Genomic DNA, 57,223 nt, shown 5'->3' with positions numbered 1-57,223 from the left:
GCGCACAACATCCGGGGCGCACACTGACACTGCTGCGCCAGCGCCTGGAGCATCTGTCCGGGCGCATGCCGCGCGCCATGCAGGAGAGCCTGAACAGCCGCCGCCAGCACTTGCAGGGTCTGGCGCAGACGCTCAATGCCGTCAGCCCGCTGGCAACATTGTCCCGGGGCTACAGCATCCTGCTGGATGAACGTGGTCAGGCAGTTCGCTGCGCCAGTCAGACGCTCCCCGGCCAACGCCTCAAGGCCCGTCTCGGCGAAGGCGAACTGGATGTGCGGGTCGAAGACAACCACCTGCAGCCGGTTACGCTGCCGCTGCTCTGAAACAAGGCTTCCGGTACTTCTCCCGAGCCTTGTCTGAATTACCTTCCGCAGCACATCAGCCCGTCGGCCTCCATGCCTCGACGCCGGGCCCTTCCCCTCGCCTGGCGTTTACGCGAGGATGAACCGTCCTTCTCAAGCGGAACCGCTCATGCCCCGTGTTATTGCCCTGCTGTTGTCACTCGCCTTTACCCTTCCCGTGCATGCCGAAGGCTTCATTACTCGCCTACTGAACAAGCCTGTACCGGGTGGCGTCGCGGTAATGAGCCTGGGTAACGGGGCCACCCCGCCGCAAGTACGCTATCAGGACAAACCGGCATTGGTAATTCGCGAAGACGACCAGCGCTGGATCGCCATCCTCGGCATCCCGCTCACCGTCAAGCCCGGCCAGCAGCAGGTGCAGGTTGATGGCAGCCCGCGCAGCTTTCAGGTCCAGCCTCGCGAATACCGTGCGCAGCACATCACCCTGAAGAACCAGCGCCAGGTCAATCCCAACCCCGACGATCTCAGACGAATCGAGCGCGAGCTGGCCGAACAGACCGCTGCCTATCGCCAGTTCAGCCCCACCCAGCCCAGCAACCTGCTGTTCGACAGGCCCGTCGATGGCCCGCTTTCGTCCCCTTTTGGCCTGCGCCGGTTTTTCAATGGCGAAGAGCGCAACCCGCATTCGGGGCTTGATTTCGCCGCCAAAGCCGGCACACCGATCAAGGCGCCAGCGGCGGGCAAGGTGATCCTGACTGGCGACTATTTCTTCAACGGCAAGACGGTATTCCTCGACCACGGCCAGGGGCTGATCAGCATGTTCTGCCACCTCTCAGCCGTCGACGTGAAGGTCGGCGATCAGCTGGGTCGCGGCGACACTCTCGGCAAGGTCGGCGCAACGGGTCGCGCCACTGGGCCGCACCTGCACTGGAACGTCAGCCTTAACGATGCCCGTGTCGATCCGTCGATCTTCATCGGCGCATTCAAGCCCTGAATCACAACAACAAGGATCAACAACATGCGTATCAGAGCCACCCAATCCACCCTGCTCATCATCGACATTCAGGAACGCCTGCTGCCGGCCATTCTCGACGGCGCCACGATGATCGAAAACACCGCCTGGCTGCAGCAGGTTGCCCAGCGCGTGGGTGTTCCGACATTGATCACCGAGCAGTACAGCAAGGGCCTGGGACCGACGGTCGCTACGCTGCGCGAAGGGGTCGAAGCCGAGTCGATTCTGGAAAAGATGGAGTTTTCCAGCGCTGCCGACGGTGAACTGTTCAAGCGCCCCGGCGGCGAACGACCGCAGTTCGTGGTGTGCGGCTGCGAAACCCATGTCTGCGTGATGCAAACCGTGCTTGATCTGCTGGAGCGAGGCAGTCAGGTGTTCGTTGTCGAGGAAGCGGTCAGCTCGCGCCGCGCTTCGGACAAGGCCCTGGCGCTGACCCGCATGCGTCAGGCTGGCGCTGAAATCGTCTCGCGGGAGATGGTCGCCTTCGAGTGGATGGAACGTGCCGGAACCGATCTGTTCCGCAGCATCAGCCGCGAATTCATTCGCTGAAACCAAGCGTAGCACCTGACAGCCATTGGGACTGGAGAGCGGATTTGTTAAGGTCCGCCTCCTTGCGGCACACCCGCTGTATCCAGAAACACGGAGTACTCAATGACTGACGAGTTTGCCGGCTGGCTGGCCTGGCTCAGAACCCATCCCGAACTGCAGACCCTGCTGGCTTGCGCCGCCCTTGTTTTCGCCGCCTGGCTGTCCAACTGGATCGTCAAACGCATTTTGGTGCGCGGCCTTTACAGCCTGCTACGCCACGCCCGCGACGCACAGCTGCAGGACTTCGGTGTCATCAAGCGGCTGTCCAATATTGTTCCGGCACTGGTGCTGTCGATCGGTATCAATGCCGTGCCGGGGTTGCCAGAAGCGGCTGTGACGGTGGTGAAAAACGTCTGCGGTGGCTTTATCGTGCTGACCATCGCCCTTGCCGTGGCAGCGGTGCTGGACATTATCAACCTGCTCTACCAGCGGCGTGCTGATGCGTACCTGCACCCGATCAAGGGCTACCTCCAGGTGGTGAAGATCGTAATTTATGCGATTGCCACCATCCTGATCATCGCTACGCTGATCGACCGCTCGCCGCTCATCCTGCTGTCAGGCCTCGGCGCCATGGCTGCTGTGCTGATGTTGATTTTCCAGGACACCCTGCTGTCGCTGGTGGCCAGCGTGCAAATCACCTCAAATGACCTGATCCGCGTCGGCGACTGGGTGGAGATGCCGCAGCTCAATGCAGACGGCGACGTGATCGACATTGCCTTGCACACGGTCAAGATCCAGAACTGGGACAAGACCATCACCAGCATTCCCACCAAGCGCTTCATCACCGATTCGTTCAAGAACTGGCGCGGCATGCAGGAAAGTGGCGGTCGGCGGATCAAGCGTGCCATCTATCTTGATCAGCAGAGCGTGCACTTTCTCGATGCCGAGGAGCGCAAGCATCTGTACCGCTTCAACCTGCTGGAGGAATACCTGACGGAGAAGCGCAAGGAAATCGATGCCTGGAACGAGAAGCTCGCCGAGCGTGGCCAGGAACCGGTCAACACCCGTCGCGTCACCAACATCGGCACCTTCAGGGCCTATGTCGAGCGCTACCTGCGCAGCCATCCAGGCATCCACCAGAACATGACCCTCATCGTGCGCCAGCTGGCTCTCACGGCGGACGGACTGCCTCTGGAGATCTATTGCTTCACCAACACCGTGGGCTGGGTGCAGTACGAGGCGATCCAGTCGGACATCTTCGACCATCTGCTGGCCATCCTGCCGGAGTTTGGACTGCGCGTGTTCCAACACCCCAGCGGTGCAGATATGCGTTCCTGGTGCGAAGGTCTGCAAACGCGTGGCGAACCCTCGCTGCCGCACCTGGAGCCTGAGCAGACGCGAGTCCGGGAGCCGGATCAGCTCTAATCGTAGGTTGGCGCTGAGGCACGAAGCACGTGAGAAGCCTTTACCACTGCCCATTGCTTCATCCCTGATGCCAGCGTCGCGGGCTGCCCATGCACCCCGCGCCCCAGCGCCAACCTACGTCCGGAGCGGGAATTGCTCCCGCCCCTTGTTGCTGTTGAATCAGAAGCTCATATCGACGCGAGCCCAGTAGGTGCGGCCCGGTTCGTTGACCCGCGTGGTGGGGTCAAGCCCGTAATCTGCAAAGCCGGCACTACCCGCCAGATTGAGGTGCTCGCTGTAGTTCTTGTTCAGCAGATTGTCGATACCCGTACTGAGTTTGAAGTGCTTGTTCAGACGATACGCACCATTGACGGCCAGCACACCAAAACCAGCACTCTCGTCAAAGTCCTTGCCGACCACGGTCCCCTGGTTCTCGGCTACTCGCCCCTGCGCAGCAACCACTCGCCACAAACCACTGGTACTCCAGTTGTCACGCTCGTAAGTCAGGCCAAGGCGCCCTTCCAGTGGTGGAATCTGCGGCATGGCGCGATCGTCGCTGCGGTTCTTGCCCCAGGCGTAAGCCAGGCTCGCATCACCCTTCCAATTGCTATTGAAACGGTAGCTTGCGCCCATTTCAGCACCGGCTATGGTGGCGTCGATGTTGCTGACGTCGGCGCGGAGCATGCCTGGCATAACCCCTGGCACGTAGCTGAACAGGATGTAGTCTTCGACCAAGCCGGCATAGGCTGAAACCCACGCCTCCAGTGGTCCCTTGGCATATTGCAGGCCGATATCCAGCTGCGTGGTTTTTTCCGGCTTTACCGAATCGAACGACTGCACCGTACCGACCGGCCCCGGATTGGACACGAACAGCTCCCAGTAATCCGGGAAGCGCTCCGCATGACCGAGGCCGGCGTACCAGGTGGCCGGCAGGCTGACGAGCTCTTCTTCGTAACGCATAAAGCCGCTGTAGAGCGTGTCGCGACGGGTTTCACCCGCGGTGGGGTTGCTCCAATTCTGACTGACCGGCATCCCCATCGGATTCTTGAGCGTCGGATGGTGACTGTTGAAGTACACACGCTCATCGGTCGCCTCGTGCAGATCAAGGCGCAGGCCGCTGACGATTTTATCGCGCTCGCTGAGCTGCCAGGTCAGCTCGCCGAAGATCCCGTAGCTGTGCAACATGGCGTCCGGCACCCAGGGCAATGCATCGCTGCCAGCCGCGGCGACCATCTGGTTGACGTGCAGGGACGGATTCATGACCTTGCGATGCTCGCTGCGCTGCGCATCGACACCTGCCTTCAACTCGACGTCGGTCCATTGCCAGGTACCGATCAAGCGTCCGCCAAGCGTCCGGCGATCAACACGAGAGAGCATCGGCTGCGTCATCATTCCGCTCGGGACGAAATCACGCAGGCTGTAGTTGTCCATGATGTGATCGGCGTAGTTGTAGTAAACCTGCGCCTCGACGCCATAGAAAGTCTCACCGATATTGGTCTTCTCGAAGCGCAAACCCAGGCTTTCGCGCTGAAACTGGCTGCCGTCCATGCCGCGTCCGGCGTAGCGTGCGTAACCGTCACCACGCCCTGCGGTCAGTTCGACCAGAGTGTCCGCGTCTGGTGTCCAACCCAGCGCAACATCGGTGTTCCACTTGTCGTAGCGAGACGGCACGGTGTCGCCGTTGCCGTCTTCATAGTCGTCAGCCTGGGAGCTGTTGGCCATAAGCCGGGCGTAACCCTGCTCACCGCCGGCTGCAGCGTCGAGGTTGCGGTCGAAGCGACCGTTGGAACCCGTCAGCAGGCTGGCGTTGATGCGATAGTCGGGTTCACTGAACTGCTCTGGTTCACGCTCGAACAGAATAGTCGCAGCTGAAGCGCCGGCTCCCCAGAGCACACTTTGCGGCCCCTTGATGACGGTCAGTTTGTCGAAGGTATCCGGGCTGATATAGGAACTCGGCGAATCCATGCGATTCGGGCAGGCGCCCAGCATCTCGCCGCCGTTGCTCAGCAATTTCAGGCGCGAACCGAACATGCCCCGGAACACCGGGTCGCTGTTCACACCACCGTTACGCACGGCAGAGAAGCCGGGAATGGTTTTCAGGTAATCCCCGGCATCACTGGCCGGAACGGGCTGACGCGGGATTTTCGGATCGGTGACCACCGTCAGCGGCGATTGCTGTGCGACGCCGGTGATGACCATGGGCGCAAGCTCCACAGAGCCATGTTCGGCATGGGCGTGATGCTCGGTCTGGTCGGCAGCGATTGCGCCACTGGCCAGCATGCCCAGCAGGGCCGCATGGGCGAATTGCCAACGCAGGCGCGATGGCTGAATCGAATAAGTATCGGACAGGCGCGCGCGCGCCTGGGAGCCACGAATAATATGGGACATGAACATTTCCACTTCTAATGGTGTTGTACAGCCGTGACAGCACGGCTCCAGACATCAGGCGTGGAAATGCGGCGGAGCACGCGCGTAGCCACTGCTACGACGCAATGCTTCTAGCAGTGGCGCGTCGGGTAGCGGCAGGAAATGTTCCGGCTCGTGCCGGGGCAGGGCCAGATCGAGGGAAAGTGTCAGCGGCGGATTGAGCGTCAGCAGCTCGCAATAGCCGCACATCTCCAGCGCAGCCAGCCAGGCCGGCTCGCTACCCGAAGCCTGCTTATGGTGGCCATGAGCGGAAGGAGATTGGTCGTGGTGGGAATGCGAATGATGCTGGCTGACCGACGCAGCAGCTGTCTGGGTCGTCTGTATTGCCGAGTACAACGGGCCGACATGAATCATCAGCATGGCGAACAGGCCAAGCCAGATGCTCACTATCGACAGCCGTTTTTTCTGCACCGGCAAATCCTTGATTAACAATGACATGGCTTTGAGGTAAGCCGTGCTTCGGATGATCGCATGGGTTATCTGACGAAGCGACTGCGGCATAAGGCCGCAAAAACCCACGGCATGCAAGCACATGAAAAACCGGATAGGCAGGATATAAATGCGCCTAAATCAATAATTAAGGTTATTTATGCCAATTTTAAACAACCTATTGCACGAATGCTTTCACAAGCACTAAGTTCGCACCATAACCAGCCGGCAACACCGGTTTCGATTGCCGTCGCCACGAGCGAACATCAAGGAAACACCATGACCATGCTCAAGAATCCATCGAAGAAATATCGTGCTTTTGCACCTATCAACATCCCTGATCGCACCTGGCCGTCGAAAGTCATTACCCGGGCTCCGATCTGGCTCAGCTCCGATCTGCGCGATGGCAATCAGTCGCTGATCGAGCCGATGGATGCGGCAAAGAAGATGCGTTTCTTCAAGACACTGGTCGCGGTGGGCCTCAAGGAAATCGAGGTGGGCTTCCCCTCCGCTTCGCAAACCGACTTCGATTTCGTCCGCGAGCTGATCGAAGGTGGCCACATCCCCGATGACGTCACTATTCAGGTACTGACCCAGGCGCGCGAGGACCTGATCACCCGCACCTTCGAATCACTCAAGGGCGCCAGGCAGGCAATTGTCCATTACTACAACGCTACCGCACCCAGCTTCCGCCGAATCGTCTTCAACCAGGACAAGGCCGGTGTGGTGAGCATTGCGGTCAACGCGGCGCAGATCATCAAGCGGCTGGCCGCTGCGGCGCCGGAAACCGACTGGCGTTTCGAGTACTCGCCCGAAGTGTTCAGCTCAACCGAGACCGATTTTGCCGTTGAGGTATGCAACGCGGTGATTGACGTGTTCCAGCCTACGCCTGCGCAGAAGCTGATCCTCAACCTGCCGGCCACCATCGAAGCGGCCACACCGAATATCTACGCCGACCAGATCGAGTATTTCGGTCGTCACATCAACAAGCGTGACAGCGTGCTGATCAGTCTGCACACCCACAACGACCGTGGCACCGGCGTGGCTGCCACCGAGCTGGGCCTGATGGCCGGTGCCGATCGCGTCGAAGGCTGCCTGTTCGGCAATGGCGAGCGCACCGGCAACGTCGATCTGGTGACCGTGGCCCTGAACATGTATACCCAGGGCGTCGATCCGCAACTGGACTTCTCCGACATCGACGCCGTGCGCAAGGTTGTCGAGGAGTGCAACCAGTTGCCGGTGCACCCGCGCCATCCCTATGTCGGCGATCTGGTGCATACCGCGTTCTCCGGCTCGCATCAGGATGCTATTCGTAAAGGCTTCTCCCAGCAGGACCCGGACGGTGTCTGGGAAGTACCCTACCTGCCGATTGACCCGGCCGACATTGGTCGCAGCTACGAGGCGGTGATTCGCGTCAACAGCCAGTCCGGCAAGGGCGGCATCACCTTCCTGCTTGAGCAGGAGTACGGCATCAGCCTGCCACGCCGGATGCAGATCGAATTCAGCCAGGTGGTGCAGAAGGAAACCGACCGCCTCGGCCTGGAGATGAGCGCCGCACAGATCTACGCCCTGCTCGAAGGCGAATATTTGCAGGCCGTCACGCCCTATGCCCTCAAAGGCCATCGCCTGCAGGAAGAAAACGGCACCACGGCGCTGGACGCGGAAGTCATCCATGACGGCAACAGCCTGCACCTGCGCGGCATCGGCAAAGGCCCGCTGGAGGCCCTGGCTGCCGCCTTGCCCGTCAAGCTGGAGATCATGGACTACCACGAGCACGCCATCGGCGCCGGCAGCAGTGCCAAGGCCGCCGCCTACATCGAGGTCCGTCTGGACGGTGAGCGTCCGCTGCATGGCGTCGGCATTGACGCAAACATCACCACCGCCAGCATCCGCGCCCTGTTCAGCGCCCTGAACCGAGCGCTGCGCGAAGCCGAGACAAAAGCAGCCTGACAGGCCGAAAGTGAGCGCGGAAAAAGGGATGCCTGGGCATCCCTTTTTCTGCTTTCTGGGCTGGACACGATGGTACTCAGCACCCCCGTCTCCAGTGAGTGCTCCGCACCTCCGTAGCGGTCTGACTAATGCGTAGACGCTTGTGTACTCATGACATGCACGGGCCACACGGTGGTTGATCACTCGCGTCTCAACGCGGACAATCCTGTACAAGAATACAGTGATTGCCGCCATGCCCACCCCGCTTGCTACCGAACTCTACTACCTCAGCAATTTTCGCATCGCGCTCGCCTGGGTGAGCGAACGATATGCCGACTTGCTGACAGTGGACGAACAGACATTCATCGAGACCTTCCACTCACTCGCATGGCCGGCTCAAGGGCTGCTGGTGCGCATGATCATGCGGCGCGGCTGCCACTTTCGCCTGAGCCGGCTCAATTACCCCGAGCTCGGCGACTGCCTGACTGCCGCCCATCCCTTGCTTGAGCTCGGCTGGATCAGCGAGCAGGCACCACTCACTGCTGTGGAAATCACCGACCTGTTGCGCAAGGACGAGATGCTGTGTCACCTGCCTCTGCCTGATCGCCGTCCCTCTCAGAAGAAAGCCAAGCTGGTTGATCAACTGCTTGCACAGGACCTTCCGGCGCAGCCGTTCGCGCAATGGTGCCCGGCGCTGAACGATCGGCTGCTGAGCCTGCAGGTGGATGATGTGAGTAACCGCCTGCGTTTGATGTTCTTCGGCAATCTGTCTCAGGACTGGTCCGAATTCGTGCTGGCGGATCTGGGCATCTATCGCTACGAATCGGTGGAGATCAGCCCACAATCCCGGGGCTTTCGCTGTCGACAGGATCTGGAGGACTACCTGCACCTGCACGCGCTGCGGCTCCGCTTCGAAGAGGACGAGTCCGTCGAAGCTGTGTTGCCGCCGCTGCTGGCCTTTTCGTCTGACAATCCTTATCTGCACAGCCGCCACGCCAGGCAGCTTTTTCAGATTGCGCAGCACCTGGAAAAGTGCGGCGCGCTGGAACAAGCGCTCGGGGCCTATCAGCACAGCGAAGACACCCAGGCGCGCTGGCGTCAGATTCGTGTGCTGGAGCAACTGGGCCGCAATGCCGAAGCCCATGAGCAGGCATTGGCATTCAGTGCCGTACCCAGAAATGATGAAGAACGTCAGCGTCTTGAGCGTGCCCTGACACGATTGCGACGCAAGCTGGGCTTGCCCGTCTCCAGGCGGTCCAAGGCGGCTGAAGCATCACGCCTCGAGCTGACCTTGCCCACGCCCGGGCACGGCAGCGTGGAAATGGCCGTGCGTGATCACCTCAGTAGCGCGCAGGCACCCGTGCATTACGTGGAGAACGGCCTGCTGTGCAGCCTGTTCGGCTTGCTCTGCTGGGAGGCCATCTTTGCCCCCCTGCCAGGGGCTTTTTTCCATCCCTTCCACCGCGCTCCCGTCGATCTCTACAGCCCGGACTTCCATGCACGCCGTCAGGATCTGTTCAATCAGTGCCTGGCTCGCCTGCAGGACTCCGCTTACCCGCAGCTGATCCTTGAGCGCTACCGGGAGAAAGTCGGTATTCAGTCACCCTTCGTGTTCTGGTCGCTACTCGATGAGCCGCTTCTGGAACAGGCTCTGCACTGCATTCCAGCGCAACACCTGCAGGCCTGCTTTACCCGCCTGCTCCTGGATGTGAAAGCCAACCGCGCCGGCATGCCTGATTTGATCCAGTTCTACCCCCATGAGCAGCGCTACCGGATGATCAAGATTAAAGGCCCCGGCGACCGCCTGCAGGACAACCAGAAGCGCTGGCTGGCCTTTGCCGCCGAGCAGGGTATTCCGGTCGACGTCTGTTACGTCAGCTGGGACCCGGCATGACCTACTCGGTGGCGGTACGCGCGCTTTGTGAATTCACCGCCAAGGAGGGGGATCTCGATCTGCGTTTCACCCCCTCGCCCACTGGCCAGGAGGGCATCGCCGGTCACCAGACCGTAGTCAGCCGCCGTGGCGCTGATTATCTCGCCGAATTGCCGCTCAGTGGCAGCTACCCTGGGCTGTTCGTCAGTGGCCGCGCCGATGGCTATGACCCCGAGCGCAATCGTCTGGAGGAAATCAAAACCCACCGTGGCGACATCAGCCGGATTCCGGCCAACCACCGGGCGCTGCACTGGGCGCAAGTGAAAGTTTATGGTTGGCTGCTTTGCCAGCAGCTGGATCTGCAAGAGCTGGAGCTGGCTGTCGTCTACTTCAACGTCATCACCCACACCGAAAATGCCTTCGTCGAGGTGATAAGCGCCACCAGCCTGCAGCAGTTCTTCGAGCTGCAATGCCAACGCTTTCTGGTCTGGGCGGAACAGGAGGAGGCACACCGCGAACGGCGCAATGCCTATCTGGATACGCTGGGCTTCCCCTATCCGGACTTTCGCCGAGGCCAACGACAACTGGCCGAGGCGGTGTATCGCAGCGCTCGCGATGGCCATACCCTCATGGCACAGGCCACGACCGGCATCGGCAAGACGCTGGGCACCCTCTTTCCGCAACTCAAGGCCATGCCGGGCCAGCAACTGGATCGGCTATTCTTTCTCACCGCCAAGACACCCGGTCGCCGCCTGGCGCTGGACGCTCTACACAGCCTGCGTGAGGGGAACATAGCCACGCCGTTGCGCGTGCTGGAGCATGTAGCCCGTGACAAGGCCTGCGCGCATCCCGAAAAAAGCTGCCACGGCGAGTCCTGCCCACTGGCCAAGGGGTTTTACAACCGGTTGCCGCAAGCTCGCCAGGCTGCGCTGCAGCAGGGCTGGCTGACTCACGAGCAGGTCCGCGCCATTGCCATCGCCCATCAGGTCTGTCCGTACTACCTGAGCCAGGAGCTGTGTCGCTGGGCCGATGTAGTGGTCTGCGATTACAACTACTACTTCGACATGGGCGCCCTGCTTTACGGCCTCGCCCAGATCAACGACTGGCGTGTCGCCATCCTGGTGGACGAGGCACACAATCTGGTGGACAGAGCGCGCGGCATGTATACCGCCGAACTCGACCAGGTGGCATTTCATGAGTTGTGTCGCATCGTGCCATCCGGCCTGCGCGGCGTGCTGCAGCGCGTCAGCCGGCACTGGGAACAGCTTAATCAGGTGCAGCAAACGGACTACCAGATCCATCCCGCTGTACCGGACTTGCTCGTCGCAGCACTACAACGGGCAGTCAGTGCCATCACCGACCACCTGACCGACTACCCCACCGGCCAGGACCGTCTGCTGCTGCAGTTCTATCTGGATGCCATGCTGTTCTGTCGCCTGAGCGAAGCCTACGGCCCGCACTCGCTGTTCGATGTCACCCGGCAAGACACCCCGGCCATCGGCGATCACACCACGCTATGCCTGCGCAACATCGTGCCGGCCCCCTTTCTTGCCAGCCGCTTCAACGATGCCCATACCACCACCCTGTTCTCGGCAACGCTGCGGCCAGCCAGGTATTACCAGGACCTGCTGGGGCTGCCTGAGGAAACCCAGTGGATCGATGTCGAATCCCCCTTCTCGGCTGAGCAGTTGGCTGTGCGTGTGGTGCGCAACCTGTCGACCCGCTACCAGCACCGCGAGTCCAGTCTCACGCCGATCTGCCGGTTGATGGCCCAGCAGTACCGGAGCGCTCCGGGTAACTACCTGGCGTTCTTCAGCAGCTATGCCTACTTGCAGCAGGTGCGCGAACTGTTCATGACGCTGTACCCCGAGATCCCCAGCAACGTGCAGACCCGCAGCATGAATGAAGGCGAGCGCCAGGCCTTTCTCGACAGCTTCACAATCCACTCCGAGGGCATCGGCTTTGCCGTGCTCGGTGGCGCCTTTGGCGAGGGCATCGACCTGCCAGGCAAACGCCTGATTGGTGCGTTCATCGCCACCCTCGGCCTGCCTCAAATCAATGAGATCAACGAAGAAATCAAAACGCGCATGCAGCAGATGTTCGGTGAAGAAAACGGCCATGACTATGCCTATCTCTACCCCGGCTTGCAGAAAGTCGTGCAAGCGGCAGGTCGCGTCATACGTACCACCGCCGATCATGGTGTGGTGTACCTGCTGGATGACCGCTTCGGCCAGCACAGAATCAAAGACCTGCTGCCCGCCTGGTGGAAGGTTGAGCCTTACCGGCTTTGACTCCATGACTGAGACGCAGGAAGCCAAGCTGCGCATCCCCTGAACGTCTCGGCGCCTATCTGCCAACAGAGCCGCGCGTTGACCTGCTCCATGCTTTCAATGCTGGCTGGCCATGATTCGCCTGATCTTGAAAAGCAGCGGCGCCCAACACTGCCATCCGGCAAAATCGGGCACTATTTGAACTACCAGCCGTCTGAATTATTGGCAGTCTAGAAGCTCAGCCTCATGTCTGCTCGATACTCGGATTTTGGCCGCTACAGGTGTACTGATCGTTGTATGAATGTTCCCCCAGACTCGATGCAACCCACTGCCGCCCCTATTGATGAAGCCGAGCGTATTCGACTGGCATTGGATGCGGGCGCGATAGTTGGAACCTGGGTCTGGGACATACCTAACGACCGCATCAGCGCCGACGAGCGATTTGCCCATACCTTCGGACTGCCTGTTGAACAGTGTGCAAAGGGACTTTCATTCATGGAAATCTCAACCCCTGTTCACCCTGATGACATAGAAACACTCAAAGCGGCCGTCTCAGCGGCGATGGGGCGTGGCGGCCCCTATCGATGTGCGTACCGCGTTTTGCAGAGCGATGGCGTCTATCGATGGGTTGAAGCCAGTGGGCGCGTAGAATTGAACGCCGAAGGCCAGCCGATTCGTTTTCCAGGCGTGCTACTGGATATCGAACAGCGCCGATCTGCTGAAGCCGAGCGCGACAGAGTCGCAAGCCTGTTAAGAACCTTTACTGCCGCCGTACCCGGCGTTGTATACGCGAAGGATCTGGACGGTCGCATGCTGGTGGCCAACCAGGGCACTACCCAGCTAATAGGCAAGCCGCCCAGTTTTTACATCGGAAAAACCGATCTGGAGTTTCTTGAGGACAAGGACCAGGCCCTCCATGTCATGGAGACTGACCAGCGCATCATGCGCGGCGCAAAGGCTGAACAAATAGAGGAGCTTGTCAGCATGCCCGACGGCTCGGCAACCGTATGGCTATCGCTTAAAGCTCCGCTGCTGGACGACTCGGGAACGGTTATAGGGCTCATTGGATCGTCCATAGACGTAACCGCACGGAAAAACGCCGAAGAAGCGCTTCAGGAGTTGAACCGTACTCTGGAGGAACGTGTCGCGCAGGCCATTGCCGACCGGGAGGCAGCTGAGGCGGCGATGAGGCAGTCCCAGAAGATGGAAGCCGTGGGTCAGTTGACCGGAGGGATTGCGCACGATTTCAACAATCTTCTTGCAGGCATCAGTGGAAGTATCGAGCTGATGAAGCTGCGGCTTGCACAGGGAAAAGTCGATGACATCGAGCGATACCTGTCGATTGCTCAGGGCGCCACTCAGCGAGCCGCCGCCCTGACGCATCGTTTACTTGCATTTGCTCGCCGCCAGACTCTGGCTCCCGTGCCGACCAGGGTCAATGAGCTGATTAAAGGCATGGAGCAATTGCTCTGCCATTCGGTAGGTCCCTCTGTTGAGATCAAGGTTCGCCTGGCGGCCGATCTGTGGCCTTCCCTGTTGGATCCGGCACAGGTGGAAAACGCTTTATTGAACCTGTGTATCAATTCACGCGATGCCATGCCAAATGGCGGCTGTATTCTCATCGAAACATTCAATACTTATCTGGGGCCAGGTGCTGAGTTGGATTCGGACCTCTGCGCAGGCGAGTATCTGGTCATTTCCGTTTCCGATACTGGCATCGGCATGAGTACGGACGTTCTTGCTCGGGCGTTTGAGCCGTTTTTCTCAACCAAAGCCATCGGGAATGGCTCTGGGCTCGGACTGTCGATGATTTATGGCTTTGTGCAGCAATCCGGCGGTCAGGTCAGACTCAGCTCGCAAGCAGGGGTGGGCACCACTGTATGTTTATACCTGCCCCATCACTCGGTAGAGTCTGATACTCAGGTCGATGACACCCCGCCTGTAGTCGATTCAGGGCGCGCGACACCTGGCAAGACGGTACTTGTGGTAGAGGACGAATCCTCGATTCGAGTGCTGGTGGTCGAATTGCTGACTGGCTTGGGATATGAAGTGCTCGAGGCCTCGGATAGCAACACGGGCCTGCTTCTGCTCAATTCCAATGCCCCCATCGACTTGCTGGTAACCGACGTAGGGCTCCCTGGCACCGTTAATGGCCGCCAGATGGCAGACCTGGGTCGCCAGTTCAGGCCAGGCTTGCCGGTCCTGTTCATGACCGGGTACGCACAGAGCCATGTACTCGAGAACTGTCACATGCAGCCCTCAACAGGTGTGCTCACCAAACCCTTTGCGCTGGATGCACTGCTGGCGCACGTCAATGCGCTGGTTAATCTGCGGTAAGTGACTGCTTACAGCATGACGCTCCCTCTCCAGCGTAACGACGTAGCTGCGAACGAATATCTTTCTGAAAGGTGGGTCTGGGCAGGACTGGGGCGATGCATAGAGGCTGGGAACATTAGATTCCCCCAACTACCCTCTCGCAGTCTTACCTTTCTGAGGGCAAGAAAAAGCCCCTGAAACTCTAGGAATTTCAAGGGCTTAGACGTGATATGTGGCGGAGAGATAGGGATTTGAACCCTAGGAACAGTTGCCTGTTCAACGGATTTCGAATCCGTCCCGTTCGGCCACTCCGGCATCTCTCCAGCGGCGCGCATGATATCAGTTCATGCGCCTTTGTCGAACCCTGTAACCAGGATTTTTGCTTGTTTTTCAAGTATTCACGTCGACAAGGCTTGCGCCGGACAGCACTGGCATCAGGCGGTCAGGCGAGTCAGGGCTTCGCGGTATTTGTCTGCAGTTTTCTGTGCCACTTCAGCCGGTACCGCAGGCGCGGGCGGTTCCTTGTTCCAGCCGGTGGATTCGAGCCAATCACGCACGAACTGCTTGTCGAAGCTGGGAGGGTTGCTGCCTTCACGGTAGCTGTCTGCCGGCCAGAAGCGGCTGGAGTCTGGAGTCAGGGCTTCGTCCATGAGCGTCAGGGTGCCGTTTTCATCGAGGCCGAACTCGAACTTGGTGTCGGCGATGATGATGCCGCGTGTAGCGGCGTATTCCACGGCGGCGCTGTAGAGCGCGATGGAGACTTCGCGCACCTGGGCAGCCAGCTCTTTGCCGATGACGGCTTCGCATTGCTCGAAGGAGATGTTCTCGTCATGATCACCGACCGCCGCCTTGGTCGAGGGGGTGAAGATCGGCTGTGGCAGCTTGGCGGCTTCCTTGAGCCCGGCAGGTAATGGAATACCGCATACGGTGCCGCTCTTCTGGTACTCCTTCCAACCGGAGCCGACGATATAGCCGCGGACGATGGCTTCGACCGCCACTGGTTTGAGTCGCTTGGCGACTACCGCACGCCCTTCTACCAGCGGCAGCTCGGCGGCGCTTACGACATCCTCCACCTTGTCGCCGGTAAAGTGATTGGGCACCAGATGCTTGAGCTTGTCGAACCAGAAGTTGGAGATGGCAGTGAGTATTTTGCCCTTCTCTGGAATCGGCTCAGCGAGAATTACATCGAATGCCGAGAGCCGGTCGGTAGCGACCATGAGCATGCGTCTGTCATCGATTTCGTAAAGGTCGCGAACCTTGCCGGAGTAGATTTTCTTCAGGCTAAGAGCACTTGGAGTCGTCATGTCGATTCTCTGGGTTCCGCTACGTTGCCGAAGCCGGCAGGTCATAGCAAAAAGGTCTGTCATCAAACGAAACAGGCGAAACCGATGGTTTCGCCTGTTTCGGTATACCGGGCTGCTGAGTCGATCAGCCCAGACTGTCCTTGAGCATATTCAATACGCGCCGTGCAACATCAGCCGGAGCCACTGTATCGAGGTCCTTGTCGAGGGTGACCTGAACGTTTCCGCTCACTTCGGTCACGCGAACCTGATAGCGCTCGGCGCGGGCTTCGATTTCCTTGCGATCCGGCGCTCCGCCGAACAGCCTGGAGAAGAAGCCCGGTTTGTCGTCTGGATTCGCTGCGCCTTCGGCCAGGTTGATGTAATACACGCCCAGGCTTCGATCCAGGTCTTCGACAAGGATGTCACTGGCAGCCAATGCGCGACCCACGCTGGACCAGGCACGGTTGAAGTCAGTGTCGAGCTGCAACACCGGACTGCCGCTGCCGGCTTCGCTGAGTGTTACCCGGCTCGGTGCATCAAATGCGCGCTCAGCCAGCAGCGAGGTAGAACCGCCCTGCTCCGCGCTACTGGTCAAACCGACCTGCAGCTCATCGAGAAGTACGCGATCAAGTTCGGCGTTGAGCGTTTTTTCAGGCCAGCCGACGTCAGCAGTGCTGCCGGCTGGACGCTGGACGCTGAGCAGAAAGATCTCACTGGTATCACGCTGGACTCCAGGCTCAACGCGTACCCGCACTCGGGTTTCGCCTTCGCCCAGGCCAAGATTACGAACCAGCGCCGGAGACAGCTGATCACGTGTCTGCCAGGCAGTGGTGAATTCACCGGTCTGCGGACGCTCTTCGGCAATCTGGAATCCGTTGTCAGTGAAGAACTGACGCGCCGCAGCCCAGACTTGTGTCGGTGCACGAAGCGCTACCAGCCAGCGGGCCTCTTCAGATGTCTGCAGGCTGAATTCACTGGCTTCTTCGACAACGACCAGCCGTTGCGGTCGCGGCACTTCATATTCCCCGGTGGAGCGGGTGTCGGCGATATGCTGCGGAATGGGCAGCAGTGGCTCTACCGAACGCAGATCAGCACCGGCAGGAACCTGCATGGGTGCGATCTGATGCGCTTGCAGATAGTCGCTGCCGCGATCACGGAAATATCCGTCATCGCCCCACAGCCAGCCACAGCCGCTGGTACCAGAGATGATCAGGGCTAGGGTCGAGAGTCCGGCCAGTCGCTTCATGCATGTTCCTTCATTGTTAGAACCGGTACACCGGAATGGGTCAGGCCAGCACACCGGATTGGCGCATTGCCTGGCGCAGGGGATCATGGCAGCGCTGGCTGAGCCAAGTCAGCGGCAGGCGAATGCCGTTGGGTATCAAGCCCATTTCATGCAACGCCCACTTCACCGGGATCGGATTGGCTTCGATGAACAATGCCTGGTGCAGGGGCATCAATTGAGCATTGATCGCACGTGCCTTTTCCGCCTCCCCAGCGAGAGCGGCCCGGCACAGATCGCTCATGGCGCGTGGCGCGACGTTGGCCGTAACCGAGATATTGCCCTTGCCGCCCATCAGCATCAGTTCCACGGCGGTGGCATCGTCACCGGAATAGACGAGGAAGTCCTTGGCGACCCGGTCGAGCACTTCCTGGCCGCGCTTGAGGTCGCCGGTCGCTTCCTTGATACCGATGATGTTCGATACCTTCGACAGCCGCTCTACAGTTTCCGGAAGCATGTCGCAGGCAGTGCGACCCGGAACGTTATAGAGGATCTGCGGAATCGCCACCGCTTCGGCAATGTGCCGAAAGTGCAGATACAGGCCTTCCTGGGTCGGTTTGTTGTAGTACGGAGTGACCAGCAGGCAGGCATCGGCACCCACGGCCTTGGCCTGTTCGGTCAGCTCCAGCGCCTCGCGGGTCGAGTTGGCGCCCGTGCCGGCGATTACCGGAATCCGGCCATTGACCTGATCCACCACGCGACGGATCACTTCAATGTTTTCGCTGTAATCGAGGGTCGCCGATTCACCCGAGGTACCGACAGCCACGATTGCATCGGTGCCTTCCTGCAAATGGAAGTCCACCAGTTTGCTCAGGCTGTCCCAATCGAGACCGCCCTGCGCATCCATGGGCGTGACCAGTGCCACCATACTGCCCGCAATCATGCAACCGCTCCTGCCGGAAAAAGAGAGGCGTAATGGTACAAGGCTCCTTTGCGCTTTGCGAGTACGCCGAAGGCATCCGTGACAATGAAAATACCGCTGTAATAGAGGTCCTTCGACCTGCACCATCGCTGTAGATTTCCCTCTTGCAGCACTTTTCGCTAACCTAGCTGGTTTTCGGCTTGGCTGGCCGCCCGATTCATTACCGCCAGGAATGCTGCATGTCCACCCCCCCAGTACCCCGCGAACAGTTTCTCGTCATCAGCGCCATGGGCCGCAGTCCAATGGAGCTCACCAACGTGCTTTGCAGGGCCAGCAACGAAAATCGCTGCGCGGTAGTCAATACCCGACTGACCCGGCATGGCGAATACTGCGCATTGGTATTGGAAATCACCGGTACCTGGGACGCCCTTGCACGCATGGAAACGGTACTCCCAGGCTTGGCGAAGAAGCATGATTTCACCAGCCACGTAGTGCGCAGTGAAGCACTTGAAGTCCGTCCCCAGGCGTTGCCATATGTGGCTTATGTCAGCTCCGCTTACCGCCCGGACATTCTCAATGAGTTGTGTCAGTTCTTCATCGACCATCGCGTCGAGCTGGAGAGCCTGACCTGTGACACCTATCAGGCGCCACAAACCGGCGGCACCATGCTCAACGCCACACTGACCGTCACGCTGCCGGCAGGAACGCAGATCAGCTGGCTGCGCGACCAGTTCCTCGATTTCGCCGACGCGCTGAATCTGGATGCCCTGATCGAACCCTGGCGCCCGCAGACGCCTTCATAAGGAAACCAACAGATGCCCGTCGAAGTCGATCAGCCCCTCCCGCCCTTTCAAGCACTGGCAACCAGCAATACGCAGGTCACTCCGCAAGCATTGAAGGGCAAGCAGGTAGTCCTGTACTTCTATCCGAAGGACAACACGCCAGGCTGCACCACACAGGGGCAGGACTTTCGTGATCAGCATGAGGCCTTTACCGCAGCCAACACCGTGATCTTCGGCATATCCCGGGATAGCCTGAAGACCCACGAAAACTTCAAGGCCAAGCAAGGATTTCCCTTCGAGCTCATTAGCGACAAGGATGAGCAGCTGTGTCAGCTGTTCGGTGTGATCAAGTTGAAGAAGCTCTACGGCAAAGAGTATCTGGGTATAGATCGAAGCACCTTTCTCATCGATAGCTCGGGCGTGCTTCGCCAGCAATGGCGCGGCGTCAAGGTACCGGGGCATGTTGATGCCGTATTGCAGGCCGCGCAGGCGCTGCAGCAGTAATATCCAGCGAAGTAAAGGAAGGCCGGCGAAATCGCCGGCCTCTTTTTGTCAGATATGATCCGGCACCGTTGCCGAGCGACGCGGCCAAGCATAAAGCACTGCCTTGAACAGAGTGGCTAGAGGGATCGCGAAAAACACCCCCCAGAAGCCCCACAGGCCGCCGAACAGCAATACTGCACAGATGATCGCAACCGGATGCAGGTTCACAGCCTCGGAGAATAACAGCGGCACTAACACATTGCCGTCCAGGGCCTGGATGATCGCGTAGGCCACCATCAGATAGATGAACTGGTCTCCCAGCCCCCACTGGAACAGGCCGATCAGCGCTATCGGAATAGTTACCAGGGTAGCGCCGATGTACGGCACCACGACCGAGATACCCACTAGCATCGCCAGCAGGGCGGCATAGTTGAGCCCTAGAGCAGCGAATACAATGTAGGCAACCACACCGCAAATCAGGATCTCGATCGCCTTGCCTCGGATGTAATTGGCGATCTGCATGTTCATTTCCTGGGAAACCTGGGTGATCAGCCCACGCTCACGCGGCAGGTAGCCTTTCAGCCAGTTGCTGATCAGCTGACTGTCCTTGAGAAAGAAAAAGACCAGGATCGGTACCAGAATCAGGTAGATCATCAGGCTCAACAACAGTGGCAGACTCGACAGCGACGATGTCAGGACGATATGCCCGTATCGCCCAAGCTCCCCACGCATTACGTCGATTCCGCGTAGTACCTGCTCTTCGGTAAACAATTGCGGATATCGCTCAGGAAGAAGCAACAGCAGCGACTGCCACTCGACCAGCATTCTCGGCAGCTCATTGAACAGCGTCAGCACCTGTTGCCACATTAAAGGTGCCAGAAACAGAATGCAGACAGTAAGCAGGCCGATAAACATCAGAAAAACCAGCCAGACCGCCACGATATGCGGCAGCTTGATGCGCTCCAATGCCGCCACCAGACCCTGCATCAAAAATGCCATCACCAAGCCGGCAAATACCGGCGCCAGCATATGCCCAAGGGTCAATATCGTCGCAAACGCGACGATCAGGAGTACCCCTAAAACAACCGCTTCTTCATCCGAAAAATAGCGATGGATCCAGCCCCGCAATACGTTGAGCATAAAACTTCCTTAACAGCATTCAGGCCTTTCGCAGCCAGTAGCTATAGAGTCCCTCATCGATTTCTTCATGTAGCAACGCATGGCCAGCCAACTGAGCAAAACTGCGAAAGTCACGACGAGAGCCAGGGTCCGTGGCAATCACCTTCAGGACCTGGCCTCCAGCCAGGCTGTTGAGCGCCAATTTGGCCTTGAGCAAAGGCATTGGACAAGCAAGGCCGCTGGCATCGAGTTCGGCGTCATGGGCAATAGGGCACGCCCCCTGTTCAGTCATTGATGATCTCCTTGTAAAGGCGGCAGGATACCGAGCCGCAACCAACTCTGGCCAGCCACCCGAGCACAAGGCTACAGTAGCAATCCACCGAATTGATGAGTCCGCCTGGATGAAGCTGCTGCGCCCTACCCTGCTGACACTGGCCGTTCTGATAGGGCAGCCGGCAATAGCCAACGACCTGCCTTCCCTGGGCGACTCCAGCTCGGGCATCGTCTCGCCGGAGCAGGAATATCAGCTGGGCCGTGCCTGGCTCAGCCTGCTGCGCGGCCAGGTACCCCAGCTTTCCGATCCTCTGCTCAAGGACTACCTGGAACGCAGCGTCTATCGCCTGGCCGAAACCAGTCAATTGCAGGATCGGCGTCTGGAGTTCGTGCTACTGAGAAGCCCTCAACTCAACGCATTCGCTGCACCGGGCGGGATTATCGGCGTCAATGGTGGTCTTTTCATCCATGCCCAGACCGAGGCCGAATATGCCTCCGTAATGGCTCACGAATTGGCACACCTTTCCCAGCGCCACTTCGCCCGCGGGCTGGAAGCGCAGAAACGCATGCAGCTGCCGCTGATGGCAGCCATGCTCGCCGGTGTGGTAGCCGCAGCAGCAGGTGCTGGCGATGCAGGCATTGCCGCCATCGTTTCGACCCAGGCTGCCGCCATTCAGGCGCAGCGGCGCTTTTCACGGCAGAACGAACAAGAAGCTGATCGTATCGGCATCGTCAATCTTGAGCGGGCCGGTTATGACCCACGCGCAATGCCGGACATGTTCGGTCGTTTGATGCGCCAGTACCGCTACGACCAAAAACCACCAGAATTCTTGCTCACCCACCCCGTCAGCGAGTCGCGCATCGCCGACACCCGTAACCGCGCCGAGCAATATCCCCAGGGCGGCATACAGGACAGCCTGCGCTATCAGCTGATGCGCGCACGCGTTGACTTGCAGTTCGAGAGCACCCCAGGCCTGAGCGCCAAGCGCTTCCGGGCCATGCTCGACGAAGACGAAAGCCTGGATTCTGCCCGCTACGGCCTGGCATTGGCGCAGATCAGGAGCGCTCAGCTTCAGGAGGCCGCAGCCACGCTGCAACCTCTGCTGCTGAAGGCGCCCAACGAAATCACTTACAACCTGGCACAGGTCGAGCTCGACATCACTGCAAACCGTATGGGCGAGGCGCAGAAACGAATCAAGCAGTTGCTCGAACTCTATCCCGACAGCTACCCGGTGCGTCAGGCGCATATCGACCTGCTGATCAAGCAGAGCCGTCTGCAGGAGGCCGAACACGAGCTGGACCGACTGGTCGGGGCGCGCCCCAGCGACCCCGACGTCTGGTATCAGGTCTCGGAAGTTCGGGGTCTGAGTGGCAACATCCTCGGGCTGCATCAAGCACGCGCAGAGTTCTTCGCACTGGTTGGCGACTACACCCAGGCCATCGAACAGCTGGACTTTGCCAAGAATCGTTCCAGTACCTTCCAGACATCCGCTCGTATCGACGCGCGTCAGCAGCAACTTTCCGATGAGAAGCGCATGATCGAAGACATGCTGCGCTGACTGCTCAGCAGCATAGCTTCACAGTCAAGCGTGCAATCAGGCGTTACCGGCCTGCCTGATGCGCGCTGCCCTGGTGAAATCCAGCATGCGCATTAGCGGCTTTACAGCCTTGGGAATCAAAGCGGGATCAACGAGTATTTCATTGCTTCCCGTACGCAGGCTTTGCAAGGTGCGCTCAAGGGTATTCATCGCCATCCAGGGGCAATGTGCACAACTGCGGCAGGTTGCACCGCTGCCCGCTGTAGGCGCTTCGATAAAAGTCTTGTCCGGGCACAGCTGCTGCATCTTGTAGAAGATGCCCCGATCAGTCGCGACGATGAAGGTTGGGTTGGGCAAGGTCTGCGCCGCCTTGATCAACTGGCTGGTGGAGCCGACTGCATCTGCCAACGCAATCACCGCTTCCGGCGACTCGGGATGCACCAGCACGGCCGCCTCGGGGTACAGCACCTTCATGTCCTCGAGCTGTTTCGCCTTGAACTCTTCATGGACAATACAGGCGCCATCCCAGAGCAACATGTCCACGCCCGTTTCGCGCTGCACATAACCGCCCAGATGTTTGTCTGGTGCCCAGATGATCGTCTCGCCGTTATCCATCAGGCTTTCGACGATCTCCAGCGCACAGCTAGACGTGACAACCCAGTCCGCCCGCGCCTTCACCGCAGCCGAGGTGTTGGCATACACCACCACCGTGCGCTCGGGATGCTGATCGCAGAAGGCCGAAAACTCTTCAACCGGGCAGCCGAGATCCAGCGAGCAGGTGGCCTCCAGAGTCGGCATCAGCACACGCTTTTCCGGGTTGAGAATCTTCGCGGTTTCACCCATGAACCTGACGCCGGCGACCAGCACGGTTTGCGCCGGATGTTCATTGCCAAAGCGCGCCATTTCCAGCGAGTCGGAGACACAGCCTCCGGTTTGCTCAGCCAGCGCCTGAATAACCGGATCGGTGTAGTAATGCGCCACGAGAACCGCGTTCTGCCGTTTCAGTTCGGCAGCAATCTCGCTACACAGTTGCGCTTCTTGCTCGGGTGTAAGCGGCACAGTCTGCCTGGCCGCCAAGTGAGCCTGCACAAGAATGCGTTCGGGGATGTGCGTCATGTTCACAGGTCCTGCAAGCACGTTAATGCATGAAGCGCCGAGTATAACCCGACCAATAGAGTCGACCTTACTGGGCAGGGGGAAAACAAGCGCCATGCGCGGCATGGCCTGCCCGGTCGAAGGGGCTGGAATACTAGCCGAAGCATTCGCAAAAGGGAAAGCAAGGAGGCTTTCAGCAGTGCGTCTTGGGGAGTTGTCAGGGCTGCACGTGACAAACAGGCGAGCCTGAGGAGACCTGAACAATAGAAAAAGCCGGACACCTTGCGGTATCCGGCTTTGGTTCTCACATGGAGAATATGGTGGGTCGTGTGGGACTCGAACCTACGACCAATTGGTTAAAAGCCAACTGCTCTACCAACTGAGCTAACGACCCGTTGCGGAGCGCATGATACTGATTTGATTGAGTAAATCAAAGTTTTTTTTAAATTATCAGTGATATCGAGTCGGATCCTCGATCCCCGCTGCCTCGAAGCCGGTCGCACGCAAACGGCAGCTGTCGCATTTGCCACAGGCACGCCCCATGTCATCGGCCTGATAGCAGGACACTGTCATTGCGTAATCAACACCCAGGCGAATACCTTCCTGGATAATCTGCGCCTTGCTCAGATTCTGCAGGGGCGCACGAATACTGAAGCCCTGCCCCTCGACTCCCGCCCGGGTAGCAAGGTTGGCCAGTCGCTCAAAGGCCTCGATGAACTCCGGACGGCAATCGGGGTAGCCCGAGTAGTCGACAGCATTCACACCAATGAAGATATCTCGGGCACCCAGCACTTCAGCCCAGCCCAGCGCCAGAGAAAGGAACAGCGTGTTGCGAGCCGGCACGTAAGTCACGGGGATTCCACTTGCCTGCTCCTCGGGCACATCAATACTGCTGTCGGTGAGCGCCGAGCCCCCAATGCCGTTGAGATTCATGCCGATCACCTTGTGCTCGACCACGCCCAGCTGACGGGCAACCCGCTCGGCTGCATGCAGCTCTGCACGGTGCCGCTGACCATAATCGAAACTCATGCTGTAGCAGGCATAGCCCTGAGCCTTGGCCATGGCAACCACCGTCGCGGAATCGAGCCCGCCCGAGAGCAGGATTACGGCTTTCTTTTCAGTCATTACTGTTACCTTTGCACAGGCTATCGACGGTGAACGCTGAGTAATCAGTGTCCGGGAGCATCGTTCCAGAGAATCTTGTGCAGCTGGAGCTGCAAGCGCACCGGGAGGTTGTCACTGACTATCCAGTCAGCCAGCGCTCGCGCATCAACCTGACCATGACTGGGCGAGAACAGCACTTCGCCCGCACGTGCATCCAGTCGATACTCGATCAGCTTGGACACAGCCCAGTCGTAGTCTTCCCGTGAGCAGATGACAAACTTCACCTGGTCATTGGGGGTCAGCCAGTTGATGTTCTCGTAGAGATTGCGCCCCACTTCAGCCGAACCCGGCGTTTTCAGATCGACGACCCGACTCACTCGCTCATCGACTGCGGAAATATCCATCGCACCGCTGGTTTCAAGCGACACCTCATAACCGGCATCACACAACTGCTGCAGCAACGGCACACAGCCCGGCTGGGCAAGTGGCTCACCGCCGGTCACGCAGATATAGCGAGGATTGTAGGATGCAACGCGCTCCAGAATTGTATCGAGCGACATGATCTCGCCGCCGCTAAACGCGTAAGCGGAATCGCAATATTGACAGCGCAGGGGGCAGCCGGTGAGGCGAACGAACACTGTGGGCAACCCACTTGTGCGCGCTTCCCCCTGCAACGAGTAGAAAATCTCGGTTATTCGCAGGGTATGGTGCATATCAGCCACGGGCGTAACGGCTAAACAGGCCGTCCGCCTCCGTTGCGGGTAAAGGGGGCAGCGATTCTAACGAAAAAACCCGCTGTTGGGCGGGTTCTGTCAGCCGTGCCATTCATTGACTATCGATTCAATTGACGCTGGGCCAACTGCGCAGCCGAACTGTTCGGGTAATCGGCGACAACCTGACGGTAGATCCCGTTGGCCTTGTCACGGTTGCCCAGTCGCAGCTCGACATCGGCAAGCTTGTATAGCGAATCAGGTACCTTGCTGTGCTGCGGATATACCTGACTGACCTTGGCAAAAGCCTGACCAGCAGCCTGCAGATCGCCATTGGCAAGGTTCACTTCACCCAGCCAGTACTGCGCATTGCCTGCATAGATACTTTGAGGATATCTGCGCAGAAACGCGGCAAAAGCCTGACTGGCCTTGTCGAAATCCTTGGCCTTGATCAGATCAAAAGCTGCGTCGTAATAGAGCTTTTCTTTTTCAGGGTCAGCACTCGCCGACTCTTGTGCCGAAGCTCCAGCAGGAGCCTGGCTTGTTCCGCCAGCATTATTATTGGCGCCGACGGTTGAAGAATTCTGATTGGCCTGCCCACCTGCCGCACCTTGCGACAAACGGCGGTCCAGATCTTGGTAACGCTCCAGCCCTTCCTGTTGCAAGCGCTGGATATCATTCTGCTGCACTTCGAGCATGCCACGCAGTTGCGCTATCTCTTCCTGCATCTGCTGCAGTTGCACGAAGAGCATGCCCTGCGCTGAAGACGGAGCGACCGCCCCGCCTCCGGCATAGGCACCACCAGCCCCCGACCCGGCAGAATAACCCGACTCAGTCGCAGCATTTCCGCTCCGCGAGTCATATTCCACAATCGGCACCTGAGCCGTCGCAACAAGCGGCAGCCCAAGTGTGAAAAGAATCAGAGCATGGTGGTGTTTGAGCATGGCTTATTACTTGCGCAGTTCTACGCGACGGTTCTGAGCCCAGGACTGCTCGTCGTTGCCCATGGCAACCGGACGCTCTTCGCCGTAGGAAACCAGTTCCAGCTGTGCAGGAGACACACCCTGCAGAACCAGGTAGCGCTGAACGGCCTTGGAACGACGCTCACCCAGAGCCATGTTGTACTCGCGCGTGCCGCGCTCGTCAGTGTGGCCTTCCAGGACGACACGGTTGCCGGCGGACTGCAGGTCCTTGGCGTGAACGTCCAGAGCGCGCATGGCTTCCGGCTTCAGGTCGGAGCTGTCGTACTCGAAGTAGAAGGTGGTGATGGCGCGCAGAGCAGCTTCTTCGCTCATGCTGCCGTCTACCGCACCGCTATCAGCGCCGTAACCAGCGTTAGGATCGATGGCAGAACCTTCGCCGGAGTCGTCGCCACCTTTGGACGAACAACCAACAGCAACGGCCATGGCCAGAGCCAGAGCAGCAAACTTACCGAATTTCAGCATTTCCATGTGTAACAACCCCAGGTGTGTTTTTGGTTAGGTTAAGCGTTGATACCGCATCAGTTCAGGTAAGGGGACCACGATGGCTCACGGACTTCGCCTTGAGCAGTAGGAAGCGGGAGCCTAACTCGACCATTGATTGATACGAGCATCAAGACTCCCCGGCCCTGCTGGCGGGTCGCATAGATTAGCATGGTGCCATTAGGCGCAACAGTGGGCGACTCATCTAAACTTGTATCAGAGAGTAGTCGCAAATTGCCGCGCTGCAGGTCCTGTGCCGCCACCTTGAAATTGGTGTAGCCCTCCTGGCGATGAATCATCACCAGCGTCTTTTCATCCGCTGAAAGCTTCGGGTTCGCGTTGTAGTTCCCTACGAAGGTCACCCGCTCGGCATTGTTGCCACCCAGACGCTGCTTATAGATCTGTGGCTTGCCGGCGCGATCAGAAGTGAAATAGATGGTCTGCCCATCGGCACCCCAGAAAGGCTCCGTATCAATGGCGTAATGGTTGGTCAACCGCTGCAGCTGACGTGAATTGAGGTCCATCACGTAGATTTCAGGGTTGCCGTCCTTGGACAGTACAAATGCCAGGCGGTTGCCATCGGGGGAAAACGCGGGTGCGCCATTGAGCCCTTCGAAATTGGTGACCTGCTCGCGCCGACCGGTATCGACGTGCTGAATGAAGATGCGCGGACGCTTCTGCTCGAACGACACATAGGCGATGCGGCGACCATCCGGCGAGTAGCGCGGCGACAGAATCGGCTCACGGGACTGCAACAGTGTCACAGCACGTGCCCCGTCGTAATCAGAGCGTTGCAGCGTGTAGCGGGTATTGGCGCTACCGAGACGCTCGGCTGTCACATAAAGCAGGCGGGTAGAAAACGCCCCCTTGATCCCGGTAAGTTTCTCGAACGCCTGATCCGCGGCAAAATGGGCCATGTCGCGAATCTGATCCTGAGCACCACCCACCGTACCGTTCATGACCTGCTGCTCGGTGGTGACGTTGAAAACCTCATAGCGAATCTGCAACTTGCCGCCTGATGGCTCGATATTGCCCACCATTACGTACTGCGCGCCCAGCGCCTTCCAGTCACGGAAGATGATCTCGCTGCCGCGGGTCGGCAGGCTGATCATGTTCTGCTTGGGAATGGGCTGGAAAACACCGGTGTTGCGCATGTCGTTGCCGATGATCTCGGCCATGTCGTCCGGCAACACGCTGCCGCCCTGCCAGCCGAAGGGCACGACGGCGATGGGGATCGCACGGTCAGTACCACTGGTAACCACAATGTTCTTTTCCTGCGCAATGGCACTGCCCATCATCAACAGGGAAAGGACGATAAAACCTCGAAGGTAGTTGATCACAACGCAAGATCCTCAGGCGTAAATGTCATCGTGAACGAGCGGTACGGCTGAAAATCCTGCGCAGACAATCCCTGCATCTCGGTCAGCCGACCAATATTCTTTACCGCAGCCACTGCGGAATTGTCGAAAGGCGCATCTCCGCTGGAACGCGATACCGTCACGGCGGTGATGGTGCCATCGGGCAGCATATTGACCCGCAACGCTACCGACATGTTATTGCGTGCCGATGGCGGTCGGGTCCAGCCTTCCGCCGCGCGCATGCGGATCAGGTCATCAAAGTCACCGGCCACTTGATCACCCTGGGTATCAGCCATGGCTTGTTGCCGTTGGGTATCTTCCGACAGCAGCTCGGCCAGCGCCTGCGCCTTCTTGTCTTCTACAGCCTTGCGAGAAGCTTCAGCCGCTGCCTTTTTCTTCGCAGCTTCGGCGGCAGCCTTTTTCTTCGCCTCTTCAGCCGCCTTTTTCTTGGCAGCCTCGGCAGCGGCTTTCTTTTTGGCTTCCTCTGCTGCTTTCTTCTTCGCGGCCTCATCGGCTGCTTTTTTGGCGACTTCCGCCTGCTTTTTCTGTTCGGCTATTTTTTTGGCTTCTTCAGCCTTTTTTGCATCCGCAGTCTTCTTCGCTGCGTCAGCCTTGGCTGCTTCGGCCTTTCGAGCATCCTCGGCCTTCTTTTGTTCCGCAGCCCGCGCGGCCAGCTGTTTCTCTTGCTCGACCTTGCGCTGCTCCATCTGTTCGGCTTCGTACTGCTTGGCAGAGGTCTTCTGCGCTTCGCCCGCGATTTTCTGGTTGGTCTGGGTCGTCGCCTGACTCTGCGATTTGAGTTGGTACAAGGTCGCCTGAACAATCGGCTTGGACGGCGGCAGCTCCGGCGTCATTGCAAAGCTGACGAACAACATACCGAAAATGATGACGTGCAGGCCCACCGCCAGAATGGTGGGCCAGTAATAGCTCTCCGAGCGCGAACGATCAGGCTGTCGCATCAAGGCGCCTCGGTAATCAGACCGACGTTGCCGACACCTGCTTCCTGCAGTCCGCCCATGGCTGACATTACCGAGCCGTAGTCCACAGACTTGTCGCCACGTACGAACACCTGCACCTGCTTACCCTGGCTGCGGTTCTGATTCATGATCGCCGTCACTGCCCTGGTCATTTCCTCCAGCGTCAGCGCCTGGTCCTGAACCGTTTCGGTATCGACTTCACTGCCCATGTTCCAGAAGTAGGTCTTGTCGGCCTTGATCGAAATGGTCAGTACCTGGGCATCATTGTCCTGGGGCAGCACTTCGCTGCTGACCTGAGGCAGATCGACCTTGACGCCTTGATTGAGCATTGGCGCGGTCACCATGAAAATCACCAGGAGCACCAGCATCACATCGATGTAGGGCACCACGTTCATCTCGGAAACCGGCTTGCGTCTATTGCGAATTCTGGCCATGGCCTGTGGCCTCAATCTTCGGTGGTGTGAACTTTGCGATGGAGAATCGCCTGGAACTCGTCGGCAAAGGTGTAGTAGCGAGCGATGAGCATTTCGCTGCGCGCCGAGAAACGGTTGTAGGCGATAACCGCCGGAATCGCCGCGAACAGGCCGATGGCCGTAGCAATCAGCGCTTCAGCGATACCCGGTGCGACAGTGGCCAAGGTAGCCTGCTGGACCTGCGCCAAGCCTCTGAAGGAATTCATGATGCCCCAGACCGTGCCGAAGAGGCCTATATAGGGGCTGGTGGAGCCGACCGTAGCCAGGAACGGCAGGCTTTGCTCAAGCTTTTCCTCTTCACGGGAAATGGCGACGCGCATGGCCCGGTTTACCGCGTCCATCACCGCGTCGGGATCAACCCCTGGCTGCTGACGCAGGCGGGAAAACTCCTTGAAACCGGCACGGAAGATCTGTTCGACACCTGAGTCCGGGTCGGGGTTGCTGCCAGCCTGACGGTACAGTTTGGACAGATCGATACCCGACCAGAAGCGTTCTTCGAAGGTGTCCAGTGACCGCTTGGCAGCCCGGATCATGTTGCCGCGCTGGAAGATGATAATCCAGGACATCACCGAAGCCGCCACCAGGATCAGCATGACCAGCTGAACCACAAAGCTGGCATTGCTGATCAGGCTCCACATGGACATATGATCGACGTTGGGTTCCACGCTTACTCTCCTGCAGGGGGTAGACCCGACCCGGCGAAGGCTGAACGCAGCGCTTCGGGAATAGGACGGGGTTTCAAACTCTCGGCGCGTACACAGGCCACCAGAAACTGCCCCTCACAGAGCAGTCGATCATCCTTCGCACGCCTCACTTGCTGCCTGAAACGCAGGCTTGCGCGCTTTATATCAACCACTTCGGCTGTCACCAGCAGCTCGTCATCCAGTCGCGCGGGGGCGTGATAGCGCGCCTCGCTGGAATGCACAACGAACAGGAGGTCCTCACCCGCCAGCTGCGACTGGGCAAAACCCAGGCTGCGCAACCGTTCGGTACGGGCCCGCTCCATGAATTTGAGGTAATTGACGTAATAAACGATGCCGCCTGCATCGGTGTCCTCGTAATAGACGCGACAACGATGGGTGAACGGCTGAACAGGTGATTCCGCGCGCATACTAGTGCCAGACACTGCAAATTCCAATTGGGTGAAACAAGAATATTTTCATCACATTGTGTCGCCGTCGAAGAGGTCTGCTACTGGCGAATCGCCCAGCCGTTTCGGCAGGTTCAGACCGAAGTGCAGATAAGCATGACGGGTGACCACACGCCCGCGAGGCGTACGCATGATGTAGCCCTGCTGGATCAGATAGGGCTCCAGCACATCTTCGATGGTATGGCGCTCTTCACTGATGGCAGCCGCCAGGTTGTCGACACCTACCGGACCGCCGTCGAACTTCTCGATCAGGGTCAGCAGCAAGCGCCGGTCCTGGTGATCCAGACCACGCTCGTCCACATCCAGCATGTTCAGCGCCAGGTCAGCCGTCGCCCGGGTGATTTCACCATTGCTGCGGACCTCCGCAAAATCACGCACCCGTCGCAACAGGCGGTTGGCTATTCGCGGCGTGCCCCGTGCACGACGGGCGATCTCGAATGCGCCTTCGGGCTCGATGGTTAGACCGAGAATGCCGGCGGAGCGACTGACGATGGTCGCCAGATCGGCAGTGGAATAGAACTCAAGACGCTGCACGATACCGAAGCGATCACGCAGCGGATTGGTCAGCATGCCCGCACGGGTGGTGGCACCCACGAGGGTAAAAGGTGGCAGGTCGAGCTTGATCGAGCGCGCTGCAGGGCCCTCGCCGATCATGATGTCCAGCTGGAAATCCTCCATCGCCGGATATAGCACTTCCTCGACGATGGGTGATAGCCGATGGATTTCATCGACGAAGAGCACATCACCTGCCTCAAGATTGGTCAGCAGTGCGGCAAGATCACCAGGGCGCTCAAGCACCGGACCGGATGTGCTTTTGATCGAAACGCCCATCTCCTGAGCCAGGATATTGGCCAGGGTGGTCTTGCCCAGACCTGGGGGGCCGAATATCAGGGTGTGATCAAGCGCTTCGCTGCGTCCACGCGCAGCGCGGATAAACAGGTCCATCTGCTCGCGCACGACCGGCTGGCCAATGTATTCGGCCAGACTCAGTGGGCGAATGGCACGGTCAAGTTGCTCATCACGGTCGCGACCGGTGGCGGTAATCAGACGATCGGCTTCGATCATGGGCTTACACCATTCCCTTCAGGGCGCGGCGAATCAGATCTTCACTGCTCAAATCGTCTTCCTGTACGGCGGATACGGCACGACTGGCCTCTTGCGGCTTGAACCCAAGGGAAATCAGCGCACTGACGGCGTCATTCTCGGCGCTTGAGACTGTCGTATTCGCCCTGGGTTCCCCCATCAGAGGGGCGATGGAGGGCATGTGCTCCCAAGCCTTGAAGCGATCCTTGAGTTCGACCAGCAGTCGCTCGGCAGTCTTCTTGCCAACACCGGGAATCCTCACCAGCACGGAGGTATCCTGCGCCTGAACGCAACGCACCAGCTCGTCCACTTCAAGCCCGGACATCAATGCCAGCGCCAGTTTGGGGCCAACGCCATTGAGGCGGATCAACTCGCGAAACAGTTCGCGGTCGCGCTTTTCTGCAAAGCCATACAGCAGCTGAGCATCCTCACGCACGACCAGGTGCGTATGCAACGTGACCGGCTCGCCCACAGCGGGCAGACGATAAAGAGTGGTCATCGGCACTTCGACTTCGTAGCCAACGCCATTCACATCCAGCATCAGATGCGGCGGCTGTTTCTCCGCCAGGGTGCCGCGCAAACGTCCAATCACGGTATTTCATCCTCTCTTGGCTGAATGATCGACTGTCACTCAGCCTGAATTCCTGCCAACCCGCTTCGCTGTCTGCTTCAGAGGCGCAGCCGGCCTGCCCTGCGCTTGGCGCCGGCCAGGCCATGCGGGATAAGGCTCTGCCGATGGTGCGCATGACACAAGGCAATCGCCAGTGCGTCGGAGGCATCGATCTGCGGTTTTTTCACCAGTTTGAGCAGGTGCATCACCATCATCTGAACCTGCTCCTTGTCGGCACCGCCAGTTCCTGCAATCGCCTGCTTGACCTGGGTTGCAGTGTACTCAGCGATCTCCAGCCCTTGCTCGGCAGCCGCCACAATTGCAGCACCTCGCGCCTGGCCGAGCTTGAGTGCAGAATCGGCGTTGCGCGCCATGAATACCTGTTCGATGCCCATGGTCACCGGGCCATGCAGGCGAATCACTTCGCTGACACCGGCAAACACCGCTCGCAACCGATCAGGCAAGTCACCGCTTCCGGTACGAATGCAACCTGATGCCACATATTCGCAGTTACGACCGGTATCGCGCACCACACCGTAACCCGTGATTCGGGAGCCGGGGTCTATACCAAGGATGAGCGTCATGCGTTCGCCGTACTGTCTATTTATCCAGCAGCAAGTATAGGGAGCTCATGTCGCGGCGGCTAGCCACATCACCTCGTGCTCGCCACAGAATTTGTAGATCGAACTTGTTCGCCTTCTTGAGCCCTTGGCCAAATAAGTTCGGCCGCTATAAAGCGGAAAACAAAAAGCCGGAAGCACCTGGATGCTTCCGGCTTCGGCTTTCAGCGAAGCGTCAGTCCAACTGTTCCAGGATCTCGTCCGGGATTTCCGCGTTGTGGTAGACGTTCTGCACGTCGTCCAGATCTTCCAGCGCGTCGATCAGGCGCAGCACCTTCTGCGCGGTTTCCAGATCGGTGAGCGGTGCGGCAATCGAAGGGATCATGGCGACCTCCGCTTCCTCACCCCTGAAACCGGCGGCGCTCAGCGCTTCGTTGACCGCATGGAATTCGGCGAAGCTGGTCGAAACCAGCGCCGAACCGTCCTCGCCCATCTCCACGTCGTCGGCGCCCGCCTCCAATGCCGCTTCCATCAGCGCATCTTCATCCACACCGGCGGCAAAGCTGATCTGACCCTTGCGGTCGAACATGTAGGCAACTGAACCGTCAGTCCCCAGATTACCGCCGTGCTTGTTGAAAGCATGACGCACTTCCGCCGCGGTGCGATTGCGGTTGTCGGTCATGGCCTCGACGATGATCGCCACGCCACTGGGCGCGTAACCTTCGTAGCTCAGCTCAACGACGTTGTCAGCCTCATTGTTTCCGGCGCCGCGGGCGATGGCGCGGTCGATTACATCACGCGACATATTGGCGACCAGCGCCTTGTCCACCGCCAGGCGCAGCCGCGGGTTGTCCGCCGGAATTGCGCCGCTTTTGGCGGCAACGGTCAACTCACGAATGAGCTTGGTGAAAATCTTGCCGCGCTTGGCGTCCTGACGCCCCTTGCGGTGCTTGATGTTGGCCCATTTGGAATGACCAGCCATAACTGCCTCCCTCTTGATCAACTTTTCTTCGCAGGTCATTGAAAACTACCTGCGTTGGCAACACGTCGTTAAAAACAGTCTCAGAAAGCCGCTTGCGGCTAACGCGCTTCAGCGCGGCCCGAAGGGCGAACTAAGTGAGTAATGCTCATTTAGAACACCTAAACTCCGCTTCCTCGACTGTTTTTGCCTCGTCTTGCCTGCCTCGCCTACGTTTTTCAACAACCTGCTAGCTTTAACGCAGAAGCCCAGGTTTCCCTGGGCTCCGGCTTAGCCGTTATTCGGCTTTCGGCTGCTCGCGCAGGCGAATATGCAACTCACGCAGTGCCTTGGCATCCACCGCACCCGGCGCCTGGGTCATGACGTCCGCCGCGCTCTGGGTTTTCGGGAAGGCGATCACTTCGCGAATCGATTGCGCACCGGTCATCAGCATCACCAGACGATCCAGGCCAAAGGCCAGGCCGCCGTGCGGCGGCGCGCCGTACTTAAGCGCATCGAGCAGGAATCCGAACTTCTCGTTCTGCTCAGCTTCGTCGATGCCGAGAATACGGAACACGGTCTGCTGCATGTCCTTGCGGTGGATGCGGATGGAACCACCGCCCAACTCGGTGCCATTGAGCACCATGTCGTAGGCACGCGACAGCGCACCGGCCGGGTTGGCTTCCAGTTCCTCAGGGCTGCACTTGGGTGCAGTGAAGGGGTGGTGCAATGCCGACAGCGAACCATCGTCATTTTCCTCGAACATTGGGAAATCAACGACCCACATCGGCGCCCACTCACAGGTCAGCAGGTTCAAGTCATGACCCAGCTTGATGCGCAGCGCACCCAGCGCTTCGGAAACGATCTTGGCCTTGTCCGCCCCGAAGAAGACGATATCGCCGTCCACCGCACCCACGCGATCAAGGATCGCATTGAGGTTGGCTTCCGGGATGTTCTTGACGATGGGCGACTGCAGCCCCTCAACGCCCTTGGCGCGCTCGTTGACCTTGATATAGGCCAACCCCTTGGCGCCGTAGATACCGACAAACTTGGTGTAGTCGTCGATCTGCTTGCGCGGCATGCTTGCCCCGCCCGGCACGCGCAGCGCGGCGACACGGCACTTGGGATCGTTGGCTGGGCCGGCGAAGACCTTGAATTCAACGTCCTTGAGCTGATCCTCAACGTCGACCAGCTCCATCGGAATGCGCAGGTCCGGTTTGTCCGAACCGTAGCGGCGCATGGCCTCTTCGAACGGCATGTGCGGGAATTCGCCGAACTCGACGCCCAGCACTTCCTTGAACAGCTTGCGCACCATGCCTTCGGTGATACCGATGATGTCGGACTCGTCGAGGAAGCTGGTTTCAATGTCGATCTGGGTGAACTCCGGCTGACGGTCGGCACGCAGGTCTTCGTCGCGGAAGCACTTGGCAATCTGGTAGTAGCGATCGAAGCCGGCAACCATCAGCAGCTGCTTGAACAGCTGAGGCGACTGCGGCAGGGCAAAGAAATTTCCGGCATGGGTACGGCTAGGCACCAGATAATCGCGCGCGCCTTCCGGCGTTGGTCGACCCAGAATCGGCGTTTCAACGTCGAGAAAGCCGTTTTCATCCAGGTAGCGACGGATGCTGGTGGTGATGCGCGAGCGCAGCTTGAGCTTCTCGGCCATTTCAGGGCGACGCAGATCGATGAAGCGGTAGCGCAGGCGGGTTTCCTCACCCACATCGCTGTATTCGTTGAGCGGGAACGGTGGCGTTTCCGCCTCGTTCAGCACTTCCAGCTCGTAACCCAGCACTTCGATGGCACCGGACGCCATGTTCGGGTTGCGCGCACCTTCCGGGCGCAGACGCACCTTGCCGGTGATCTTGACCACATACTCGCTGCGCACACGGTCGGCGGCGGCGAAAGTCTCGGCGCGGTCGGGATCGAATACCACCTGAGCCATGCCTTCGCGATCACGCACGTCAAGGAAGATGACCCCGCCGTGATCGCGGCGGCGATGGACCCAACCGCAAAGAGTGATTTCCTGGCCGTCCAGGCTTTCGTTCAACTGGCCGCAATAGTGGCTGCGCATCATGGTGGAGTTCGCTTCTCGTATCTTGAAAATTCATCGGGTCGCGCGGGGTGCGACTGGGCACAGGACACCGCACAAACATCCTGTCGAACTGCATTCATCGCTATACAGGCTGATGCAGGCAATCGCGATCAAGCGCTGGCGTCACTCACAGACAAAGCGGGTCGCCAGGCACAAGCGCGGGATTATATCCACATAATTGCTTCGACGCAGCCGCTGACGACTGCCATGCCCTGCTGGGAGCATGCTCAAGAAAATGAAACCGTTTTACTCACGGAGCTTCCAAAGAACGAACTCGCTACGGGCGCATGCAGCAGTCCGTGTTTTCTGGCATAACTACAAGCCACTTCATCAACCGGGAGAAAATCATGAAAATCGACATCGGTATTGCCGAACAGGATCGCGCCGCCATTGCAGAAGGCCTGTCCCGCCTGCTCGCGGACACCTACACGCTGTACCTGAAAACCCACAACTTTCACTGGAACGTGACAGGCCCGATGTTCAACACCCTGCACACCATGTTCGAGACGCAGTACACCGAACTGGCCCTGGCCGTGGATGAGATTGCCGAGCGGATTCGCGCTCTGGGCTTCCCTGCTCCCGGCACCTATGCCGCGTACGCCAAGCTTTCTTCCATAAAGGAGCAAGAAGGCGTTCCCTCTGCCGATGAAATGATCAGGCTTCTGGTAGAAGGCCAGGAAGCCGTTGTGCGCACTGCACGCGGCATCTTCCCCCTGCTGGAAAAAGTGAGCGACGAGCCGACTGCAGACCTTCTGACCCAGCGCATGCAGATTCACGAAAAAACCGCATGGATGCTGCGCAGCCTGCTGGCCGCCTAAAGCTTCACCCTGTCCATCCTGGGCAGTTGTGCAAACGACTGCCCAGGGCTCCTTTAAGACTGTCGGCAATGTCCTGCTCTCGACAAGGCCTATCCGCCCGCCTCAATCCGAACACCCCACTCATCAGTCGTGCGATTTGAGCAGCGGCCTCCTTTGCTGTTAAATACGTCCGCGTCGCAGCCTGGGCCTCAAAACCAGGCAAACGATTATCTCGTCTGTCTGCCTATCTCCCCTGCCCGGTTTCTGTCGCTTTTTCTATCGTGCTATTCAACTGTGAGTCATAACAATGCTTAAGATCGTTCATGTATTGACGGGCGTTGCCGCCCTTGTACTGTCATTCGTCCCCAGTCTTTCCAGCGGCTTGTCGCCCCTGGTACATCCCGAGGCGCTTTGCCTGTTGCTGCTGGGCCTGCTGAATGCACAGTTCGCCTCGATTACGCAGCCCAGCAATGATCGCAACCGCCCGATCATTCTTATTGTATCCGCACTCCTGATAGCCGCTGCTGCGATCCAGGCTCTGGTGCTACTGGTTCCTATCGCCGCCATTGCGGGGCAGCCGGCCACACTCGTCAGCCTGCTGCCAGCCGTTATTGCCGTTGTACTGCACCTGGCTACCGCACAAAGAGGCACGGCGCACCCGGTTCGCCACAGCCAGCCAACAACGGCACATACAAAAACTGCACCCATGAGCACAACCGCACCCTCCGCCGGCCGCGAGACTGGAACGGTAAAGTGGTTCAACACCTCGAAGGGTTTTGGCTTTATCTCACGCGACAGCGGTGACGATGTGTTCGTCCACTTCCGCGCCATTCGCGGCGACGGCCATCGCATTCTGGTGGAAGGCCAGCGCGTGGAATTCACCATCATGATGCGCGACAGGGGGCTGCAGGCTGAAGATGTAGTGCAGACCAGCCACTGATCCACCCCACCACCCTCTGCCGCATATGCCTTCAGTAATGCGGCGGAGGCGCCTCATCCTCCTCAACTCCAATTCCGCTCTGCATATCCTCTTGACGCCTGGCCAGCATCTTCAGCTGTGCCTGCAGGCGCTGGACAGCCGCCTGCTGCGCAACCAGCACATCATTCAGGGCTTGAATCGTATCGTCCTGAAAAGCCAGACGTGACTCGAGATCGGCGATGCGCCGTTCCAGTTCCATTGCACTACTCCGCAAAACGAAATTCATCCGTCAATACCAGCTTCAGTTTCTGCCGGATAGCCGCAACCTGTTCGTCGGTATAAGGCTGGGCAGGATGATGACCCCAAACCGGTGCAGGCCAGGCTGCATCGTCCCGGCGACGGGCAATGACGTGCACGTGCAGCTGGCTGACCATATTGCCGAGCGCCGCAATATTCATCTTGTCGGCACCAAAGGTATCTTTCAGCGTCTCGGCCAGCGATGTTGCTTCTCGCCACAACGACTGCTGGTCGGCGGCGTCGAGCTGAAACAGCTCGCTGACCTCTTCGCGACGAGGCACGAGAATGAACCAGGGGTAGCTGGAGTCATTCATCAGCAGCAGCCGGCACAACGGAAAATCACCCAGCGGCAGGGTGTCCTGCTCCAACCGGGAATCAAGAACGAACATAACCGCACTCCTGTTCATTTCGGGAAAGTCACGACGCCGCAGCCGCGCCGGATCGTCGAGCGAAGAATACTCCAACAGACCCCGATGCGGCTTGCACCAGACGAGCGCACAGATGACTCAAACACGCTCCGCTTTGGCGCGATCACCCCATCGACGTCCGCACTGACAACACACAGAATCGCCGAATGCGCGATTGAGCACGCTTATTGCTTTAGGTCAGCAAAGTCTGAAACAGAGAGGGGGAAAAAACCAAAAGGCTGGGTTAAGCTTGCCGCCGCCAGTTTCCCCGGCTACAACATTAGTCTTATGGAAACATTCTCCTGCTCTGACCCATTCGGGTTGGGTCGTAAGGACAGGTTTGAAATCGAACAGCAAGAATAAGATGCCTCTTTACTCTGCAAAAGCAGGCATCCATTTTGAAACCGAGGAGCAATCACAATGAGCGTGATGAAGTGGAGCGTTATCGCCCTGGCAGTCGCCGCGGGCACATCCCAAATGGCTTTCGCCAGCCAGCAATCCGAATCCAAGGGCTTCGTCGAAGATGCGAAGCTGGATCTGTTGCTGCGTAATACTTACTGGAATCGGGATTACCGCCACGACCGAGGCAACACTCTTCCGTATGTCGATCGCAAAACCTGGGCACAAGGGTTTATCACCACCTTTGAATCCGGATTCACGCAGGGGACCGTTGGCGTAGGCGTAGACGCCTATGGTCTGCTGGGTGTCAAGCTCGACGGCGGCCAGGAAGACATGTTTCCCGGCAGCCCCAAGAACTGGGAAGACGATCTCTCCGAAGCAGGTGCAGCGGTTAAGCTTCGTCTGTCCAACACTACCGTCAAATACGGCAAGCAGTTCGTCGGACTTCCGATTCTGGCCAGCGATGATTCGCGCCTGCTGCCTCAAGCCTTCACTGGCGGCATGATTACCAGCAGCGAAATTGAAGGACTGGAACTAAACGCGGGCCACTTCACAGCCGATAGCGCCATGGGTCGCGCCGACAGCGACTCCGGTCGCCTGAAGAAAAACAACTTCGTTGGTGGTACCTATGCTTTCAACGAGAATCTGAGTGCCTCGCTGTATTTTTCTGATGTAGAAAATGTCTACAAGAAAAAATATGCGAACGTAAATTACGTAATGCCTCTGGCCGACACTCAGTCACTGGCTTTCGATTTCAATATCTACAAATCCGATCTTGATAGCGACACCTTCGGTGAGGCCAATGACAACACTATCTGGAGTTTGGCCGCGACCTATTCCGTTGGTGCTCATGCATTCATAATCGCGCATCAGCGTGTTACAGGTGACACAGGCTACCAATACGACTATGGCGATGGCGGCGGCGCTATCTGGGTTGCCAACTCCTATCTCTCCGACTTCAACTCTAAAGATGAGCGCTCCTGGCAGGCCAGCTATGAGCTTGACTTCACCGAGTTCGGCATGCCCGGCATGTTCTGGAAAACCGCCTATGTCTATGGCGACAACATCGACACAGGAAACGGCGAAGGGACCGAGCGCGAGTTCTTCAACCAGGTCTCTTACGTAGTCCAGAACGGCGCAGCCAAGGACCTGTCCTTCAAGGTCCGCAACTCGACCTATCGTTCCAGCAACAACATGAACAACTTCTACATCCCGGATACCAACGAGTGGCGTCTGTTTGTCGAATACCCACTGAGCATCCTGTAACCCAGGCACCTCAGCTTGTTCGATGCGACACGGAGCCCGGCGAAAGCCGGGCTCTTTCGTTTCTGCAAACCAGTGCAATCAGGCTCGCAGGCATCCTGTACGACACATCGCCTGCGCCGTACAATGCCCGGCCAAAATTCGCTTCTGCAAGGACACCACGGCCCTCATGCGCACCAGTCAGTTCCTGCTTTCGACCCTGAAAGAAACTCCATCCGATGCCGTGGTCATCAGCCACCAGCTGATGTTGCGTGCCGGGATGATCCGCAAGCTGGCCTCCGGCCTCTACACCTGGATGCCCATGGGCCTGCGCGCATTGCGCAAGGCCGAAGCCATTGTCCGTGAGGAGATGAACAAGGCCGGCGCCCTGGAAGTGCTGATGCCTGCCATCCAGCCAGCCGAGCTGTGGCAGGAATCCGGACGCTGGGAGCAATATGGCCCTGAATTGCTGCGGCTCAATGACCGCCACGGTCGCGAATTCTGCGTCGGCCCGACGCACGAGGAAGTCATCACCGATCTGGCTCGCAACGAATTGAACAGCTACAAGCAGCTGCCAATCAACTTCTTCCAGATCCAGACCAAGTTCCGCGACGAGATCCGTCCGCGCTTCGGTCTGATGCGTGGCCGCGAATTCCTGATGAAGGATGCTTACTCCTTCCATGCGAACCAGGCATCGCTGCAGGAAACCTATGACCGCATGCACCAGGCGTACTGCGCCATCTTCACCCGCCTGGGACTGATCTTCCGCCCGGTTCAGGCCGATACCGGCTCCATCGGCGGCACCGGCTCCCATGAATTCCACGTGCTGGCCGAATCCGGCGAAGACGATATCGCCTTCAGCGACAGCTCCGATTACGCTGCCAACATCGAAAAAGCCGAAGCGATCCCGCGCGAGACAGAACGTGGAGCGGCGACTGAAGAGTTGCGTCTGGTCGACACACCCGAGACCCGCACCATTGCCGACCTGGTCGAGCAGTTCCAGCTCGCGATCGAGAAGACCATCAAGACTCTGGTCGTGCACGGTGCAGAAGAAGGCCAACTGGTGGCGTTGATTGTCCGTGGCGATCACGAGCTGAACGAAATCAAGGCAGCCAACCTGGCCCAGGTCGCAAGCCCGCTGGTGTTCGCCTCCGAAGCCGAGATCCGCGCCGCCATCGGTGCGGGCCCTGGCTCCCTCGGCCCGCTGAACATGCCGATCAGCTGCGTCATCGACCGCTCGGTGGCGTTGATGAGTGATTTCGCCGCTGGCGCCAACAGCGATGACAAGCATTATTTCGGCCTCAACTGGGAGCGCGATCTGCCGCTGCCGGAAATCGCCGACCTGCGCAACGTGGTGGCCGGCGATCCGAGCCCGGACGGCCAGGGCACACTGGTGATCAAGCGTGGCATTGAAGTCGGGCATATCTTCCAGCTCGGCACCAAGTACAGCGAAGCCATGAACTGCAGCGTCATGGGCGAGAACGGCAAGCCGGTCATCCTGACGATGGGCTGCTATGGCATCGGCGTATCCCGCGTGGTAGCCGCTGCCATCGAACAGAACTACGATGAGCGCGGCATTCTCTGGCCGGACGCCCTGGCGCCTTTCCAGATAGCCCTGGTGCCGATGAAGTACGAGAACGAAGCAGTTCGCGAGGCGACCGACAGGCTCTACGCTGAACTCACCGCCGCGGGTTATGAAGTTTTGCTCGACGACCGTGACAAGAAGACCAGCCCGGGCGTCAAATTCGCCGATATGGAGTTGGTGGGCATACCGCATCGCATTGTCATCGGTGACCGCGGTCTTGCTGACGGCACCCTGGAATACAAGCATCGTCGCGATGCCCAGAGCCAGGCTGTTCCCGCTGCCGACATCCTTGAGTTCATCAATTCGCGTGTCAATCGCTGACGGACATCATGCTCAACCGAAGTATTCTGGCTTCAACCAGCGCCACGCTCTGCGTGGCGCTTCTGCTTGGCGGCTGCGCCAACCATCTGCCTCAGCGTAGCGAGCACGAGGCCCGTACCGAGCGCAAGCTGCTCGATCACAGCCTGCGTATCGAGGTGGGTGAACCCTTGCTGGAGCTGCCGCAGCGGCGCATCCGCATACTCGACCAGAAAACCTGGGAAGTCACCGACTTCGAAGTCACACGCCGCTACGACCGATACACGCCGTATCAGGCATGGCGCAAGCTTTACGAAATCCCGCTCGGTGCCGTTGCCGTAGTGGCTGGCGTAGGCGCCAACGTGCTCAATGTGGTAATGCTCGGAAAGCTGCCGGAAAGCGCCACGCGCGGCTGGATAAACTATGGTTTTTCCGGACTCAATCCCTTCATCAATGTCGAATCCAATGGCCGCTCGCAACAGAATCTGGCCAGCCTGGAAGAACAGCGTCGGGATGCGCGCATGGAATATTCCAGCCTGCCCTGGGCCGAACGTCCGGTGTTGATCACCGCTGGCAGCGAGACACACGAACTGAGCACCGATCGCAACGGTGTGCTGCGCCTGAACCTGCTTGACGGTCCCTTTGCCAATCAGGACATCAGCTTGGTCGGCAAACTACAGCTGCAGGTCGAAGACCCGCAGGACGCCACCCGCGCCGATGCGACACTGCTGGTCAGCCGTAACCTGCGCGGCAAGCTTCTTGAGGCCCATGACCTGATTTTCGACGACCTCGAAGGTGACGATGTGGACCAGTGGGTACATCGCGTCAAGCGGCTCTCGGAGCTGGGTTTGGAAGAGGAAGCCAGCGAGCTTGAACAGAGCCTGGTGGAGCTGACGCGCAACGATCCAGATCTGCAACAGCAGTTTCTGCGCAGCCTGCTGCAGGATGCCGGTCGCCAGGCCAGCGACCCCGGCGAAGACGACTGAGCAAAATGAAGCTGCGCGCTTGCCTGCTGATGCTGTTGCTGGGTTTCGCGCTGCCGGCCTCGGCAAGCCTGCGCCAGGCACCCGAACCGGAGCTACGCGACCTGCTGCAGAAAACCGTCGCCGAGGCGGACAGCTTTCAGGACCGCTTCGAGGCCGAAGTCTGGCTGGTGGACATGTCCACCCGGCTCAAACGCTACATACCAGACACGCGGGAACGCCTGTCCCTGCTGCGCCTGGTTCATCAGGAAGCCAGCAAGGCTGGGCTCAGGCCTGAACTGGTGCTGGCGTTGATCCATGCCGAAAGTCATTTCGATCGCTTCGCCATCTCCAGCGTGGGCGCACAGGGCATGATGCAGGTCATGCCCTTCTGGAAAGCCGAACTCGGTCGCCCGCAGGACAACCTCACCGACAACGCGACCAATCTTCGCTACGGCTGCACCATCCTCAGCTACTACCTAAAGCGTGAAAAGGGCGACATCAACCGCGCCCTCGCCCGCTACAACGGGAGCCTTGGCCAAACCCGCTACCCGAACAAGGTCATCGGTTTCTGGCAGGACTTCTGGTATGTAAAACCCTAAAAAATAAAAACCCTTCACGGGCATGGCCCGTTCCTACGGAAAAGCGTTCGATTCCGTTCTTGCAGGAGCAGCAGGCCAAGTGCCGAAAAAGGCCGCGTGAGACCTACCTCCCCAGCCGCGCCAGTTGCTCCTGCAGCCCATCAACGGTCTGTTCGCCGACCAGTTCCCGGCGCACCTTGCCGCTTCCATCAACAAGATAAGTCACTGGCAGTACGGCGCTACGCGGCAGCTCCAGACGTTCGGCCGGATCCAGGCTGAGCACACGGAAATCAATCCCCAGAGCAGTCGCCGCCGCTGCCAGCTCCTCCCCTTGCAGCCCGTCGAAATTGACACCCAGGACCGTGATATCCCCGTGTTCGTTATCCAGCGCATTCAGTTCGGGAATCTCGGTGCGGCACGGCCCACACCATTCCGCCCAGTAATTGATCACCAGCCACTGGCCATCGAGCTGCTGTGCCGTGACCTGTGCTCCATGCTGGTCCGGGCCCCAGTCCTCGCTGCAACCGGTCAGCGCCAGACAGGAAAGCAGACTGAAAACCCATATCGATCGCCTGATCATTCTCGACTCCTATCATTGTCGCGGACGGACTCACTTGCAGCTTCCGACTGCAGCCAATCGGCAACGCTGCCACCAAATAGCTTCGACCGCTCTTCATGCAGCGACTCCATCGCCTGGCGCAAGGCTGGATACCAGGGTTCACTCATCTGCTCAGGCAGCGCATTCATACCCAGAAGCGGCCAGGGGTTGCTGCGCAGCAAATGATCGAAGCTGTAATGATGCAGATCCCGAGACATGACCCAACCGGACGAGCCGGTGCGACAGACCAAGTGTTCGCGCTCGAAGAATTCCAGAATTTCATCCCACTCGTCTTCCGGCAACATCCAGCCATTGCGATGGGCATCACTCAGCCGCACTTCGCGCCCCTCCTGTTGATGCCGATAGAAAATCCGCAGCAACGCCAGCATCACCAGCAGCCGAGGGGCCGGCTGGCGGCGCCATTGCTGCGAAGAAGACAGGCCGCAGACCAACTCCGCCCCGAACAGCACAATCATCCATGACAGATAAATCCACAGCAGGAACAGCGGCACTGCGGCGAAAGCACCGTAGATCAGCTGATAGCTCGGAAAGTAACTGACGTACAGGCCGAACACCTGTTTGGCCGCTTCGAACAGAACGGCGGTAAACACTCCGCCAATCAAGGCGTGGCGCAATGGCACACGGGTATTGGGTACGGCGGCATAGATTAGCGTAAAGGCGGCAACGCTCAGCAGCAGCGGCATCGCCTTGAGCATCGTCCCCGCGCCAATCAGCGCATGGGGACCGGAAAGCAGTGACAAGGAGGTGATGTAGGTACTCATGGCGAAACCTGCCCCCAGCAACAGCGGGCCGAGGCTGAGAATCGCCCAGTACAGTAGAAAACTCGACATACCGCGGCGCGGCTGGCGCACCCGCCAGATAAGGTTGAACGCCTTCTCGATGGTCAGGAGCATCATCAGCGCGGTGGCCATCAAAAAGCCCACACCAAACCAGGTCAGCTGCCGTGCCTGATCAGTGAAAGCGACCAGATATTGCTGAATGGTTGCCCCCGTAGAGGGAATGAAGTTCTTGAAAATATACACCTGGATCTGCTCGCCAACGCCCTGAAAAGCTGGGATGGCGGACAGCATGGCGAAGGTGACGGTCATCATCGGCACCACCGCGAACAACGTGGTGTACGTCAGTGCTGCCGCACTCTGGGGACCGCGATCAACGAGAAAACGCCGCACAAGAAAGCGACAGAATTCCGTGAAATCGTTAATCCGTTGCTGCATTCCATCCCCTCGGTGAGCACCTATCGCTGACAGGCCTCGACGTCCAGCGTTTCAGGCATTGCCGCATTGAAGGTTAGAATGACCAACTACATTGGCGCGAAGCAACCTCAAATGACCGAACTCACCCTTTATCACAATCCACGCTGCTCGAAATCTCGCAAGGCACTGGAATTGCTCGAAGAGCGCGGCCTGCAGCCCCTCGTCATCAGATACATGGAAACACCGCCCACAGCAGATGAACTCCAGGCCCTCCTTGCCCGTCTGGGTATCAGCGCACGACAGTTGCTGCGCAGCGGCGAAGAAGAATACAGCAGCCTCAATCTGTCAGATGCCTCGCTCAGCGACACCCAGCTCATCGCTGCCATGGTCGCCCACCCACGACTCATCGAACGACCCATTCTGGTCGCAGGTGATGTCGCGGTGATTGGCCGACCACCCGAGAAGGTGCTGGAGATCCTGTCATGAGTGCGCCCTATATTCTGGTGCTGTACTACAGCCGTCACGGCGCAACTGCAGAGATGGCCCGGCAGATTGCCCGTGGCGTCGAACAGGCCGGGTTCGAAGCGCGACTGCGCACCGTGCCTGCCATTTCCACCGAGTGTGAAGCCGTTGCGCCGAGCATCCCGGAACAGGGCGCGGTCTACGCCACGCTCGATGACCTGAAGAACTGCGCAGGTCTGGCACTCGGCAGCCCGACCCGGTTCGGCAACATGGCCGCCGCGCTGAAATACTTTCTCGACGGCACCAGCGGCCTCTGGCTGACCGGCGAGCTGGTCGGCAAACCGGCTGGCGCTTTCACCTCCACCGCCAGCCTGCATGGCGGCCAGGAAAGTACACTGCTCTCCATGCTGCTGCCGTTGCTGCACCACGGCATGTTGCTGATGGGCCTGCCCTACAGCGAAAACGCACTGCTGGAAACACGCGGCGGCGGAACACCGTACGGCCCCAGCCATTTTGCCGGTGCGGACGGCAAGCGACCGCTGGACGAACATGAAATCACCCTGTGTCGCGCTTTTGGTGAACGCCTGGCTCGCACCGCAACCGCACTGGAGCGCAAACGTGGCTAGACAAAAAAAGCCGCTGCCCTCGCTGGAATGGCTGAAACCGCGAGTCAAGATCAGCCGGGCAATCAGCATGGCCAGTTTTATCGGCCTTGGCCTGTTACTGCTGGTCTGGAACCTGGTATTTGCCGAACTGTATGGAGCTCGTACCTGGGTGGTAATCAGCATTCAGCTGATTCCCTTGCTGCTGGTCGCGCCCGGCATGATTGCCGGCAGTCCGCGCGCCCATGCCTGGACCTGCTTTATCGTTAATCTGTACTTTATCCAGGGGGTACTTGCTGCTATCGATCCGGCCCGGATGATCTATGGCTGGCTGGAGGCAATCATCAGCCTGACCCTGTTCATAAGTGCCCTGCTCTACACCCGCTGGGGCTACCAGTACGAGCGAAAAGCGGGGGGCGAGAGCTGAGCGAGGCCCCTGCGCTTACGCTCTCCAGCCGTCGAGAACAACCGACTTTCGTATAACTGCCAAAAAACCAAGGCACCCTAGAATGGGTGCGATCAAACAGGGCCTGTTCCCGTTCCCTCGTGACTCGACGTAACGGGACCAGACCCTGAGAAATGCAAGGTTGCATGCACGCCGCCCTCGATGGACTTCGACAAGCCTGGGTGGTAAAAGAGACGGGTTTTTGCCTTCCACTGGAAGACAGCTGCATCCGCGCCCTTCAGGGCTGATCGATCCAGGATGCAGAATCTCGACAGACATTCATGAAACGAATTCTACGGTGACTTCATGACAACGGATTTGAAGAAATACATTCGCAATGCTGCATTCCTGGATAAAGTCGTTTCCGCAGAAGAAGCTGCATCGTGGATCGAAGATGGCATGACGCTGGGCATGAGTGGTTTCACCCTGTTCGGTGAGCCAAAAGAGTTCCCCAGAGCATTGTCTGAGCGCGGCCAGAAAGAGAAGTTCAAGGTCAACCTGTTCACCGGCGCCTCCATGGGCCCTGCCGCTGACCAGTCCATGGCTGAAGCCGGCATCATCAACAAGCGCATTCCCTATCAGGGCAACCCGGTTCAGCGCAAGAAAATCAACGCCGGTGAAGTCCTCTATATCGACCAGCATCTGTCCCACATGGCCGAACTGATCCGCCAGGGCGTACTGCCGCAGGTCGACTACGCAATCATCGAAGCGGCCGCCATTACCGAAGACGGCCAGATCATTCCGACCGGTTCCGTGGGCAACTCGCCGATCTTCGTACAGACCGCCAAGCACGTGATTATCGAGCTGAACACCTCTGCTCCGCGTGAGTACGAAGGCATGCACGATATTTATGTGCCCGGCCCTGCTGGTGAGAACGCGCGTAAAGACATCCCTGTCTACGACATCAGCACCCGTATCGGTACCGTAGGTATTCCGGTAGATCCGGCCAAGGTCCGCGGCATCGTGCTGTCCAGCCAGCCGGACATCCCATCGCCACTGTTCGAGCCGAACGAAGAAACCCAGCAGATCGCCGACAACCTGCTGGACTTCCTGCGCTCAGAAGTCAAGGCAGGTCGCCTGACCAACAGCCTGGCTCCGCTGCAGTCCGGTGTAGGCTCCGTGGCCAACGCCGTACTGAATGGTATGCGCACCTCCGAGTTCAAGGACCTGGTGGTGGCTTCGGAAGTACTGCAGGACGGCGTTTTCGATCTGATCGACGCTGGCGTGGTGAAGTTCGCTGCCGGCACCGCTTTCTCGCTGTCCAAGAAACGCGTAGACAACCTGGCTTCCGACATGGCCAAGTACGCCGGCAAGGTGGTGTTCCGCCCGCAGGAAATCTCCAACCATCCTGAAGTCATCCGCCGCCTGGGCATCATCTCCTTCAACACTGCGCTGGAGGCGGATATCTACGGCAACGTGAACTCCACTCACGTCAGCGGCACCCACATGATGAACGGTATCGGTGGCTCGGGGGACTTCGCCCGTAACGCCCGCATCAGCATCTTCGTGACGACCTCCACAGCCAAACAGGGCAAGATCTCTTCGATCGTGCCGTTCGTGAGCCACGTCGACCACACCAACCATGATGTGGACGTGATCATCACCGAACAGGGATACGCCGATCTGCGCGGCCTTGCTCCTGTTGAAGCGGCACAGCGCATCATCGAAAACTGCATGCACCCCGACTACCGCCAGCAGGCGTACGACTACCTGGAAGAAGCCAAGGCGCGCGGCGGCCACACCCCGCACGTACTGGAAAAAGCCTTCTCCTGGCACGCCAACCTGGCTGAGCATGGCACCATGCACCTGAAGAAGTAATCGACACAGCCGGTAACTGAAAAGGGTCCCATAGCGGGACCCTTTTTTATGGAACCTGGTGGAGATGACAGCATTTCCTTGAAGATTACAGCTTGCCCCGCTTTCGCTATTCCAGGATTACGCTTCGGCTAACACGCTCTACGAAAGCTTGCCGCTACCCTTTCAACTTTCCAGGCTTTCAGCCGATAGGTTGAACGGCGCAAGGAGTGCAGGCATGTCCCTCTTTCTCGACACCACTTCCAAATCATCTTTCACCCAGCGTGCCGATGCGGCCACGCCACGTACTGCCCAGGCTGCTGTCGAGTCCGATGATGCCGCACCTGATGTAAAGCAGACCATAGGCGCAGCCCTGAAGAAAGCAGGTGAAGCCGCCTCCACCTTTGGCGGCACACTTACCGCTCGCTTCGATGAAGCCCGCAAAAACAGCGCACGCGAACAGATCGCGCAGGTTCAACAACGCATCCAGATGCTCAAGCGGATGATTTTGCTCTTCGGCGGCTCGAAGGCTCTGTTGCGGGAGCTCAAGCAATTGGCCGGCACACTTGCCACAGCGGCCAAGACGTTAAAGGAAGACGGCAACAGCACGAACACGGCGACATTCATCTACAACGAAACAGGTGCCCCACCCAACCAGCACGGCATGCCGACCGAGGCTCCTGCCCCAAGCGACACCTCCATGCCGGAGAGCAATAAACAACAGGAAGCCCAGGCGTTCACGGGACAAGTCCAGCGCGAACTCGCGGACTCGGCATCCAGCTCAGAAGAAGAAGCGTCCAATCCGCAATCCAGCTCGCTCGCCACCCTTGCCCCAGCTGGCAGCCAGCAATCCCAACGCCACGCCGACGCCAAACTGCTTGCAGAGACGCTACGCGAACTCAAGGCCCTGGTGGCCGCCGCCAAGGCTGCACAGCACAAGCCCGACCGTGAAGATCAAAAGCACATCAATGAAATCGATAAACATCTGGAGAAAGTCGAACAGGCCATAGGTAGCCTGAACGCACCGACGGCACCCATATTCGCGGGTATCTCCATTCACGTATAAGCACGGTCAATCAAGTCTGCAAAACCGGAAGTATCGCCGATCGCTTCGGCAACCCGACCTACCAGCCGAGCGTTTCCTTGAGAAAGGGAATGGTCAGTTTGCGCTGGGCCTGCAACGACGCCTGATCGAGGCGATCGAGCAGCTCAAACAGTGCGTTCATGCTCCGCGCCCCACGGGTGAGAATGAAGCGACCCACATCATCCGGCAGGTTCAGGCCACGACGCGAAGCACGCAGCTGAAGTGCGCGCAGCTTGTCCTCATCGGAGAGCTGCTGCAGCTGAAACACCAGCGCCAGGCTCAGCCGGGACTTGAGGTCTGGCAGCTGCACGGCAATCTCACGCGGCGAGGCATCTGCCGCGAGCAGCAGCCGCCTGCCAGCATCACGCAGACGGTTGAACAGATGAAATAGCGCTTCCTCCCAGAGCGAATCGCCGGCGACCGCATCCAGGTCATCCAGGCACACCAGCTCGCACTGCTCCAGATTATCCAGCAGCGCCGGACCATATTCGGCTACATCAGCCAGGGGCAAATAGACGGCCCGCTCGCCACGCTGCTCAACACGCAGGCAGGCTGCCTGCAACAGGTGACTGCGCCCGACGCCGACATGACCCCAGAGGTAGATCAGCTCGTCCGACCAACCGGCCTCGGGCGAACAGACGCGCTCGACATAGCCCATTGCCGCAGCATTGGCGCCCGGATAGAAGTTGGCGAAGGTGGCATCATCACGAAGACGGATGCCCAACGGAAGCTGGATGGGTTTCATGGCTGGCTTGGCGGCTCGATCGGTACTGGCGGCTCGGCGACGGGCTCGGCGTAAAGTTCGGAGAGTTTATACAGATCATGCACATGGCGCAGCAGCACCATGATCACCGCTGCCACCGGCAACGCCAGCAACACGCCAGCGAAGCCGAACAGCTGCCCACCGGCCAGCACGGCGAAGATCACCGCCACGGGATGCAGTCCAATCCGATCACCTACCAGCAACGGCGTAAGCATCATGCCTTCAAGCATCTGCCCCACCGTGAACACTGCGGCAACGCCCAGCAGAGGATAAGGATCGAGGCCGAACTGGAACAGCACCGCCACTATTGCCGCACTGATGCCAACCACAAAGCCCATGTAGGGCACGATGCTCGCGAGACCGGCCAGCACACCAATCAACAATCCCAGCTCAATGCCAACCAGCATCAGGCCAACGGAATACACCACCGCCAGCGCCAGCATCACCAGCAGCTGGCCACGCAGGAAAGCGCCGATCACCTCATGGCATTCGCGCATCAGAAGCATGATGGTCTGCTCACGTCGGCGCGGCAACAGCCCGCGCAACTTGGCCATGATCAGATCCCAGTCACGCAACAGGTAGAAGCAGACCACCGGCACCAGCAGCAGATTCGCCAGCCAGGCCAGCAACGCCAGGCTCGAAGCCGTCGCCTGGCTGAGAATCACCGCCAGTACATCCCCGGTGCTGCCGAGATTGGCGGAGAATGCGCCCTTGAGCTGATCGAGGCGCCAAAAGTCTTCTTCAAGACCGAACCGCGCCTGTATCCAGGGCAGAGCCGTCGCCTGCAGCCAGTCAAGGCCCTGCGGCGCCAGCTGATACAAGTGCATCAATTGCCGGCCGAGCATCGGCAGCAGCACCAATAACAGCAGCATGCACAGCAAGGTGAACAACGCAAACACCACAATCACGCCCCAGGTACGGGAAAGGTTTCTGCGCTCCAGGCGATCCACCAGCGGATCACCCAAATAAGCCAGCAGAATGCCCACCAGAAACGGTGAAAGAATCGGCGAAAGCCGATAGACCAGCCAGCCAAGTAGCACTAGCCCCGCCAGCCAAAGCCAGCGGTTGGTATCTGTAAACGTCATGTTCAGTAAGCCTTGTTAAGAAAGGTTCGCAGGCGGGATGGCTGCAACTGCAAGCCAGGTGTACGCATCGAAATGCGGCGCACTATGCGCCGAGTAAAGACCGGTCGTCCATCACCAGCGATAGCGCAACACGTCGCCTGTGCCGGGCTGTTGCGGCTGCTCAGCGGCAGGCTGTTCCGGCTCCTCCAGCGACACCTCGGCATTCACCGGCATGTCACTTTCTGAAGATACGCCCGCTTCCGTAGGGGGTGCCGGGGTGGCAGTCTCGTCAGCGGGCACTTCCTGCAGTCGCGCAAGGGCAAGCTGTGCCCGTAACTGATCCGGGCTGACATTCAGCTGATAAACCAGCCGATCACTTTCCACCCGCAGCAGTCGTGCATCAAAAGGCTGCAGCAAACGATCCAGTTCAGCAAAGCGCTCGACATCGGCCCCCAGCACCTCAAGAGTGATTTCCGATGTCGCACCCGGTGCAACCCGGTAATACGGCGCAAGGAATGCACTGACCTTGCGCATCACCTCATCAGCCAGCTCGGCACGATCATCAGCAGCCGCCTTGCCCTGGGTCTGTTTATCAGCAAGCCAGAAGAGCCAGCTCGCCTCCCAACTCTCACCGGACTGGCGCGCCCTTACCGCCAGCACCCCGTCTGCGGCGTAACGCTCGGAAAACTCGCGAAGCGCCTGGGGGTCTTTCGCGGCAAGGGTTTCAGCAGTAATCGCAAGCTGCTCGCTCAGATCGGCAAGCGGCAGGCGCAACGGCAAACCACGGTGCTGGGCGGCAGCCTGCAGATCGGCGCTACCTTCCTGCGCATCGCCCACGAGCCGGGAGCCTTCGACCGATTCGGCCAGCCACCAGGTCAGAATGCCGGGACGCTCCGCGCCCCACAGCGACAGCCCGGCCGAGCGCAGCGCCCGCTCGGTCGTGAGCGGATCGAAGTTCACCACCATTTCGCCGTCTTCATAGCCGTATTTGCTGATCAGCTGTTGCGGATCCTGACGCAGTTTTGCAACGGCTTCGTTCTGTGTGTCTGCCTCGCCAGTGAGACGCAACACCAGGGTATCGAATGCCTGGCGCAGCGCCTGCTCACGCTCATCCGGCTGCTGCGTGGCAACCGCCTCACGCACTTTGTAGAGATCGGCAAGCGGCGCTGCCATAGCTGAAGAAGTAGCCACCAGTGCGCAGCAGAGGGTCAGAAGACGGTGAATAAGGTGCATGAAGGTACTCGCTGGCTGGCAGACAGGAAAAGCCCGGTTTCAACAGCCTCTCAGGCCATCGGGAATCAGGTCCATACCTTAAACAGACCCCTGAATCCGGGCAACCGCTGCGCTGCCTGCCGGACAACAAACTTCGATGATCACACAAAACTTCATCAGCCTGGACTCATGCACGGGATGGTCGCTATGCGGCAAGCCTGATAAAATCTCACGCTTTCCGCAGACCGGTCTGGCACCCTCGCCACGTCGAGGCAGAGCCTCGTTCCGACCTGGTCGCCTCGCATTCCCTTCACAGGTCCGGATTCTCTATGAGCAAGCAACCCTCCATCAGCTACAAAGACGCCGGCGTCGATATCGATGCGGGCGAAGCGCTGGTCGAACGCATCAAGGGCGTTGCCAAACGCACTGCGCGCCCTGAGGTCATGGGTGGCCTGGGTGGCTTCGGTGCCTTGTGCGAAATCCCGGCTGGCTACAAGCAGCCCGTGCTGGTTTCCGGCACCGATGGCGTCGGCACCAAGCTGCGTCTGGCTCTGAATCTGAACAAGCACGACAGCATCGGCCAGGATCTGGTCGCCATGTGCGTCAACGATCTGGTGGTATGTGGCGCCGAGCCGTTGTTCTTCCTTGATTATTACGCCACCGGCAAACTCAACGTGGACATCGCCGCCACCGTGGTCACCGGCATCGGTGCCGGCTGTGAGCTGGCCGGCTGTTCGCTGGTCGGTGGTGAAACCGCCGAGATGCCCGGCATGTATGAAGGCGAGGACTACGACCTGGCCGGTTTCTGCGTCGGCGTGGTGGAGAAGAGTGAAATCATCGACGGCACAAAGGTCGCCGCCGGCGATGCGCTAATCGCGCTGCCCTCCTCCGGTCCGCATTCCAATGGCTACTCGCTGATCCGCAAGATCATCGAAGTTGCCGGTGCGGATATCGAGAGCATCCAGCTCGATGGCAAGCCGCTGACCGAACTGCTGATGGCGCCCACGCGCATCTATGTCAAGCCGTTGCTCAAGCTGATCAAGGACACCGGCGCGGTCAAGGCCATGGCCCATATCACTGGTGGCGGCCTGCTGGACAATATCCCTCGCGTCCTGCCCGAAGACAGCCAGGCGCTCATCGATGTCGCCAGCTGGCAGCGTCCGACAGTGTTCAATTGGCTGCAGCAGCAGGGCAACGTCGACGAGCATGAAATGCACCGCGTACTCAACTGTGGTGTCGGCATGGTCATTTGCGTTGCGCAGGATCAGGTCGAAACGGTTCTCGACAACCTGCGTGCAAGTGGCGAGTCGCCCTGGGTCATCGGCGAGATCGCTACCGCCGGCGCAGACGCCGAGCGTGTCGTGCTGAACAACCTGAAAAACCACTGATGAGCGCACCCTGCAATGTCGTCGTGCTGATTTCCGGGTCTGGCAGCAACCTCCAGGCCCTGATCGACAGCCTTGGTGATGAAAACCCGACCTGCATCCGCGCGGTCATCTCCAATCGCTCAGAGGCGTTCGGGCTTCAGCGCGCAGGGGCCGCAGGTATTCCCACGCATGTGGTGCAACACAAAGACTTCAATGATCGCGAGACCTTCGACGCGGCACTGATGGCGATCATCGATGAGTACTCGCCGCAACTGGTGCTGCTGGCGGGCTTCATGCGCATCCTGACCCCCGCATTCGTCCGCCATTATCAGGGGCGTCTGCTCAATATCCATCCCTCACTGCTACCCAAATACAAGGGGCTGGATACTCACCGCCGGGCACTTGAAGCCGGTGACAGCGAACACGGCTGCAGTGTGCACTTCGTCACCGAAGAGCTCGATGGTGGCCCCGTGGCACTGCAGGCCGCCTTCAGCATCGGCAACGAGAACAATATCGACGCACTGACCAGCCGGGTGCATGCCGCCGAACACGTTATCTATCCGCTGGCCGTTCGCTGGTTCGCCGAAGGCCGCTTGCGCCTCGGAGCCCAGGGCGCGATGCTGGACGACATCCTGCTGCCGGTCACCGGCCACCTGATACGAATCTAGGAGACTCTAATGCGCCGCGCCCTGCTGCTTGCTCTCGCCGTGCTGGCCCTGCCAGCCTCCGCCCTGGACCTCAAGCCTTTCTCAGCCACCTACACGGCAGACTGGAAACAGGTGCCTGTCAGCGGCACCGCCCAACGCAGCCTGGAAAAGATCGACGATAGTGTCTGGAGACTCGATTTCGAAGCTTCCATGCTGGTCGCCAGCTTCAACGAACGCAGCACCTTTACCCTCGAAGGCGAAACCTTTCTGCCGCAGAGCTACCGTCTCAAGCGTAGCGGTCTGGGCAAGGGCAAGACGATCAAGCACAACTTCGACTGGGACGCCAAGCAGGTGATCGGTGAAGATCGCGGCGATGAGGTCAAGCTGCCGCTCAATCGCGGCCTGCTGGACAAATCCACCTACCAGATCGCGTTGCAACATGCCGTGGCGGCTGGCGAGAAAAGCATGAGCTACCAGGTGGTCGATGGCGATGAAATCGAAACCTATGACTTCCGCGTACTGGGAGAGGAACAGGTCAGCACCAAGGCCGGCAAGGTCGATGCGATCAAGGTTGAGCGCGTGCGCGACCCCACGCAGAGCAAGCGCCAGACCATTCTCTGGTTTGCCACTGACTGGGACTACCTGCTGGTGCGCCTGCATCAGATAGAAAAGGACGGCAAGGAATACCAGATCATGCTCGAAGACGGCATCGTCGGCGGCAAGGCCGTAAAGGGCAACTGATCCCTCTGCGCCAGCCCACTGGCGCAGCCTCCCACACCTACGTCGAGTTCCGCCATGACCTGCCATCGTGCCCTGCTGTTTGCCTTGCTGCCACTGTTCGCCGGCTGCCAGATGCTTGGCTGGAATGAGCGTGCGACGGTGCAGCCAACCGAGCGCCTGCAAGGCGAGATCACCCGCAGCGAAGGCCTGCTTCTGCTGCGTACCTGCCAGGGCCAACGCCAGCTGGAACTCATCGATACGGCAACCGGCTTGGAGGAAGACGTCCAGGCCCTGTGGAGCGACGGTGGCCAGCCCCTGTTTGCGGATGTACGCGGCAAACTGGTTTCCAGGCCCGACGGCACAGGCCAGCTGCAACTGACCCGCGTCTATCGCCTGCAACATGAAGGTCACGGCTGCAATACCGACAACTTCCAGCAACTGATGCTGCACGCAAGCGGCAACGAACCCTTCTGGAGCCTGCGTATCACCCGCCAGGGCATGCTGCTCGAACGTCCCGACCATCCACCGCTGGCGTTGCCCTATCTCGAAGAACAGCTGCCCGGCGGCCAGACCAGCTTCAGCAGCGAAGCCGACAACCAGCAACTAAACCTCTGGGTTGCGCCGCAGCGCTGCATGGACAGCGCCTCGGGCGCCGTCAGCCACCTGACCGCCGAACTGCGACTCGATGATGGCCAGACCCTTCGTGGCTGCGCCTATTTTGGCGGTGCGCGCAACGACTGAAACCATCGAAGCGCCGCCGTGCGCCTTCCGACGTCTCGAAGATCAGAACAATGAATGACGCCCTGAACCTGCTGCAGCCCTACCCCTTCGAAAAACTCCGCGCCCTGCTGGCCGATGCCCAGCCACCCGGCGACAAGCGCCCCATCGCGCTGTCCATCGGCGAGCCGAAACATCGCTCACCGGATTTCGTTGCCCAGACGCTGGCGGACAACCTCGGTCAGCTGGCCGTGTACCCGACGACCCTTGGCATCCCCGCGCTTCGCGAGTCGATTGCCGGTTGGTGCGAACGCCGCTTTGGCCTGAACCAGGGCGCACTCGATCCGGCGCGGCATGTACTGCCGGTCAACGGCACCCGCGAGGCGCTGTTCTCCTTCACCCAGGCCGTGGTCAACCGCCAACCCGGTGCGCTGGTGATCAGCCCCAACCCCTTCTATCAGATCTACGAAGGCGCCACGCTGCTGGCCGGCGCTACGCCGCATTACCTGCCCTGCACGGCTGAGAACGGCTTCAATCCTGACTTCGATCAGGTTAGCGATGACATCTGGAAGCGTACCCAGATTCTGTTTCTCTGCTCGCCCGGCAACCCCACCGGCGCTCTGGTGCCGCTGGCGACATTGAAAAAGCTGATTGCACTGGCTGACGAACACGATTTCGTCATCGCCGCCGACGAGTGCTACAGCGAGCTGTATTTCGACGAAGACCAGCCACCGCCAGGCCTGCTGAGCGCCTGCGCAGCCCTGGGACGCAATGACTTCAGCCGCTGCGTGGTTTTCCACAGCCTGTCAAAACGCTCCAACCTGCCCGGCCTGCGCTCGGGCTTCGTCGCCGGCGACGCACAGATTCTCAAGGGCTTCCTGCTCTATCGCACCTACCACGGCTGCGCCATGCCGGTACAGACGCAACTGGCGAGCATAGCCGCCTGGAACGATGAAGCCCACGTACAGGCCAATCGCCGGATGTACCGGGAAAAATTCGCTGCCGTGCTGGATATCCTCACCCCGGTCATGGACGTACAGCGCCCCGATGGTGGCTTCTACCTGTGGCCTAAAACGTCCATCGACGACCAGCGCTTTACCCGCGAACTCTATGCACGTGAACACGTGACCGTAGTGCCAGGTTCCTACCTGTCGCGCGAAGTCGACGGCTTCAACCCCGGCGCAGGCCGCGTGCGCCTGGCGCTGGTCGCACCGCTGGCCGAGTGCATCGAAGCCGCCGAGCGGATTCGCGCGTTCATCCTTTCCCTGGATGGCGAAAGGTAGGATTACGCCTGCGGAAACCC

The 57,223-nt window shown here is 59.2% G+C and carries 56 protein-coding genes and 2 tRNA genes (1 of these 58 cut by a window edge); 27 read left to right on the top strand and 31 right to left on the bottom strand.

Annotated features, from left to right (window positions below; genetic code table 11):
- The 4 genes from xseA to NAV32_RS08940 form a co-directional block, all read left to right on the top strand.
- Positions 1-323 carry the 3' portion of an exodeoxyribonuclease VII large subunit gene (xseA, locus tag NAV32_RS08955; RefSeq protein WP_256052508.1) on the top strand. The gene continues 1,054 nt to the left of window position 1, outside the view, so the window shows 323 of its 1,377 coding nt (coding positions 1,055-1,377); its start codon lies beyond the left edge, outside the window; the stop codon is at positions 321-323.
- 148 nt (positions 324-471) lie between these two features.
- Positions 472-1,296 (top strand): peptidoglycan DD-metalloendopeptidase family protein, encoded by an 825-nt coding sequence (locus tag NAV32_RS08950; protein WP_256052452.1) that lies wholly within the window; start codon positions 472-474, stop codon positions 1,294-1,296.
- Positions 1,297-1,320: 24 nt separating this feature from the next.
- Positions 1,321-1,863: a hydrolase gene (locus NAV32_RS08945; RefSeq protein ID WP_256052451.1), complete on the top strand. Its 543-nt coding sequence runs from the start codon at positions 1,321-1,323 to the stop codon at positions 1,861-1,863.
- Between the two features lie 102 nt (positions 1,864-1,965).
- Entirely contained in the window at positions 1,966-3,267 is a 1,302-nt protein-coding gene (locus tag NAV32_RS08940) for a mechanosensitive ion channel family protein (RefSeq protein ID WP_256052450.1), read from the top strand.
- 159 nt (positions 3,268-3,426) lie between these two features.
- On the opposite strand, the gene NAV32_RS08935 is transcribed toward NAV32_RS08940, so the two are convergent.
- Both NAV32_RS08935 and NAV32_RS08930 read right to left on the bottom strand, forming a co-directional pair.
- Positions 3,427-5,634, bottom strand: coding sequence for a TonB-dependent copper receptor (locus NAV32_RS08935; protein ID WP_256052449.1), 2,208 nt, complete (start codon positions 5,632-5,634; stop codon positions 3,427-3,429).
- 54 nt (positions 5,635-5,688) lie between these two features.
- Positions 5,689-6,060, bottom strand: a complete 372-nt coding sequence (locus tag NAV32_RS08930; RefSeq protein WP_256052507.1) for a DUF2946 domain-containing protein — start codon at positions 6,058-6,060, stop codon at positions 5,689-5,691.
- Positions 6,061-6,381: 321 nt separating this feature from the next.
- Between NAV32_RS08930 and leuA the strand changes: the two genes are divergently transcribed.
- The 4 genes from leuA (at position 6,382) to NAV32_RS08910 (ending at position 14,511) form a co-directional block, all read left to right on the top strand.
- Positions 6,382-8,052 carry a 2-isopropylmalate synthase gene (leuA, locus tag NAV32_RS08925; protein WP_256052448.1) on the top strand — a complete coding sequence of 557 codons (1,671 nt, stop codon included), beginning with the start codon at positions 6,382-6,384 and terminating at the stop codon, positions 8,050-8,052.
- Between the two features lie 232 nt (positions 8,053-8,284).
- Entirely contained in the window at positions 8,285-9,925 is a 1,641-nt protein-coding gene (locus NAV32_RS08920) for a VRR-NUC domain-containing protein (RefSeq protein ID WP_256052447.1), read from the top strand.
- Positions 9,922-12,195: an ATP-dependent DNA helicase gene (locus tag NAV32_RS08915; RefSeq protein WP_256052446.1), complete on the top strand. Its 2,274-nt coding sequence runs from the start codon at positions 9,922-9,924 to the stop codon at positions 12,193-12,195. Before NAV32_RS08920 ends, NAV32_RS08915 begins: the two co-directional genes overlap by 4 nt.
- Positions 12,196-12,471: 276 nt before the next feature.
- Positions 12,472-14,511 carry a hybrid sensor histidine kinase/response regulator gene (locus tag NAV32_RS08910; RefSeq protein WP_256052445.1) on the top strand — a complete coding sequence of 680 codons (2,040 nt, stop codon included), beginning with the start codon at positions 12,472-12,474 and terminating at the stop codon, positions 14,509-14,511.
- A 212-nt stretch (positions 14,512-14,723) separates the two neighbouring features.
- On the opposite strand, the gene NAV32_RS08905 is transcribed toward NAV32_RS08910, so the two are convergent.
- From NAV32_RS08905 to dapA, 4 genes are all read right to left on the bottom strand, one after another.
- A tRNA-Ser gene (locus NAV32_RS08905) sits at positions 14,724-14,813 on the bottom strand.
- A gap of 111 nt (positions 14,814-14,924) precedes the next feature.
- Complete coding sequence (locus NAV32_RS08900; protein ID WP_256052444.1) at positions 14,925-15,794, bottom strand: phosphoribosylaminoimidazolesuccinocarboxamide synthase; 870 nt, start codon at positions 15,792-15,794, stop codon at positions 14,925-14,927.
- Between the two features lie 124 nt (positions 15,795-15,918).
- On the bottom strand, positions 15,919-17,019 hold the full coding sequence (bamC, locus tag NAV32_RS08895; protein ID WP_256052443.1) for an outer membrane protein assembly factor BamC: 1,101 nt from the start codon (positions 17,017-17,019) through the stop codon (positions 15,919-15,921).
- 40 nt (positions 17,020-17,059) lie between these two features.
- Positions 17,060-17,938, bottom strand: a complete 879-nt coding sequence (gene dapA / locus NAV32_RS08890) for a 4-hydroxy-tetrahydrodipicolinate synthase (RefSeq protein WP_256052442.1) — start codon at positions 17,936-17,938, stop codon at positions 17,060-17,062.
- A 218-nt stretch (positions 17,939-18,156) separates the two neighbouring features.
- Between dapA and NAV32_RS08885 the strand changes: the two genes are divergently transcribed.
- Together NAV32_RS08885 and NAV32_RS08880 are read left to right on the top strand one after the other, a co-directional pair.
- Complete coding sequence (locus tag NAV32_RS08885) at positions 18,157-18,720, top strand: glycine cleavage system protein R (protein WP_256052441.1); 564 nt, start codon at positions 18,157-18,159, stop codon at positions 18,718-18,720.
- A gap of 12 nt (positions 18,721-18,732) precedes the next feature.
- Positions 18,733-19,203, top strand: a complete 471-nt coding sequence (locus NAV32_RS08880) for a peroxiredoxin (RefSeq protein ID WP_256052440.1) — start codon at positions 18,733-18,735, stop codon at positions 19,201-19,203.
- 48 nt (positions 19,204-19,251) lie between these two features.
- Here NAV32_RS08880 and NAV32_RS08875 read toward each other — a convergent pair whose 3' ends face one another.
- Both NAV32_RS08875 and NAV32_RS08870 read right to left on the bottom strand, forming a co-directional pair.
- Positions 19,252-20,322: an AI-2E family transporter gene (locus NAV32_RS08875; protein ID WP_256052439.1), complete on the bottom strand. Its 1,071-nt coding sequence runs from the start codon at positions 20,320-20,322 to the stop codon at positions 19,252-19,254.
- Positions 20,323-20,341: 19 nt separating this feature from the next.
- Positions 20,342-20,593, bottom strand: coding sequence for a sulfurtransferase TusA family protein (locus NAV32_RS08870; protein ID WP_256052438.1), 252 nt, complete (start codon positions 20,591-20,593; stop codon positions 20,342-20,344).
- Between the two features lie 109 nt (positions 20,594-20,702).
- Between NAV32_RS08870 and NAV32_RS08865 the strand changes: the two genes are divergently transcribed.
- Entirely contained in the window at positions 20,703-22,133 is a 1,431-nt protein-coding gene (locus tag NAV32_RS08865) for a M48 family metalloprotease (protein WP_256052437.1), read from the top strand.
- A gap of 36 nt (positions 22,134-22,169) precedes the next feature.
- Here the strand turns inward: NAV32_RS08865 and nadA are convergent, their stop codons facing one another.
- From nadA to aspS, 16 genes are all read right to left on the bottom strand, one after another.
- Complete coding sequence (gene nadA, locus NAV32_RS08860) at positions 22,170-23,228, bottom strand: quinolinate synthase NadA (protein ID WP_256052436.1); 1,059 nt, start codon at positions 23,226-23,228, stop codon at positions 22,170-22,172.
- 297 nt (positions 23,229-23,525) lie between these two features.
- Positions 23,526-23,601: transfer RNA gene (locus tag NAV32_RS08855), tRNA-Lys, on the bottom strand.
- A 56-nt stretch (positions 23,602-23,657) separates the two neighbouring features.
- Entirely contained in the window at positions 23,658-24,332 is a 675-nt protein-coding gene (gene queC, locus NAV32_RS08850; RefSeq protein ID WP_256052435.1) for a 7-cyano-7-deazaguanine synthase QueC, read from the bottom strand.
- Positions 24,333-24,376: 44 nt separating this feature from the next.
- The gene (queE, locus tag NAV32_RS08845; RefSeq protein ID WP_256052434.1) at positions 24,377-25,024 is read right to left on the bottom strand and encodes a 7-carboxy-7-deazaguanine synthase QueE; all 648 of its coding nucleotides are present in this window, start codon (positions 25,022-25,024) and stop codon (positions 24,377-24,379) included.
- 119 nt (positions 25,025-25,143) lie between these two features.
- Positions 25,144-25,965 carry a tol-pal system protein YbgF gene (gene ybgF, locus NAV32_RS08840; RefSeq protein WP_256052433.1) on the bottom strand — a complete coding sequence of 274 codons (822 nt, stop codon included), beginning with the start codon at positions 25,963-25,965 and terminating at the stop codon, positions 25,144-25,146.
- A gap of 6 nt (positions 25,966-25,971) precedes the next feature.
- Positions 25,972-26,472: a peptidoglycan-associated lipoprotein Pal gene (pal, locus tag NAV32_RS08835; protein WP_181082676.1), complete on the bottom strand. Its 501-nt coding sequence runs from the start codon at positions 26,470-26,472 to the stop codon at positions 25,972-25,974.
- 50 nt (positions 26,473-26,522) lie between these two features.
- Positions 26,523-27,824, bottom strand: a complete 1,302-nt coding sequence (tolB, locus tag NAV32_RS08830) for a Tol-Pal system beta propeller repeat protein TolB (RefSeq protein ID WP_336604864.1) — start codon at positions 27,822-27,824, stop codon at positions 26,523-26,525.
- Positions 27,821-28,801 carry a cell envelope integrity protein TolA gene (gene tolA / locus NAV32_RS08825; protein WP_256052432.1) on the bottom strand — a complete coding sequence of 327 codons (981 nt, stop codon included), beginning with the start codon at positions 28,799-28,801 and terminating at the stop codon, positions 27,821-27,823. The genes tolB and tolA overlap by 4 nt, the downstream gene beginning before the upstream one ends.
- Entirely contained in the window at positions 28,801-29,253 is a 453-nt protein-coding gene (gene tolR, locus NAV32_RS08820; RefSeq protein ID WP_256052431.1) for a protein TolR, read from the bottom strand. Before tolR ends, tolA begins: the two co-directional genes overlap by 1 nt.
- A gap of 11 nt (positions 29,254-29,264) precedes the next feature.
- Entirely contained in the window at positions 29,265-29,957 is a 693-nt protein-coding gene (gene tolQ / locus NAV32_RS08815) for a protein TolQ (RefSeq protein ID WP_256052430.1), read from the bottom strand.
- Positions 29,958-29,959: 2 nt separating this feature from the next.
- Complete coding sequence (ybgC, locus tag NAV32_RS08810) at positions 29,960-30,403, bottom strand: tol-pal system-associated acyl-CoA thioesterase (RefSeq protein ID WP_256052429.1); 444 nt, start codon at positions 30,401-30,403, stop codon at positions 29,960-29,962.
- Positions 30,404-30,454: 51 nt separating this feature from the next.
- Positions 30,455-31,507 carry a Holliday junction branch migration DNA helicase RuvB gene (ruvB, locus tag NAV32_RS08805; protein ID WP_256052428.1) on the bottom strand — a complete coding sequence of 351 codons (1,053 nt, stop codon included), beginning with the start codon at positions 31,505-31,507 and terminating at the stop codon, positions 30,455-30,457.
- 4 nt (positions 31,508-31,511) lie between these two features.
- Positions 31,512-32,117, bottom strand: coding sequence for a Holliday junction branch migration protein RuvA (gene ruvA, locus NAV32_RS08800; RefSeq protein WP_256052427.1), 606 nt, complete (start codon positions 32,115-32,117; stop codon positions 31,512-31,514).
- Positions 32,118-32,194: 77 nt separating this feature from the next.
- Positions 32,195-32,719, bottom strand: a complete 525-nt coding sequence (gene ruvC / locus NAV32_RS08795) for a crossover junction endodeoxyribonuclease RuvC (RefSeq protein ID WP_256052426.1) — start codon at positions 32,717-32,719, stop codon at positions 32,195-32,197.
- A 211-nt stretch (positions 32,720-32,930) separates the two neighbouring features.
- On the bottom strand, positions 32,931-33,677 hold the full coding sequence (locus NAV32_RS08790) for a YebC/PmpR family DNA-binding transcriptional regulator (protein WP_256052425.1): 747 nt from the start codon (positions 33,675-33,677) through the stop codon (positions 32,931-32,933).
- A gap of 274 nt (positions 33,678-33,951) precedes the next feature.
- Entirely contained in the window at positions 33,952-35,727 is a 1,776-nt protein-coding gene (gene aspS, locus NAV32_RS08785; RefSeq protein WP_256052424.1) for an aspartate--tRNA ligase, read from the bottom strand.
- 365 nt (positions 35,728-36,092) lie between these two features.
- On the opposite strand from aspS, the gene NAV32_RS08780 reads away from it, so the two are divergent.
- Positions 36,093-36,563, top strand: a complete 471-nt coding sequence (locus NAV32_RS08780; protein WP_256052423.1) for a Dps family protein — start codon at positions 36,093-36,095, stop codon at positions 36,561-36,563.
- Positions 36,564-36,849: 286 nt separating this feature from the next.
- Positions 36,850-37,482, top strand: coding sequence for a cold-shock protein (locus NAV32_RS17630; RefSeq protein WP_272890212.1), 633 nt, complete (start codon positions 36,850-36,852; stop codon positions 37,480-37,482).
- 31 nt (positions 37,483-37,513) lie between these two features.
- On the opposite strand, the gene NAV32_RS08770 is transcribed toward NAV32_RS17630, so the two are convergent.
- Entirely contained in the window at positions 37,514-37,720 is a 207-nt protein-coding gene (locus tag NAV32_RS08770; RefSeq protein WP_256052422.1) for a SlyX family protein, read from the bottom strand.
- Between the two features lie 4 nt (positions 37,721-37,724).
- Entirely contained in the window at positions 37,725-38,147 is a 423-nt protein-coding gene (locus tag NAV32_RS08765) for an HIT family protein (protein ID WP_256052421.1), read from the bottom strand.
- Positions 38,148-38,585: 438 nt separating this feature from the next.
- Here NAV32_RS08765 and NAV32_RS08760 point away from each other — a divergent pair, with 438 nt between their 5' ends.
- The 4 genes from NAV32_RS08760 (at position 38,586) to NAV32_RS08745 (ending at position 43,252) form a co-directional block, all read left to right on the top strand.
- Positions 38,586-39,830, top strand: a complete 1,245-nt coding sequence (locus NAV32_RS08760) for an OprD family porin (protein ID WP_256052420.1) — start codon at positions 38,586-38,588, stop codon at positions 39,828-39,830.
- Positions 39,831-39,996: 166 nt separating this feature from the next.
- On the top strand, positions 39,997-41,712 hold the full coding sequence (locus NAV32_RS08755) for a proline--tRNA ligase (RefSeq protein WP_256052419.1): 1,716 nt from the start codon (positions 39,997-39,999) through the stop codon (positions 41,710-41,712).
- 8 nt (positions 41,713-41,720) lie between these two features.
- Positions 41,721-42,674 carry a hypothetical protein gene (locus NAV32_RS08750; protein WP_256052418.1) on the top strand — a complete coding sequence of 318 codons (954 nt, stop codon included), beginning with the start codon at positions 41,721-41,723 and terminating at the stop codon, positions 42,672-42,674.
- 5 nt (positions 42,675-42,679) lie between these two features.
- Positions 42,680-43,252: a transglycosylase SLT domain-containing protein gene (locus tag NAV32_RS08745; RefSeq protein ID WP_256052417.1), complete on the top strand. Its 573-nt coding sequence runs from the start codon at positions 42,680-42,682 to the stop codon at positions 43,250-43,252.
- A gap of 103 nt (positions 43,253-43,355) precedes the next feature.
- On the opposite strand, the gene NAV32_RS08740 is transcribed toward NAV32_RS08745, so the two are convergent.
- Both NAV32_RS08740 and NAV32_RS08735 read right to left on the bottom strand, forming a co-directional pair.
- The gene (locus tag NAV32_RS08740) at positions 43,356-43,811 is read right to left on the bottom strand and encodes a TlpA family protein disulfide reductase (protein ID WP_256052416.1); all 456 of its coding nucleotides are present in this window, start codon (positions 43,809-43,811) and stop codon (positions 43,356-43,358) included.
- Entirely contained in the window at positions 43,808-45,064 is a 1,257-nt protein-coding gene (locus NAV32_RS08735) for a virulence factor BrkB family protein (protein ID WP_256052415.1), read from the bottom strand. Before NAV32_RS08735 ends, NAV32_RS08740 begins: the two co-directional genes overlap by 4 nt.
- A 111-nt stretch (positions 45,065-45,175) precedes the next feature.
- Here NAV32_RS08735 and arsC point away from each other — a divergent pair, with 111 nt between their 5' ends.
- The 5 genes from arsC (at position 45,176) to NAV32_RS08710 (ending at position 49,412) form a co-directional block, all read left to right on the top strand.
- The gene (gene arsC, locus NAV32_RS08730; protein ID WP_256052414.1) at positions 45,176-45,529 is read left to right on the top strand and encodes an arsenate reductase (glutaredoxin); all 354 of its coding nucleotides are present in this window, start codon (positions 45,176-45,178) and stop codon (positions 45,527-45,529) included.
- Entirely contained in the window at positions 45,526-46,131 is a 606-nt protein-coding gene (gene wrbA / locus NAV32_RS08725) for an NAD(P)H:quinone oxidoreductase (RefSeq protein ID WP_256052413.1), read from the top strand. Before arsC ends, wrbA begins: the two co-directional genes overlap by 4 nt.
- On the top strand, positions 46,124-46,534 hold the full coding sequence (locus NAV32_RS08720; protein WP_256052412.1) for a DUF2069 domain-containing protein: 411 nt from the start codon (positions 46,124-46,126) through the stop codon (positions 46,532-46,534). Before wrbA ends, NAV32_RS08720 begins: the two co-directional genes overlap by 8 nt.
- Before the next feature lie 324 nt (positions 46,535-46,858).
- Complete coding sequence (locus NAV32_RS08715) at positions 46,859-48,370, top strand: succinate CoA transferase (RefSeq protein ID WP_256052411.1); 1,512 nt, start codon at positions 46,859-46,861, stop codon at positions 48,368-48,370.
- 214 nt (positions 48,371-48,584) lie between these two features.
- Complete coding sequence (locus tag NAV32_RS08710) at positions 48,585-49,412, top strand: hypothetical protein (protein WP_256052410.1); 828 nt, start codon at positions 48,585-48,587, stop codon at positions 49,410-49,412.
- Positions 49,413-49,470: 58 nt separating this feature from the next.
- On the opposite strand, the gene hda is transcribed toward NAV32_RS08710, so the two are convergent.
- The 3 genes from hda to NAV32_RS08695 all read right to left on the bottom strand — a co-directional run bounded on the left by hda (position 49,471) and on the right by NAV32_RS08695 (position 52,490).
- A complete protein-coding gene (gene hda, locus NAV32_RS08705; RefSeq protein WP_256052409.1) occupies positions 49,471-50,175 on the bottom strand; it encodes a DnaA regulatory inactivator Hda in 705 nt (234 codons plus the stop codon).
- Positions 50,172-51,278 (bottom strand): AI-2E family transporter, encoded by a 1,107-nt coding sequence (locus NAV32_RS08700; protein WP_256052408.1) that lies wholly within the window; start codon positions 51,276-51,278, stop codon positions 50,172-50,174. Before NAV32_RS08700 ends, hda begins: the two co-directional genes overlap by 4 nt.
- Before the next feature lie 111 nt (positions 51,279-51,389).
- On the bottom strand, positions 51,390-52,490 hold the full coding sequence (locus tag NAV32_RS08695; RefSeq protein ID WP_256052407.1) for a DUF2066 domain-containing protein: 1,101 nt from the start codon (positions 52,488-52,490) through the stop codon (positions 51,390-51,392).
- Between the two features lie 308 nt (positions 52,491-52,798).
- Between NAV32_RS08695 and purM the strand changes: the two genes are divergently transcribed.
- The 5 genes from purM to dapC are packed head-to-tail and all read left to right on the top strand — an operon-like array spanning position 52,799 to position 57,203.
- Complete coding sequence (gene purM, locus NAV32_RS08690) at positions 52,799-53,857, top strand: phosphoribosylformylglycinamidine cyclo-ligase (protein ID WP_256052406.1); 1,059 nt, start codon at positions 52,799-52,801, stop codon at positions 53,855-53,857.
- Positions 53,857-54,504, top strand: coding sequence for a phosphoribosylglycinamide formyltransferase (gene purN / locus NAV32_RS08685; protein WP_256052405.1), 648 nt, complete (start codon positions 53,857-53,859; stop codon positions 54,502-54,504). The genes purM and purN overlap by 1 nt, the downstream gene beginning before the upstream one ends.
- A gap of 9 nt (positions 54,505-54,513) precedes the next feature.
- On the top strand, positions 54,514-55,224 hold the full coding sequence (locus NAV32_RS08680) for a DUF3108 domain-containing protein (protein ID WP_256052404.1): 711 nt from the start codon (positions 54,514-54,516) through the stop codon (positions 55,222-55,224).
- 54 nt (positions 55,225-55,278) lie between these two features.
- Entirely contained in the window at positions 55,279-55,944 is a 666-nt protein-coding gene (locus tag NAV32_RS08675; protein ID WP_256052403.1) for a COG3650 family protein, read from the top strand.
- Between the two features lie 50 nt (positions 55,945-55,994).
- Positions 55,995-57,203, top strand: coding sequence for a succinyldiaminopimelate transaminase (gene dapC, locus NAV32_RS08670; protein ID WP_256052402.1), 1,209 nt, complete (start codon positions 55,995-55,997; stop codon positions 57,201-57,203).
- Positions 57,204-57,223: the final 20 nt, after the last annotated feature.

The sequence above is a fragment of the Stutzerimonas stutzeri genome (assembly GCF_024448695.1).
In the GTDB taxonomy this organism is placed as follows: domain Bacteria; phylum Pseudomonadota; class Gammaproteobacteria; order Pseudomonadales; family Pseudomonadaceae; genus Stutzerimonas; species Stutzerimonas stutzeri_T.
Note: the sequence above shows the minus strand (reverse complement) of the source record. Positions and strands in the feature narration are given on the sequence as shown.

Coding starts and splice junctions, on each gene's coding strand:
- NAV32_RS08950 (WP_256052452.1), top strand. CDS start 472: ATGCCCCGTGTTATTGCCCTGCTGTTGTCACTCGCCTTTACCCTTCCC.
- NAV32_RS08945 (WP_256052451.1), top strand. CDS start 1,321: ATGCGTATCAGAGCCACCCAATCCACCCTGCTCATCATCGACATTCAG.
- NAV32_RS08940 (WP_256052450.1), top strand. CDS start 1,966: ATGACTGACGAGTTTGCCGGCTGGCTGGCCTGGCTCAGAACCCATCCC.
- NAV32_RS08935 (WP_256052449.1), bottom strand. CDS start 5,634: ATGTCCCATATTATTCGTGGCTCCCAGGCGCGCGCGCGCCTGTCCGAT.
- leuA (WP_256052448.1), top strand. CDS start 6,382: ATGACCATGCTCAAGAATCCATCGAAGAAATATCGTGCTTTTGCACCT.
- NAV32_RS08920 (WP_256052447.1), top strand. CDS start 8,285: ATGCCCACCCCGCTTGCTACCGAACTCTACTACCTCAGCAATTTTCGC.
- NAV32_RS08915 (WP_256052446.1), top strand. CDS start 9,922: ATGACCTACTCGGTGGCGGTACGCGCGCTTTGTGAATTCACCGCCAAG.
- NAV32_RS08910 (WP_256052445.1), top strand. CDS start 12,472: ATGAATGTTCCCCCAGACTCGATGCAACCCACTGCCGCCCCTATTGAT.
- NAV32_RS08900 (WP_256052444.1), bottom strand. CDS start 15,794: ATGACGACTCCAAGTGCTCTTAGCCTGAAGAAAATCTACTCCGGCAAG.
- bamC (WP_256052443.1), bottom strand. CDS start 17,019: ATGAAGCGACTGGCCGGACTCTCGACCCTAGCCCTGATCATCTCTGGT.
- dapA (WP_256052442.1), bottom strand. CDS start 17,938: ATGATTGCGGGCAGTATGGTGGCACTGGTCACGCCCATGGATGCGCAG.
- NAV32_RS08885 (WP_256052441.1), top strand. CDS start 18,157: ATGTCCACCCCCCCAGTACCCCGCGAACAGTTTCTCGTCATCAGCGCC.
- NAV32_RS08880 (WP_256052440.1), top strand. CDS start 18,733: ATGCCCGTCGAAGTCGATCAGCCCCTCCCGCCCTTTCAAGCACTGGCA.
- NAV32_RS08875 (WP_256052439.1), bottom strand. CDS start 20,322: ATGCTCAACGTATTGCGGGGCTGGATCCATCGCTATTTTTCGGATGAA.
- NAV32_RS08870 (WP_256052438.1), bottom strand. CDS start 20,593: ATGACTGAACAGGGGGCGTGCCCTATTGCCCATGACGCCGAACTCGAT.
- NAV32_RS08865 (WP_256052437.1), top strand. CDS start 20,703: ATGAAGCTGCTGCGCCCTACCCTGCTGACACTGGCCGTTCTGATAGGG.
- nadA (WP_256052436.1), bottom strand. CDS start 23,228: ATGACGCACATCCCCGAACGCATTCTTGTGCAGGCTCACTTGGCGGCC.
- queC (WP_256052435.1), bottom strand. CDS start 24,332: ATGACTGAAAAGAAAGCCGTAATCCTGCTCTCGGGCGGGCTCGATTCC.
- queE (WP_256052434.1), bottom strand. CDS start 25,024: ATGCACCATACCCTGCGAATAACCGAGATTTTCTACTCGTTGCAGGGG.
- ybgF (WP_256052433.1), bottom strand. CDS start 25,965: ATGCTCAAACACCACCATGCTCTGATTCTTTTCACACTTGGGCTGCCG.
- pal (WP_181082676.1), bottom strand. CDS start 26,472: ATGGAAATGCTGAAATTCGGTAAGTTTGCTGCTCTGGCTCTGGCCATG.
- tolA (WP_256052432.1), bottom strand. CDS start 28,801: ATGCGACAGCCTGATCGTTCGCGCTCGGAGAGCTATTACTGGCCCACC.
- tolR (WP_256052431.1), bottom strand. CDS start 29,253: ATGGCCAGAATTCGCAATAGACGCAAGCCGGTTTCCGAGATGAACGTG.
- ybgC (WP_256052429.1), bottom strand. CDS start 30,403: ATGCGCGCGGAATCACCTGTTCAGCCGTTCACCCATCGTTGTCGCGTC.
- ruvB (WP_256052428.1), bottom strand. CDS start 31,507: ATGATCGAAGCCGATCGTCTGATTACCGCCACCGGTCGCGACCGTGAT.
- ruvC (WP_256052426.1), bottom strand. CDS start 32,719: ATGACGCTCATCCTTGGTATAGACCCCGGCTCCCGAATCACGGGTTAC.
- NAV32_RS08790 (WP_256052425.1), bottom strand. CDS start 33,677: ATGGCTGGTCATTCCAAATGGGCCAACATCAAGCACCGCAAGGGGCGT.
- aspS (WP_256052424.1), bottom strand. CDS start 35,727: ATGATGCGCAGCCACTATTGCGGCCAGTTGAACGAAAGCCTGGACGGC.
- NAV32_RS08780 (WP_256052423.1), top strand. CDS start 36,093: ATGAAAATCGACATCGGTATTGCCGAACAGGATCGCGCCGCCATTGCA.
- NAV32_RS17630 (WP_272890212.1), top strand. CDS start 36,850: ATGCTTAAGATCGTTCATGTATTGACGGGCGTTGCCGCCCTTGTACTG.
- NAV32_RS08770 (WP_256052422.1), bottom strand. CDS start 37,720: ATGGAACTGGAACGGCGCATCGCCGATCTCGAGTCACGTCTGGCTTTT.
- NAV32_RS08765 (WP_256052421.1), bottom strand. CDS start 38,147: ATGTTCGTTCTTGATTCCCGGTTGGAGCAGGACACCCTGCCGCTGGGT.
- NAV32_RS08760 (WP_256052420.1), top strand. CDS start 38,586: ATGAGCGTGATGAAGTGGAGCGTTATCGCCCTGGCAGTCGCCGCGGGC.
- NAV32_RS08755 (WP_256052419.1), top strand. CDS start 39,997: ATGCGCACCAGTCAGTTCCTGCTTTCGACCCTGAAAGAAACTCCATCC.
- NAV32_RS08750 (WP_256052418.1), top strand. CDS start 41,721: ATGCTCAACCGAAGTATTCTGGCTTCAACCAGCGCCACGCTCTGCGTG.
- NAV32_RS08745 (WP_256052417.1), top strand. CDS start 42,680: ATGAAGCTGCGCGCTTGCCTGCTGATGCTGTTGCTGGGTTTCGCGCTG.
- NAV32_RS08740 (WP_256052416.1), bottom strand. CDS start 43,811: ATGATCAGGCGATCGATATGGGTTTTCAGTCTGCTTTCCTGTCTGGCG.
- NAV32_RS08735 (WP_256052415.1), bottom strand. CDS start 45,064: ATGCAGCAACGGATTAACGATTTCACGGAATTCTGTCGCTTTCTTGTG.
- arsC (WP_256052414.1), top strand. CDS start 45,176: ATGACCGAACTCACCCTTTATCACAATCCACGCTGCTCGAAATCTCGC.
- wrbA (WP_256052413.1), top strand. CDS start 45,526: ATGAGTGCGCCCTATATTCTGGTGCTGTACTACAGCCGTCACGGCGCA.
- NAV32_RS08715 (WP_256052411.1), top strand. CDS start 46,859: ATGACAACGGATTTGAAGAAATACATTCGCAATGCTGCATTCCTGGAT.
- NAV32_RS08710 (WP_256052410.1), top strand. CDS start 48,585: ATGTCCCTCTTTCTCGACACCACTTCCAAATCATCTTTCACCCAGCGT.
- hda (WP_256052409.1), bottom strand. CDS start 50,175: ATGAAACCCATCCAGCTTCCGTTGGGCATCCGTCTTCGTGATGATGCC.
- NAV32_RS08700 (WP_256052408.1), bottom strand. CDS start 51,278: ATGACGTTTACAGATACCAACCGCTGGCTTTGGCTGGCGGGGCTAGTG.
- NAV32_RS08695 (WP_256052407.1), bottom strand. CDS start 52,490: ATGCACCTTATTCACCGTCTTCTGACCCTCTGCTGCGCACTGGTGGCT.
- purM (WP_256052406.1), top strand. CDS start 52,799: ATGAGCAAGCAACCCTCCATCAGCTACAAAGACGCCGGCGTCGATATC.
- purN (WP_256052405.1), top strand. CDS start 53,857: ATGAGCGCACCCTGCAATGTCGTCGTGCTGATTTCCGGGTCTGGCAGC.
- NAV32_RS08680 (WP_256052404.1), top strand. CDS start 54,514: ATGCGCCGCGCCCTGCTGCTTGCTCTCGCCGTGCTGGCCCTGCCAGCC.
- NAV32_RS08675 (WP_256052403.1), top strand. CDS start 55,279: ATGACCTGCCATCGTGCCCTGCTGTTTGCCTTGCTGCCACTGTTCGCC.
- dapC (WP_256052402.1), top strand. CDS start 55,995: ATGAATGACGCCCTGAACCTGCTGCAGCCCTACCCCTTCGAAAAACTC.